Source organism: Phytopseudomonas seleniipraecipitans, from assembly GCF_900102335.1.
Classification (GTDB): Bacteria; Pseudomonadota; Gammaproteobacteria; order Pseudomonadales; family Pseudomonadaceae; genus Aquipseudomonas; species Aquipseudomonas seleniipraecipitans.
This window is the reverse complement of sequence record NZ_FNBM01000002.1, coordinates 1-57671: the sequence shown is the minus strand read 5'-3', so window position 1 is coordinate 57671 and position 57671 is coordinate 1. Positions and strand designations below refer to the sequence as shown.

General features: G+C 60.2%; 50 protein-coding genes, 1 tRNA gene and 1 riboswitch (1 of these 52 running past the window's edge). Of the genes, 26 read left to right on the top strand and 25 right to left on the bottom strand.

The annotated features are described in order from the left end of the window. The 12 genes from hscA to der form a co-directional block, all read left to right on the top strand. On the top strand, positions 1-207 hold the 3' portion of the coding sequence (gene hscA, locus BLS60_RS05020) for a Fe-S protein assembly chaperone HscA (protein ID WP_092365472.1). It extends 1659 nt beyond the left edge of the window; the window shows 207 of its 1866 coding nt (coding positions 1660-1866); the start codon falls outside the window, past its left edge; it ends in the stop codon at positions 205-207. A 3-nt stretch (positions 208-210) separates the two neighbouring features. After that, positions 211-552 (top strand): ISC system 2Fe-2S type ferredoxin, encoded by a 342-nt coding sequence (gene fdx, locus BLS60_RS05015; RefSeq protein WP_092365469.1) that lies wholly within the window; start codon positions 211-213, stop codon positions 550-552. A gap of 14 nt (positions 553-566) precedes the next feature. Further along, positions 567-767, top strand: a complete 201-nt coding sequence (gene iscX, locus BLS60_RS05010; protein ID WP_070883319.1) for a Fe-S cluster assembly protein IscX — start codon at positions 567-569, stop codon at positions 765-767. Positions 768-906: 139 nt separating this feature from the next. Then, the gene (gene ndk / locus BLS60_RS05005) at positions 907-1338 is read left to right on the top strand and encodes a nucleoside-diphosphate kinase (protein WP_042555298.1); all 432 of its coding nucleotides are present in this window, start codon (positions 907-909) and stop codon (positions 1336-1338) included. A 24-nt stretch (positions 1339-1362) separates the two neighbouring features. Beyond that, positions 1363-2511 (top strand): dual-specificity RNA methyltransferase RlmN, encoded by a 1149-nt coding sequence (gene rlmN / locus BLS60_RS05000; protein WP_092365466.1) that lies wholly within the window; start codon positions 1363-1365, stop codon positions 2509-2511. A 10-nt stretch (positions 2512-2521) separates the two neighbouring features. Continuing rightward, positions 2522-3286, top strand: a complete 765-nt coding sequence (pilW, locus tag BLS60_RS04995) for a type IV pilus biogenesis/stability protein PilW (protein ID WP_092365463.1) — start codon at positions 2522-2524, stop codon at positions 3284-3286. Next, positions 3283-4299 (top strand): RodZ domain-containing protein, encoded by a 1017-nt coding sequence (locus tag BLS60_RS04990; RefSeq protein WP_070883316.1) that lies wholly within the window; start codon positions 3283-3285, stop codon positions 4297-4299. The genes pilW and BLS60_RS04990 overlap by 4 nt, the downstream gene beginning before the upstream one ends. Position 4300: 1 nt before the next feature. Continuing rightward, positions 4301-5413, top strand: coding sequence for a flavodoxin-dependent (E)-4-hydroxy-3-methylbut-2-enyl-diphosphate synthase (gene ispG / locus BLS60_RS04985; RefSeq protein WP_092365460.1), 1113 nt, complete (start codon positions 4301-4303; stop codon positions 5411-5413). Positions 5414-5433: 20 nt separating this feature from the next. Continuing rightward, positions 5434-6723, top strand: coding sequence for a histidine--tRNA ligase (gene hisS / locus BLS60_RS04980; RefSeq protein ID WP_070883314.1), 1290 nt, complete (start codon positions 5434-5436; stop codon positions 6721-6723). A gap of 34 nt (positions 6724-6757) precedes the next feature. Then, positions 6758-7396 (top strand): tetratricopeptide repeat protein, encoded by a 639-nt coding sequence (locus BLS60_RS04975; protein ID WP_070883353.1) that lies wholly within the window; start codon positions 6758-6760, stop codon positions 7394-7396. Next, a complete protein-coding gene (gene bamB / locus BLS60_RS04970) occupies positions 7389-8540 on the top strand; it encodes an outer membrane protein assembly factor BamB (protein ID WP_070883313.1) in 1152 nt (383 codons plus the stop codon). The genes BLS60_RS04975 and bamB overlap by 8 nt, the downstream gene beginning before the upstream one ends. Positions 8541-8655: 115 nt before the next feature. Further along, complete coding sequence (gene der / locus BLS60_RS04965) at positions 8656-10128, top strand: ribosome biogenesis GTPase Der (RefSeq protein WP_070883312.1); 1473 nt, start codon at positions 8656-8658, stop codon at positions 10126-10128. Between the two features lie 116 nt (positions 10129-10244). Here the strand turns inward: der and BLS60_RS04960 are convergent, their stop codons facing one another. Then, positions 10245-12497, bottom strand: coding sequence for a TonB-dependent siderophore receptor (locus BLS60_RS04960; protein WP_420848434.1), 2253 nt, complete (start codon positions 12495-12497; stop codon positions 10245-10247). 192 nt (positions 12498-12689) lie between these two features. Between BLS60_RS04960 and BLS60_RS04955 the strand changes: the two genes are divergently transcribed. The 4 genes from BLS60_RS04955 to BLS60_RS04940 all read left to right on the top strand — a co-directional run bounded on the left by BLS60_RS04955 (position 12690) and on the right by BLS60_RS04940 (position 17974). Beyond that, a complete protein-coding gene (locus BLS60_RS04955) occupies positions 12690-13463 on the top strand; it encodes a response regulator (RefSeq protein ID WP_092365457.1) in 774 nt (257 codons plus the stop codon). Position 13464: 1 nt separating this feature from the next. Beyond that, the gene (locus BLS60_RS04950) at positions 13465-14850 is read left to right on the top strand and encodes an ATP-binding protein (RefSeq protein ID WP_244153363.1); all 1386 of its coding nucleotides are present in this window, start codon (positions 13465-13467) and stop codon (positions 14848-14850) included. Between the two features lie 102 nt (positions 14851-14952). Further along, positions 14953-15630, top strand: coding sequence for a type 1 glutamine amidotransferase domain-containing protein (locus BLS60_RS04945; protein ID WP_092365454.1), 678 nt, complete (start codon positions 14953-14955; stop codon positions 15628-15630). A 229-nt stretch (positions 15631-15859) separates the two neighbouring features. Next, entirely contained in the window at positions 15860-17974 is a 2115-nt protein-coding gene (locus BLS60_RS04940) for a TonB-dependent siderophore receptor (protein WP_092365451.1), read from the top strand. A 12-nt stretch (positions 17975-17986) separates the two neighbouring features. Here the strand turns inward: BLS60_RS04940 and BLS60_RS04935 are convergent, their stop codons facing one another. From BLS60_RS04935 to BLS60_RS04920, 4 genes are all read right to left on the bottom strand, one after another. Next, positions 17987-18784, bottom strand: coding sequence for an ABC transporter ATP-binding protein (locus BLS60_RS04935; protein WP_092365448.1), 798 nt, complete (start codon positions 18782-18784; stop codon positions 17987-17989). Next, positions 18781-19833, bottom strand: a complete 1053-nt coding sequence (locus BLS60_RS04930) for a FecCD family ABC transporter permease (RefSeq protein WP_070883298.1) — start codon at positions 19831-19833, stop codon at positions 18781-18783. Before BLS60_RS04930 ends, BLS60_RS04935 begins: the two co-directional genes overlap by 4 nt. Positions 19834-19842: 9 nt before the next feature. Next, positions 19843-20949 carry an ABC transporter substrate-binding protein gene (locus BLS60_RS04925; protein WP_092365445.1) on the bottom strand — a complete coding sequence of 369 codons (1107 nt, stop codon included), beginning with the start codon at positions 20947-20949 and terminating at the stop codon, positions 19843-19845. 261 nt (positions 20950-21210) lie between these two features. Then, the gene (locus BLS60_RS04920; protein WP_092365441.1) at positions 21211-22068 is read right to left on the bottom strand and encodes an SDR family oxidoreductase; all 858 of its coding nucleotides are present in this window, start codon (positions 22066-22068) and stop codon (positions 21211-21213) included. A gap of 196 nt (positions 22069-22264) precedes the next feature. On the opposite strand from BLS60_RS04920, the gene BLS60_RS04915 reads away from it, so the two are divergent. After that, entirely contained in the window at positions 22265-22645 is a 381-nt protein-coding gene (locus BLS60_RS04915; RefSeq protein WP_092365438.1) for a termination factor Rho, read from the top strand. A 185-nt stretch (positions 22646-22830) separates the two neighbouring features. On the opposite strand, the gene BLS60_RS04910 is transcribed toward BLS60_RS04915, so the two are convergent. The 7 genes from BLS60_RS04910 to BLS60_RS04875 form a co-directional block, all read right to left on the bottom strand. Beyond that, positions 22831-23808 carry an SDR family oxidoreductase gene (locus BLS60_RS04910; RefSeq protein ID WP_092365435.1) on the bottom strand — a complete coding sequence of 326 codons (978 nt, stop codon included), beginning with the start codon at positions 23806-23808 and terminating at the stop codon, positions 22831-22833. A gap of 347 nt (positions 23809-24155) precedes the next feature. Continuing rightward, positions 24156-24965, bottom strand: a complete 810-nt coding sequence (locus tag BLS60_RS04905) for a hypothetical protein (protein WP_167357646.1) — start codon at positions 24963-24965, stop codon at positions 24156-24158. A 122-nt stretch (positions 24966-25087) separates the two neighbouring features. Continuing rightward, positions 25088-25792: a hypothetical protein gene (locus BLS60_RS04900; RefSeq protein ID WP_092365428.1), complete on the bottom strand. Its 705-nt coding sequence runs from the start codon at positions 25790-25792 to the stop codon at positions 25088-25090. A 66-nt stretch (positions 25793-25858) separates the two neighbouring features. Beyond that, positions 25859-26647, bottom strand: a complete 789-nt coding sequence (locus tag BLS60_RS04895) for a hypothetical protein (RefSeq protein WP_092365425.1) — start codon at positions 26645-26647, stop codon at positions 25859-25861. 554 nt (positions 26648-27201) lie between these two features. Continuing rightward, positions 27202-27618: a hypothetical protein gene (locus BLS60_RS04885; protein ID WP_092365422.1), complete on the bottom strand. Its 417-nt coding sequence runs from the start codon at positions 27616-27618 to the stop codon at positions 27202-27204. Next, positions 27609-28493 (bottom strand): ParA family protein, encoded by an 885-nt coding sequence (locus BLS60_RS04880; protein ID WP_092365419.1) that lies wholly within the window; start codon positions 28491-28493, stop codon positions 27609-27611. The genes BLS60_RS04885 and BLS60_RS04880 overlap by 10 nt, the downstream gene beginning before the upstream one ends. Before the next feature lie 97 nt (positions 28494-28590). Next, positions 28591-28842 (bottom strand): hypothetical protein, encoded by a 252-nt coding sequence (locus BLS60_RS04875; protein WP_092365416.1) that lies wholly within the window; start codon positions 28840-28842, stop codon positions 28591-28593. A gap of 174 nt (positions 28843-29016) precedes the next feature. Between BLS60_RS04875 and BLS60_RS04870 the strand changes: the two genes are divergently transcribed. From BLS60_RS04870 to BLS60_RS04840, 6 genes are all read left to right on the top strand, one after another. Beyond that, positions 29017-29184 carry a DNA-binding protein gene (locus BLS60_RS04870; protein WP_174214577.1) on the top strand — a complete coding sequence of 56 codons (168 nt, stop codon included), beginning with the start codon at positions 29017-29019 and terminating at the stop codon, positions 29182-29184. Continuing rightward, positions 29181-29396: a hypothetical protein gene (locus BLS60_RS04865; RefSeq protein WP_092365410.1), complete on the top strand. Its 216-nt coding sequence runs from the start codon at positions 29181-29183 to the stop codon at positions 29394-29396. Before BLS60_RS04870 ends, BLS60_RS04865 begins: the two co-directional genes overlap by 4 nt. Then, positions 29389-29775 carry a hypothetical protein gene (locus BLS60_RS04860; RefSeq protein ID WP_092365407.1) on the top strand — a complete coding sequence of 129 codons (387 nt, stop codon included), beginning with the start codon at positions 29389-29391 and terminating at the stop codon, positions 29773-29775. Before BLS60_RS04865 ends, BLS60_RS04860 begins: the two co-directional genes overlap by 8 nt. Positions 29776-30307: 532 nt before the next feature. After that, positions 30308-31588, top strand: coding sequence for a hypothetical protein (locus BLS60_RS04850; protein ID WP_092365404.1), 1281 nt, complete (start codon positions 30308-30310; stop codon positions 31586-31588). Then, a complete protein-coding gene (locus BLS60_RS04845; protein WP_208597283.1) occupies positions 31588-32580 on the top strand; it encodes a phage integrase in 993 nt (330 codons plus the stop codon). Before BLS60_RS04850 ends, BLS60_RS04845 begins: the two co-directional genes overlap by 1 nt. Before the next feature lie 26 nt (positions 32581-32606). Next, positions 32607-33128 (top strand): hypothetical protein, encoded by a 522-nt coding sequence (locus BLS60_RS04840; RefSeq protein ID WP_092365398.1) that lies wholly within the window; start codon positions 32607-32609, stop codon positions 33126-33128. A 51-nt stretch (positions 33129-33179) separates the two neighbouring features. On the opposite strand, the gene BLS60_RS04835 is transcribed toward BLS60_RS04840, so the two are convergent. The 11 genes from BLS60_RS04835 to BLS60_RS04785 form a co-directional block, all read right to left on the bottom strand. After that, positions 33180-33253, bottom strand: a tRNA-Gly gene (locus BLS60_RS04835). A gap of 98 nt (positions 33254-33351) precedes the next feature. Further along, positions 33352-34233 carry an alpha/beta fold hydrolase gene (locus BLS60_RS04830; RefSeq protein ID WP_092366506.1) on the bottom strand — a complete coding sequence of 294 codons (882 nt, stop codon included), beginning with the start codon at positions 34231-34233 and terminating at the stop codon, positions 33352-33354. A gap of 184 nt (positions 34234-34417) precedes the next feature. After that, positions 34418-35110, bottom strand: coding sequence for a pseudouridine synthase (locus BLS60_RS04825; RefSeq protein ID WP_092365395.1), 693 nt, complete (start codon positions 35108-35110; stop codon positions 34418-34420). Positions 35111-35117: 7 nt separating this feature from the next. Beyond that, the gene (locus tag BLS60_RS04820; RefSeq protein WP_092365392.1) at positions 35118-35315 is read right to left on the bottom strand and encodes a cysteine-rich CWC family protein; all 198 of its coding nucleotides are present in this window, start codon (positions 35313-35315) and stop codon (positions 35118-35120) included. After that, complete coding sequence (locus BLS60_RS04815; protein ID WP_092365389.1) at positions 35312-36787, bottom strand: sensor domain-containing diguanylate cyclase; 1476 nt, start codon at positions 36785-36787, stop codon at positions 35312-35314. The genes BLS60_RS04820 and BLS60_RS04815 overlap by 4 nt, the downstream gene beginning before the upstream one ends. A gap of 124 nt (positions 36788-36911) precedes the next feature. After that, positions 36912-40532: an urea carboxylase gene (gene uca, locus BLS60_RS04810; RefSeq protein WP_092365386.1), complete on the bottom strand. Its 3621-nt coding sequence runs from the start codon at positions 40530-40532 to the stop codon at positions 36912-36914. Between the two features lie 223 nt (positions 40533-40755). Beyond that, the gene (locus BLS60_RS04805; RefSeq protein ID WP_092365383.1) at positions 40756-41391 is read right to left on the bottom strand and encodes an urea amidolyase associated protein UAAP2; all 636 of its coding nucleotides are present in this window, start codon (positions 41389-41391) and stop codon (positions 40756-40758) included. Between the two features lie 10 nt (positions 41392-41401). Beyond that, a complete protein-coding gene (locus BLS60_RS04800; protein WP_092365380.1) occupies positions 41402-42130 on the bottom strand; it encodes an urea amidolyase associated protein UAAP1 in 729 nt (242 codons plus the stop codon). Positions 42131-42141: 11 nt separating this feature from the next. After that, positions 42142-42939 (bottom strand): ABC transporter ATP-binding protein, encoded by a 798-nt coding sequence (locus BLS60_RS04795; RefSeq protein WP_092365376.1) that lies wholly within the window; start codon positions 42937-42939, stop codon positions 42142-42144. Next, positions 42936-43751 carry an ABC transporter permease gene (locus BLS60_RS04790; RefSeq protein WP_092365373.1) on the bottom strand — a complete coding sequence of 272 codons (816 nt, stop codon included), beginning with the start codon at positions 43749-43751 and terminating at the stop codon, positions 42936-42938. The genes BLS60_RS04795 and BLS60_RS04790 overlap by 4 nt, the downstream gene beginning before the upstream one ends. Before the next feature lie 92 nt (positions 43752-43843). Further along, complete coding sequence (locus BLS60_RS04785; protein ID WP_070883280.1) at positions 43844-44911, bottom strand: putative urea ABC transporter substrate-binding protein; 1068 nt, start codon at positions 44909-44911, stop codon at positions 43844-43846. 64 nt (positions 44912-44975) lie between these two features. Then, positions 44976-45078, bottom strand: a riboswitch (guanidine-I (ykkC/yxkD leader). Between the two features lie 334 nt (positions 45079-45412). On the opposite strand from BLS60_RS04785, the gene BLS60_RS04775 reads away from it, so the two are divergent. The 3 genes from BLS60_RS04775 to lapD all read left to right on the top strand — a co-directional run bounded on the left by BLS60_RS04775 (position 45413) and on the right by lapD (position 48776). Continuing rightward, positions 45413-45862 carry a hypothetical protein gene (locus BLS60_RS04775; protein WP_092365366.1) on the top strand — a complete coding sequence of 150 codons (450 nt, stop codon included), beginning with the start codon at positions 45413-45415 and terminating at the stop codon, positions 45860-45862. 302 nt (positions 45863-46164) lie between these two features. Beyond that, a complete protein-coding gene (lapG, locus tag BLS60_RS04770; RefSeq protein WP_070883350.1) occupies positions 46165-46824 on the top strand; it encodes a cysteine protease LapG in 660 nt (219 codons plus the stop codon). A gap of 20 nt (positions 46825-46844) precedes the next feature. Continuing rightward, complete coding sequence (lapD, locus tag BLS60_RS04765) at positions 46845-48776, top strand: cyclic di-GMP receptor LapD (RefSeq protein WP_092365363.1); 1932 nt, start codon at positions 46845-46847, stop codon at positions 48774-48776. Here lapD and BLS60_RS04760 read toward each other — a convergent pair whose 3' ends face one another. Both BLS60_RS04760 and BLS60_RS21725 read right to left on the bottom strand, forming a co-directional pair. Next, on the bottom strand, positions 48777-49115 hold the full coding sequence (locus tag BLS60_RS04760; protein ID WP_070883277.1) for a tryptophan synthase subunit beta: 339 nt from the start codon (positions 49113-49115) through the stop codon (positions 48777-48779). A 72-nt stretch (positions 49116-49187) separates the two neighbouring features. Next, on the bottom strand, positions 49188-57662 hold the full coding sequence (locus tag BLS60_RS21725) for a beta strand repeat-containing protein (protein WP_208597282.1): 8475 nt from the start codon (positions 57660-57662) through the stop codon (positions 49188-49190). Between the last annotated feature and the right edge of the window lie 9 nt (positions 57663-57671).

The window sequence follows — 57671 nt, the reverse complement described above, 5'->3', positions numbered from 1 at the left end:
GAACGCCTGCTGGACGCCGAAGAGCGCATGGTGATCGACCTGCAGATGCAGGAACTCCGTGATTTGTTGACTGGCACCGATGGCGTGGCCATCGAGCAGCAGACCAAGCGTCTGTCGCAGGTGACCGATGCTTTTGCAGCCCGCCGCATGGACTCGACGGTGAAAGCCGCGTTGGCCGGGCGCAACCTGAATGAGATCGAGGAATAACTGATGCCTCAGGTAACTTTTCTGCCCCACGAGAAATTCTGCCCGGAAGGGCTGGTGGTGGAGGCTCAGGCTGGTACTTCAATACTGGAGCTGGCCCATGAACACCATATCGAGATGGAAAGCGCCTGTGGCGGCGTGTGTGCCTGCACCACCTGCCATTGCATCGTGCGCCAGGGATTCGATTCCTTGAACGAGGCCGACGAACTCGAAGAAGATTACCTCGACAAGGCCTGGGGTCTCGAAGCGCAGTCGCGGTTGGCCTGCCAGGCCATCGTTGGTGATGAAGACATCACCGTCGAGATTCCCAAGTATTCGCTCAACCACGCCGCCGAAGCGCCGCACTGATCAGGAAGCCCAGCATGAGCCTGAAATGGGTTGATGTTCTCGAAATCGCCATCCAGCTCGCGGACAGCAAGCCGGATACCGATCCTCGTTACGTGAATTTCGTCCAGCTGCATCGCTGGGTGGTCGAGCTGCCGGAGTTTTCCGACGATCCGCAGCGCGGCGGCGAAAAGGTGCTGGAAGCCATTCAGGCTGCCTGGATCGAAGAAGCGCAATGATCTGTCTGGGCGGCTACTGCCGGCCCGGGCGTGCGAAGTGGAGCTGCAACAGCGGCTCCGCTCTTATGCATTTGACTGGAACCCGCGTATAATTCGCGGGTTTAATTTTTGGCTTTAATCACCGTTTCTGGAGTTTCACATGGCTGTTCAACGTACGTTCTCCATCATCAAACCTGATGCCGTCGCTAAAAACGTCATCGGCGAGATCACCACTCGTTTCGAGAAAGCCGGCCTGCGCATCGTTGCCTCCAAGCAGCTGCAACTGTCCGAACGCGAAGCTGCCGGCTTCTACGCTGAGCACAGCGAGCGCGGCTTCTTCAAGGACCTGGTTGCATTCATGACGTCCGGTCCGGTTATCGTTCAGGTACTGGAAGGCGAAAACGCCATCGCCAAGAACCGTGAGCTGATGGGCGCTACCAACCCGAAAGAAGCTGCTGCCGGCACCATCCGTGCTGACTTCGCCGTTTCCATCGACGAGAACGCCGTACACGGTTCCGATTCCGAAGCTTCCGCTGCTCGCGAAATCGCTTACTTCTTCTCCGCTACTGAGGTAAACGCCCGCATTCGCTAAGGCGAAGCGTGCGAAGGTGACGTCATGACCGACACGAACGGCAAAATCAACCTGCTGGGCCTGACCCAGCCGGAAATGGAGCAATTCTTCGACAGCCTCGGAGAGAAGCGCTTTCGTGCCGGTCAGGTCATGAAGTGGATTCACCACTTTGGCGTCGATGATTTCGCCGCCATGACCAACGTCGGCAAGGCCTTGCGCGAGAAGCTCGAGGCCGCTGCCTATATTCGCGGGCCCGAAGTGGTCAGCGAAGACATTTCCACCGATGGCACGCGCAAGTGGGTAGTGCGTGTGGCGTCGGGCAGCTGCGTGGAAACCGTGTACATCCCCCAAGGTGGGCGTGGCACCCTGTGCGTTTCCTCGCAAGCCGGCTGTGCCCTGGACTGCAGCTTCTGCTCCACGGGCAAGCAAGGTTTCAACAGCGACCTTACCGCGGCCGAGATCATTGGCCAGGTGTGGATCGCCTGCAAATCGTTCGGCAGTGTGCCAGCGAAGATCGACCGCGCCGTCACCAATGTGGTGATGATGGGCATGGGCGAGCCGCTGCTGAACTTCGACAACGTCGTCGCCGCCATGAAGATCATGATGGACGACCTCGGCTACGGCATCTCCAAGCGTAAGGTGACGCTGTCCACCTCCGGCGTGGTGCCGATGATCGACAAACTTGGCGAAGTGATCGACGTGTCCCTGGCGCTATCGCTGCACGCGCCGAACGACGAGCTGCGCAGCCAATTGGTGCCGATCAACAAGAAGTACCCGCTGGAGATGCTGCTGGCCGCCTGCAAGCGTTACATTTCCGGCCTTGGCGAGAAGCGTGTGCTGACGATCGAGTACACCCTGCTCAAGGATGTGAACGATAAGCTCGAGCACGCTGAGCAGATGGTCGCCCTGTTGGCGGACATTCCCTGCAAGATCAACCTGATTCCGTTCAACCCGTTCCCGCATTCTGGGTACGAGCGGCCAAGCAACAATGCCATTCGCCGTTTTCAGGAGCTGTTGCAAAAAGCCGGACATAACGTCACGGTGCGCACCACCCGTGGTGAAGATATCGACGCGGCGTGCGGGCAGTTGGTTGGCCAGGTCATGGACCGTACCCGCCGCAGCGAACGTTATATCGCCGTGCGCCAACTGAGCGCTGACGCGGATGCTCCGCGCCCTGCCGCCAGTCGTACCTGAGAGGATCTCCATGACCGTGCTGCGTTCCCTGTTGTTTCTGCTGAGTGCAAGCCTGCTTACCGCGTGCGTTTCTACCGGTGACGTCGACCCGATGAAAACGTCCGAAGGCCGCAAGAAGGCTTACGACTCGTTCGTCCAGCTCGGCATTGGCTATTTGCAGCAGGGTGAAACCGGGCCGGCCAAGGTGCCTCTCAAGAACGCCTTGAACATCGACTCGTCCGCGCCTGATGCGCATGCTGTGCTGGCGCTGGTGTTCCAGCGCGAGATGGAGCCGAAGCTGGCCGACGAGCATTTCCGCAAGTCGCTGTCGAGCAATCCTAAAGATGCTCGCCTGCTGAACAATTACGCGGGTTTTCTCTACGAGCAGAAACGCTACAAAGAAGCGATGGAGCGCTATAGCCTCGCTGCCGAGGACAGCCTCTATCCTGAACGTGCGCGGGTTTTCGAGAACCTTGGCATGACAGCCATGGCGCTCAAGCAGCGTGACGAGGCCAAAGCCTATTTCGAGCGTTCGCTGCGCCTCAACAGCCGCCAGCCGCGTGCGCTGCTGGAAATGGCCAATCTTTCCTACGAAGACAAGCAATACGTGCCGGCGCGTGGCTATTACGAAGGCTACAGCGCCATTGCCGAGCAGAACGCCCGTAGCCTGTTGCTGGGTGCGCGTCTGGCGGCGATCTTCGACGATCGTAACCGCGCCGCCAGCCTTGGCCTGCAGTTGAAACGTCTTTATCCCGGTACGCCGGAATATCAGCAATTTCTGTCGGAGCAAAGATGAAAGCCGCCCAACCTGAAGTTGCAGCAGCTCATCGCGTCAATCCTGGTGAGGCGCTGCGTGCTGCGCGCGAAAACAGAGGCTGGTCCGTCGCGGAAGTCGCGACTCAGCTCAATCTCACGCCAATCCGTCTGGCTCAGCTTGAGGCCGGCGAGTTCGATAAGCTGCCGGGCAACACCTTCGCGCGTGGTTACATCCGCGCCTACGCGAAGCTGCTGGGCCTGGAGCAGGCGCCTCTGGTAGCCGATTTCGATCAGTTCACCGGCAGCAATGCCACCGGCAGCAGTGTGCATGCCCTGGGGCGTATCGAAGAGCCTACGCGTTACTCGCAAAGCATTCTTCGCCTGGTCAGCTTCCTGCTTCTGCTCGGTGTGGGCGGTGCGTGTTTCTACTGGTGGCAGGATCAAGGCTGGCAGCTCGATGGCTTGAAGAATGTCGGGCTGGGCCACGTCGAGGTCGAAGGCGCCGATGGCAGCACGCAGATTCACCCGCTCGACGAGCCGGAAGATCAGGCCGTTGCCGCTGCCCAGAGCCAGGGCACCGAGCTGCCGTTGCCGGGCATTGCTCCTGAGCAAACCGGTGATGCACCGTCTTCGACCCCTGAAAGCACTGCCAGTGAGCTGCTGGAACTTAATCCTCCTGCGCAGACGACCCCTGGCGAGTCAGCCCAGGCTCCGACCGAGCAAGATGCGCCCGCCGCGTCGCCTGCACCTGCGGTTGAAGCGCCTGCGCCGGCCGCAGCTGCCGAACCGCAAGCGCCGGCCGCTGCTGGCGAAGGTCTGGTAAATTTGAAGTTCACCGCTGACTGCTGGGTTCAGGTGACGGATGCCAATGGCAAGGTCATCGCCAGCGGGCTGAAACGCTCCGGCGACAGCCTCGATGCGCGCGGCAAAGCGCCGCTGGAGCTGCGTTTGGGCTTTGCTCGTGGCGCTCAGGTGACCTACAACGGCGCTGTCGTCGATGTGGCACCGCACATTTCCGGTGAGACCGCACGCTTGAAGTTGGGTGGACAGTAATATGCACGGTGAATCGCCAATCAAACGTCGTCTGTCGCGCAAGATCTGGGTAGGTTCGGTGCCGGTAGGGGGCGACGCGCCCATTGCCGTGCAAAGCATGACCAACACCGATACCAACGATGTTGCCGCCACTGTCGAGCAGATTCGTCGTCTCGAAGCGGCCGGTGCCGACATCGTGCGCGTGTCCGTACCGGACATGGATGCGGCAGAAGCCTTCGGGCGCATCAAGCAACAGGTCAACTTGCCGCTGGTGGCGGATATTCACTTCGACTACCAGATCGCCCTGCGTGTGGCCGAGCTGGGTGTCGATTGCCTGCGTATCAACCCCGGCAATATCGGCCGCGAAGACCGCGTCAAGGCGGTGGTCGAGGCGGCGCGCGACAAGGGCATCCCGATCCGTATCGGCGTCAATGCCGGTTCGCTGGAAAAGGACCTGCAGAAGAAATATGGCGAGCCGACCCCGGAAGCACTGGTCGAGTCGGCGCTGCGTCACGTGGAGCACCTCGACCGCCTGAACTTCCCTGACTTCAAGGTCAGCGTGAAGGCCTCCGACGTGTTCATGGCCGTTGAAGCCTATCGCCTGCTGGCCAAACAGATCGAACAGCCGCTGCACCTCGGTATCACCGAAGCTGGTGGCCTGCGTTCCGGTACCGTGAAGTCCTCGGTTGGCCTGGGCATGTTGCTCGCCGACGGCATCGGCGACACCATCCGCATTTCGCTGGCAGCTGATCCGGTTGAAGAGATCAAGGTCGGCTTCGATATCCTCAAGTCGCTGCGTCTGCGCTCGCGGGGTATCAACTTCATCGCCTGCCCGAGCTGCTCGCGGCAGAATTTCGATGTAGTGAAGACCATGAACGAGCTGGAAACTCGCGTCGAGGACCTACTGGTGCCGCTGGATGTTGCGGTCATCGGCTGCGTCGTCAACGGCCCCGGCGAAGCCAAGGAGGCGCACATCGGCCTCACCGGCGGCAGCCCGAACAACCTGGTCTACATCGATGGCAAACCTGTCTCGAAGCTGACCAACACCAACCTGGTCGATGAGCTGGAAAGGCTGATTCGTGCCAGGGCGGCCGAGAAGGTCGCAGCCGACGCGGCAGTGATCGTGCGCGGCTGAGCCGTGCCTAAGGAAAACAAGTGAGCAAGTCCCTGCAAGCCATTCGTGGCATGAACGATATTCTGCCGCAGCAGACCCCGGCCTGGCGTTACCTGGAAACTACCCTGGCAACGCTGCTCGACAGCTACGGCTATCAGGAAATGCGTCTGCCGATTCTGGAGTTCACCGAACTGTTCGCCCGTGGCATTGGCGAGGGCACCGACGTAGTCGACAAGGAGATGTACACCTTTCTCGACCGTAATAACGAGTCGCTGACTCTGCGCCCGGAAGGCACTGCCGGCTGCGTGCGCGCCGTGCTCGAGCACGGCATGACTGGCGGCGGTCAGGTGCAGAAGCTGTGGTACGCGGGCCCCATGTTCCGCTACGAGAAGCCGCAGAAAGGTCGTTATCGGCAGTTCCACCAGATCGGCGTTGAAGTCTTCAACCTGCCTGGGCCGGACATCGATGCCGAGCTGATCACGCTGACCTGGCGCCTGTGGAAGCAACTGGGCCTGAGCGATGCAGTCACCCTGCAACTCAACAGCCTGGGCTCCAGCGAAGCCCGTGCGGTGTATCGCGATGCGCTGGTGGCCTATCTGCAAGAGCGTTTCGACCAGCTCGACGAAGACAGCCAACGCCGCCTGACCACCAACCCGCTGCGCATCCTCGACAGCAAGGTGGCCACCACTCAGGCGTTGCTCGCTGATGCGCCGACTCTGCATGACTACCTGGATGAAGAATCCCGCGTGCATTTCGAGGGCCTCAAGGCGCGTCTCGATGCGGTCGGCATCGCCTACGAAATCAATCCCAAGCTGGTGCGGGGCCTGGATTACTACGGCCGCACGGTGTTCGAGTGGGTTACCGACAAGCTCGGCTCGCAAGGCACGGTATGCGCTGGCGGCCGTTACGATGGCCTGATCACCCAGTTCGGCGGCAAGCCGACACCGGGGGTCGGTTTCGCCATGGGTGTCGAGCGCCTGGTGCTGCTGTTGGAAACCCTGCAGCGCGTGCCGGCTGAATTGAACCGCCCGGCACATGCCTTTATCTGCGCCTTTGGTGAGGCTGCCGAGCTGGCAGCGCTGGCCCTGGCGGAGAATCTGCGTACCGAGTTGCCGGGGCTACGCCTGCTGGTTAACGCCGGCAGCGGCAGTTTCAAGAGTCAGTTCAAGAAGGCCGACAAGAGCGGCGCCACCTATGCATTGATTCTGGGTGAGGACGAACTGGCTGCTCGCGTGGTAGGTTGCAAACCTTTGCGCGATGACAGCGAACAACAGAGCATTGCCTGGTCGGATCTTGCCGGCCACTTGGCATCCTGCACCCAGCAGGCTTGAGCGATTTAGCGATTAAAGGAGTATTGGGGTGGCGTTGAGTAGCGATGATGATGAACTGGCCGGCCTGAAAGACTGGTGGCAGCGCAACGGCAAGCCGTTGCTGGCCGGTGGCGCCCTGGCGCTGATCGCAGTGTTTGGCTGGCAGGCCTGGCAGAACCACCAGAGCAACCAGGCTCAAGGTGCTTCGCTGATCTACCAGCAACTGCTGGAATCCGCCATGACGCCAAGCGGCGAGCCTGATGCTGCGAAAGTGGCCGCACTGGCAGGTCAGCTGAAAAGTGACTTCGGTGGCACGCAATACGCTCAATACGGCAGCCTGTTCGTGGCCAAGGTCGCGGTCGAGGCTGGCAAGCTGGATGATGCTGCGGCTGAGCTGCGCAGTGTAGTCGACAAGCCTGCCAACGAGACCCTTGGCGAGCTCGCGCGTCAGCGTCTGGCTCGCGTGCTGGCCGCCCAGGACAAAGCCGACGACGCGCTGAAACTGCTCGATGGCGACGCCGACCAGGCTTATCTGGCCAGCCGCGAAGAACTCAAGGGCGACCTGCTGGTGAAGCTCGGTCGTACCGACGATGCCCACGCCGCTTATGTGAAAGCCAAGGGTGCATTGTCTGAAGAGGCTGCCGTGGGTGGTCTGCAGATGAAGATCGACGACCTGGCCAAAGGGGATGCATGACGTGATGCGTTGGAAGAATGCCGCACTGCTGGCCCTGGCCGTTCTGGTCGTCGGTTGCAGCAGCAACAGCAAGAAAGAACTGCCGCCTGCCGAACTGCCTGACTTCAAGGAAGAGGTGAAGCTGCAGAAAGAGTGGAGCCGCTCGATCGGTAACGGTCAGGGCGACATCTACAACATGCTCGAGCCCGTGGTCGATGGCGAGCAGATCTTCGCCGCTGACGTCGAAGGCCTGATCATGTCGATGGAGCGCACCACCGGCAAGGTCACCTGGAAAAAGGAACTGGACGTACCGGTTTCCGGCGCCGTAGCCGCTTCCTATGGCATGGTCGTGGTCGGCACCTTGAAGGGTGAAGTGATCGCTCTCGATTCATCCACTGGCGAAGAGAAATGGCGCGCCAAGGTGCCGAGCGAAGTGCTTTCCGCCCCGGCCATCAGCAGCGACACCGTGCTGGTGCAAACCCAGGACGACACGCTGGTTGCGCTGGACGCCTACAGCGGCCAGCAGCGTTGGATCTTTGAAAACACCCCGGCGGTACTGACCCTGCGCGGCACTGGCAGCCCGGTACTGACCAATCAGCTGGCCATCGCCGGCCTGTCCAGCGGCAAGGTCATCGCGCTGGACGCCCAGCGTGGCATTCCGGTGTGGGAACAGCGTGTTGCCATTCCGCAAGGCCGTTCCGAGCTGGACCGTATCGTCGACATCGACGGCGGCCTGCTGCTTTCCGGTGGTCAGCTGTATGTGGTTACTTATCAGGGTCGCGTCGCCTCTCTCGATCTGGAGAGCGGCCGGGTGCTCTGGCAGCGCGAAGCGTCCAGCTCCATGGGCGTGGCGCAAGGTTTCGGTAACGTCTACGTGACCCTGGCCAGCGGCACCGTGGAAAGCATCGATGAGCGCTCGGCTTCGGCCTTGTGGACCAACGATGCCTTGGCGCGTCGGCAGCTGTCGGCACCTGAGGTGTTCTCCAGCTACGTCGCATTTGGCGATTTCGAGGGCTACCTGCACCTTGTCAGCCAGGTCGATGGCCGCTTCGTCGGTCGTACCCGTATCGACAGCGACGGCCTGCGTGTCCGCCCGTTGGTCGTCGGCGACTGGCTGTACGCCTTCGGCAACGGCGGCAAACTGGTGGCACTGACCATCAAGTAAGCCCCGTTCTGCTCGCTTGGTGATGCCGGGCGAGCAGGGCAGATAGCGCAAGATTTGTGGCCGCTGCCTGTGCAGCGGCTTTTGTATTTTCTGAAATAACGAAGTGGAGAGCCGAATGGTTCCCGTAATTGCCCTGGTGGGCCGGCCGAACGTCGGTAAATCCACCCTGTTCAACCGCCTGACCCGCACCCGCGACGCGATCGTCGGGGACCTTTCGGGTCTGACCCGCGACCGCCAGTACGGCGAGGCCAAATGGCAGGGGCGCACCTATATCGTGATCGACACCGGCGGTATTTCCGGTGACGAGGAAGGCATCGACGCGAAGATGGCCGAGCAGTCTCTGCAGGCTATCGAAGAAGCCGATGCCGTGCTGTTCCTGGTCGACGCCCGTGCCGGGCTGTCTGCCTCCGACCAGATGATTGGCGAGCACCTGCGCAAGCGCAACAAGCGCAGCTTTCTGGTGGTCAACAAGGTCGATAACCTCGACCCGGATCTGGCTCGCGCCGAATTCGCACCCCTGGGCATGGGCGAAGCCCTGGCCATTGCCGGTGCTCATGGCCGCGGCATTACCCAGATGCTCGAAGCTGCCATCGGCAGTTTCCCCAAGGATGCCGGCGAGCCGGTCGAAGGCGAAGAGGCCGAGGTGGTCGCCGAGGGCGAGGAACCCAAGCGCATTCCCGGGCCGAGCGAGAAGGACGGCATCAAGCTGGCCATCATCGGTCGCCCCAACGTCGGCAAGTCGACCTTGGTCAACCGCATGCTCGGTGAAGACCGGGTCATCGTCTATGACCAGGCCGGCACCACCCGCGACAGCATCTACATCCCGTTCGAGCGTGATGACGAGAAGTACACCCTGATCGACACCGCTGGCGTCCGTCGTCGCGGCAAGATCTTCGAGGCGGTGGAAAAGTTCTCGGTGGTAAAAACCCTGCAGGCGATTCAGGATTCCAACGTCGTGGTGTTCGTCATGGACGCCCGCGAAGGTGTGGTCGACCACGACCTCAACCTGCTCGGCTTCGTGCTGGAAAGTGGCCGTGCACTGGTCATCGCCCTGAACAAGTGGGATGGCATGGAGCCCAGCGAACGCGACTATGTGAAGACCGAGCTGCAACGCCGGTTGTTCTTTGTCGACTTCGCTGACATCCACTTCATCTCGGCGCTGCACGGCACCGGTGTCGGTCACCTGTACAAGTCGGTGCAGGCGTCGTTCCAGTCCGCGATTACCCGTTGGCCGACCAACCGCCTGACGCAGATCCTCGAAGACGCCGTGCGTGAGCACGCGCCGCCGATGGTCAACAATCGCCGCATCAAGCTGCGTTATGCCCACCTGGGTGGTGCCAACCCGCCGTTGATCGTGATTCACGGTAACCAGGTCGATGCGGTGCCCAAGTCGTATATCCGCTATCTGGAAAATACCTACCGACGCGTTCTCAAATTGGTCGGCACGCCGATCCGCATCGAGTTCAAAGGCGGCGAAAACCCGTATGAAGGTAACAAGAACACCCTCACCGACCGCCAGGTGAACAAGAAGCGTCGCTTGATGAGCCACCACAAGAAGGCTGACAAGAAGCGCAAAGACAAGCGCTGATCGACAGGGCAGGCGGGCCGCGACCCGCTTCAGCCCGGCATCGCGTTTTTACCGGCTGTAAAGAAAAGGGGTAGCTACTGCTGTAGCTACCCCTTTTTCATTTCCTGCGCTGGTGGTCAGAACTGCGTACGCAGGGTCACCGACATGCTGCGTGGGTCGCCGTAGATAGCGCCGGCGTAAAAGCCGTAACGGGTGTAGTAGGTCTTGTCGAACAGGTTAGTGACGTTCAGCGAGACGTCGGTGTCATCGTTGATATCGTACTTGGCCATGGCGTTCCAGATCGCGTAGCCGGACCAGTTGACGTCGGTCGAGCCGTTGCTCACCCGGGCGGTTGGCGCGCCGGCTGGGCTGGACAACGCACGGATGTTGCTTTGAGCGCTGACGCCCGTGCCGAGGGTCACGCGCTCGAGCGGACCGTGCAGGCGATAGGTGGTGGAAGCCTTGAACAGGTGCGAGGGATCGCTGCGGCCATCGCTGTCCAGGCGACGGAAGTGCAGGTAGGTGTAGCCACCGTAGATATTCCAGTTCTCGGTGAGCGCGCCAGCAAGCTCGATATCGATTCCGTCGGTTTCCGTGCCGCTGCCAGCGATATAGGCCTGGGCACCGGTTGGCGTCAGGTTGTCCCCATCGGTGACCGCCTTGTTGTCCTGCTTGGTGCGAAAGTAGGCGGCAGAGGCGTTCAGGCGGCCGTCGAACCACTCGCCCTTGATGCCGCTTTCGTAGCTCTGGCCGACGATGGGCTCGACCCGGTTGCCGCTTGAGGTCTCCGAAGCCTGCGGCGTGAACACATCGGTGTAGCTGGCATACACCGAGTAGGTATCGTTGAGGTCATAGATGGCGCCCACGTAAGGCGTCACCACACCTGATTCGGTTTGGCTGGTGCGCGCGCCGGCGGCGCTCACGTTGCGGGTGTGGTAATCACTGGTGCGCACCCCGAGGATGATCGACAGCGGCTCCGTGATGCTCAGGCGAGTGGCGGCGTACAAGCCCTGCTGGCGAGTGACCATCTTGCCGTGGCGCCCGGTTTTCGCTGCGTCGATATAGAAGTCGTCATTGACGCCATTGTGCCAGTTGTCGATCACCGGGCCGGCCGTTGGGCCGTTTGCCTGGGCGCGCAGTTGGCAGCCGGTACCCAGGCTCTTCTCGCCCGCGTTGCTGAACAAAGTGCAGGTGTATTGCGGGCTCCAGCTGACGGTGCGGCTGTCGTTGTAGCCGAACATCGCCTGGTGGGTGCGGCCGAACAGCTGGAACGGGCCGCTCAGGTCGACCTGCCCGGACTGCTGCGTGGTGTCATTGCTGCTGTAAAAGGAGTTGAGGATGGCGCCGCTGCCATCCTGGTTCCAGTAGCCGCCATAGCGGCCGCCACCGCTGGCGTTGACCTTGGCCAGGGCGCGGTTGCCTTCGCTCTCGGTTTTGCTCTGGGCGAGTTTGAAGTCCAGCGCCCAGTCGTTATCGAAACGGTGGGCAAGGGAGCCGAAGGTGGTGTGGGTTTCATAATCCGAAAAGCTCCAGCTCGGCACCACGTTAGTACTGCGCGAGAGATGGGTCTTGCTGCCATCGGCGTACCAGATTGGCACGTTGGCGCCCCAGCCGCTGCCCACGTACTTGGCGTATTCGTACTGGTAGCCGGCACCCAGGGTGGTGCTGTCGGTCAGGTCGAATTCGACATTGGCCAGCGCCGCGCGGGCACGATCCGACTGATTGTCACGGAAGGAATTGGCTTCCTGCTGGGTGACCACGAAACGCGAGCGTAGGCGGCCATCTTCGGAAAGTGGCAGGTTCAAATCCGCGCCCAGGCGGGTTTTGTCCCAGCTGCCGTAAGTCAGGTAGGCGCTGCCACCGAAGTCGCGGCCAGGGCGCTTGCGGATCAGGTTGACGGTGGCCGATGGGTCGCCCGTGCCGCCGAGCAGGCCATTGGCGCCGCGAACGATGTCGATGCGCTCGTACATGTCCATGTTCATGGCGTTGCCGCTGCCACTGAAACCGCTTTCGCCGACGGTTTGCAGGCCATCCACTTTCCAGTTGCTGATGGTGTAGCCGCGGGCGCGGAATTCAGTACGGCCGCCAAGCTCGTATTTCGCGGCGCTGACGCCGGGAGTAGTCTCGAGCGCCTGCTCGATGTTGGTGATGCCGCGATCTTCCATCTGCTGGCTGGTGATGGTGGTGACGCTCTGCGGGGTTTGCCGCGGCGTCAGCGTCAGGCCTGTGGAGCTGGCGCTGCCACGCACGGTATAGCCGAGCTGTTGGGTGGCATCGTCGGGATTGATCGCACTGTCTTCGATGCTGATGGCGCCAATTTCCAAGGCGCCGCGCTGCGCTTCTGGCGCGGCGTATCCCGGTACGGCGAGTAACGCTGCGCTAAAACCCATAGCGGCGGTAAGCAGCGTCTGGCGGGAGGGGAAGCATGGCAAGGCGCGGGCGGCGGATGAGGGGCGATTAGGCGTAATGGTTGTCATGATGGTCCGTATCGGGTTGGCATAAATTCTCATATGCATGAGATTCTTGTTACTATTCTAAGTACCGCGCAGGCAGCGCAATTTCTCGGTTTGTATGGGCGTGTAATGGAACGTAACGAGGGCCAGGCGAGGCCGTGCAGCGCGCCGGCAGGGATAGACACCTTGCTGGTCGTGGACGATGACGACGAAATACGCGAGCTGCTCTGCGAGTACCTGAGCGAGTCTGGCTATCGCGTGCTGGCGGCGGCCAGCGGCGGGGAGATGTGGCAGCAGCTCGACGAACAGCCGGTGCACTTGCTGATTCTCGATCTGATGCTGCCCGGTGAAGATGGCCTCAGCCTGTGCCGTCAGGTGCAAGCATTGAATGGCCCCGGGGTGATCATGCTGTCGGCGAAAGGCACGGCCCTGGACCGTATCGTCGGCCTGGAAGTCGGCGCCGACGACTACCTCAGCAAACCCTTCGAACCTCGCGAATTGCTGGCACGCGTCAAGGCGGTGCTGCGCCGTGCCGGCGCTACGCGCGCCCGTAAACAAACCGAGGTCATCAACGAGAGCACCGCGCCGACCTGCTTTGCCAGTTACCGACTCGACCACGCCAAACGCATGCTCATTCAGCCGAACGGCAACGCGCTGCTATTGCCGCGTTCCGACTACCGCGTGCTGGCCGAACTGCTGACTGCGCAGAACCGGGTGCTCAGCCGTGACCACCTGACCCGTTGTGCCTTTGCCCGCGCGCACATGCCCGACGACCGTTCGGTGGACATGTGCATCAGCCGTCTGCGCCAGCACCTCAAGCAGGGCGGCGAGCGGCTGCAGATTCTCACCATCCGCAATGAAGGCTATTTGTTCAGCGTCGCTGCTAACCACGCGGCGCTTTGACATGCATGCGCTACCCGGCGTGGCCCGGTTGAAACGCCTGTGGCCACAGACCTTGTTCGCTCAGTTGCTGTTGATCATGGTGTGTGGCGTGCTGGCCATTCAGTTACTGTCGAGCAGCATCTGGTTCGAGGTGCGCTTCGCCCAGGTGCTGGAGGCGCCGGCACGCCTGGCCGCCAGCCGCACTGCAGGGTTGATCGAGCGGGGCTGCGAGGCTGCCGCAGCGTTACCCGCGCCGGCCGGCTATGAAGTGCGCTGCGTAACCGGCGAGCCCGTCGCCGAGGTCGGCGACAAGCGCGGACGCCGGCGTATCGAGTTGCTGTTGAACCAGGCACTGGCCTACGAGCTAGGCCGCGAGCCCGTGATCAAGCTGCTGGAGGCGCGGCTGACTGATGATCAGGGCAGGCCGCTGGTGTGGCGCAGCCTGTTCGGCCTCGATACCGCACGGGCGCATATTCGTTTCGCCGTGCCGCAGGCTGACGGTCGCTGGCTGGAAGTCGACGGTCATGAGCAACAAGGCTGGAGTGGCGAGTCGGCCTGGGCGCTGATCGCCGACTATGTGCTGCGCGTGTATGTGCTGCGTATTCTTGCCGTGCTGGGCATCTGCTGGCTGGCGGTGCGTTTGTGCTTGCGCCCGTTGCAGCGCCTCAGCGAGGCGGCGCGTGGTCTGGGTAACGACCTGGAGCAAGCGCCGCTGCCGCTGAGCGGGCCGCTGGAGGTACGCGAGGCGGCCCACACCTTCAATGTCATGCAGCAGCGCTTGATCGCCATGATGCGCGAGCAGGCGCATTTCATCGCTGCCGTCTCTCACGACCTGCGTACACCGTTGACACGCATGCGGCTGCGCATCGAGCGCCTCGATGATGCCGTTCAGCGCGAGCGGCTGATCGACAACATCGCGCAGATGAACGCGATGATCGCCCAGGTTCTCGATTTCCAGCATGCCGCCGAGCCCGGCATGGCCGAACCTGTGGATATCCGGCGCCTGCTTGCACGCCTGTGCGGCGAGCTGGCGACGGCACACGAGCCGCTGCCCATCACCGGCAGTGCTTCGTTGATTCGCGGCAACCCGGTGCTGCTGGAACGCTGCCTGCAAAACCTGCTGGAAAACGCCCTGCGTTACGCCTGCTACGTGTCGGTAAGGCTGAGCGAAGTTGATGAGGGCGTGAGCATCGTTATCGAGGACCGCGGTCCGGGTATCGATCAGGCCTTGTTGGCCAGCATCACCGACCCTTTCGTACGCGGCGACGCATCACGCAACCAGCGTTCAGGCGGTTACGGGTTGGGGCTGAGTATCGCCAAGCGCATCGTCAGTGGTCACGGTGGTGAGCTGGTTCTTGGCAATCGCCAGGGCGGTGGCCTGACGGTTACGGTATGCCTGCCAAAGTAGGCGGCAGAGGCCCGCTCGATCCGTCGATGTGAAAAGCTTCGGGCACTCCACAGCTTTTCAGGCCACTAAGCATAACCCTACCGCCACAAGCAGGAATTCGCGATGAAAGTACTGATGGTTCTGACCTCCCACGACCAACTCGGCGACACGGGTGCCAAAACCGGTTTCTGGCTCGAAGAATTCGTGGCGCCTTATTACGTCTTCAAAGACGCCGGCGCTGAGATCGTCCTGGCCTCGCCGGCTGGTGGCCAGCCGCCGCTGGACCCGAAGAGCGACCAGCCGGACGCGCAGACCGAACTGACTCATCGCTTCAAGGCTGACCCTCAGGCCCAGCAACACCTGGCCAGCACGGTGAAGCTGGAAACCGTCAACCAGCAAGACTTCGATACCGTGTTCTACCCGGGTGGCCACGGCCCGCTGTGGGACCTGGCCGAGTCCAAGCATTCCATCAGCTTGATCGAAGCCTTCGAGCGCGCCGGCAAGCCGATCGGTTTCGTTTGCCACGCGCCTGGTGCGCTGCGTCACGTCAAGGCGGCTGACGGCTCGCCGTTGATCAAAGGGCGCCGCGTGACCGGCTTCAGCAACAGCGAAGAAGCTGGTGTGCAACTGACCGACGTGGTGCCGTTCCTGATCGAGGATGAGTTCCAGAAGCTCGGCGCGCACTACGAAAAGGGTGCGGACTGGGCGTCGTTCGTGATCACCGATGGCAAGCTGGTCACCGGCCAGAATCCTGCCAGTTCCGAAGAAGCCGCCAAGGCATTGCTTGAACAACTCAAGTAATCACGGCCAATGAGTCATCCATCGTCGCTGCTGGCCGGCTGATTCAGCGCCAGGCTCCAGGTTGAAAGGCCTGGCGCTGTTCAGCTACCGCGAGAGCACGGGGTCAATCAGGCGATTGGCCCCGTGCTTTTTTTATGGACGTATTTCGGCAATGAGCCTTCTTAATGCAATTGTGAGTCAGTTGCATCTGGCATAGAATCGCGACCTTCAAAATCTAGGTCGCCATGTCATGCGTTGGAATCGGGTTTCAATCTGTCTGTTGTCGCTGTGCTCTGCCTCCATCCATGCCGAAACGTTGGCTATTCCTGCCGATGCAGCGCTCGAGTTGCCGGAGTCGGTGGTAACCGGCACAAGCGAGAGTGCCACGGGCCCTGTGCTTGGTTATGGCGCCACGCGTTCGGCCAGTGCTACGCGCACCGATACCGCCTTGCACGAGACGCCGCAGTCGGTGAGCGTGGTGTCCCGTGATGTGATCGAAGACATCTCCGCGACTCGCTTGCAGCAGGCGCTGGATCAGGCGGGCGGCGTAGGCCGTGCCAACAACTTTGGCGGCCAGGGCCTGACCACCTTCACAGTGCGTGGCTTTACCACCGGCGAGTTCTATCGCAACGGCTTCCCGATCAATCGCGGTTATCCCAACTCGCCGGATGCCAACACCCTGGAGCGAGTCGAAGTGCTGCGTGGCCCAGCCGCGACGCTCTATGGTCGCGGTGATCCTGGTGGCACCTTCAACGTCATCACCAAGCAGCCATTGGCCGAACAACGTACGACGGTTGGCAGCCAGTTCACCGATCAGGGTTTGCGCCGTGGCACGCTGGACACCAGCGGCCCGCTCGACGAGGAAGGCCGCCTAGCCTATCGCCTGAATGTCATGGCCGAAGGCGGTGACAGTTTTCGTGATGACGTGGAAAGCGAGCGCTATGGCATCGCGCCGGTGCTGAGCTGGCAGGTGACGGACGACACGCGCATCGTGCTGGAGGGTGATTTCATGCGTAACAATCACCCGCTGGATCGTGGCTTGACCCACTACCCGACCCAACGCGGCCAGCCCAGCCATTCGACCTATTACTGGGAGAAGGGCACTGACAACAAGCTGCACAACGATAACGCCATGGTGCAGCTGCGCTTCGAGCATCAGCTCAATGATGACTGGGCGTTGAGTGGCGGCTATCAGTACCTCGACGGCTCCCTCAAGGGCAATGCGGTGGAAGCCAATGGCGTGGCGGCCGATGGAGTGACCCTCAATCGCAACTTCAACTACCGCAAGCTGGAATGGACTGACCATGACGTGCAATTGCACCTCACCGGGCACTTCCAGACCTTCGGCCTGGGCCACACGCTGATTACCGGCGTGGAGTACGAGAATTACGATTACCAGTCGATCATCAATCGTTCGACCGCAGCGTACCCGATCAATATTTTTGATCCGGTCCTTGGTCAGCCGCGGCCCGCGCTGGGCAATATCACCACGCATGATCGCGAGAAACTGAAAACCTGGGCCGCCTTCGTGCAGGACCAGGTCGCCCTCACCGAGCGCCTGAAAGTGCTTGGCGGGGTGCGCCTCGAACGCTTCGAGCATGACTACGACGATCTGCGCCCGGTCAATGCTGACTGGAACAAGGCCGACAACGCGGTGACCCCACGCGTCGGCGTGATTTATGACCTCACCGACAGAGTGGCCGTGTACGCCAACGCGTCCAAATCCTTCAAGCCCAACTCCGGCGCGTCGCGTCTGGGCGGCGGTTTCGAGCCGGAGGAGGGCAAAGCCTACGAGCTGGGCGTGAAGTGGGAAGCATTGGATGGTGCGCTTAACATCGATACCGCGGTATTCCATGTCACCAAGGAAAACGTGCAGACAGTCGACCCGGTTGACTCTGCTTACCGCATCGCCGCTGGCGAAGTACGCAGCCGCGGTTTCGAAGTCAACGTGGCAGGTGACTTGACGCCCGAGTGGCGGGTGATCGGTGGCTATGCCTACACCGACTCCGAGGTCACGCGCGACAACTCGCTGCCGCGTGGCACCCGCCAGGCGAACATCCCGCGCAACAGCTTCAACCTGCTGAGCGTTTACGAGTTCCGCGATGGAGCGCTGCGTGGCTTGGGCCTGGGTGCCAACTTCAAGTACGTGGATGATCGTGCCGGCCAGACGGCTGCGCAGACCTACACCATGGAGCGTTACGCGGTTACCGACCTGCTCAGCTTCTATCAGGTCAACGAGCACCTGCGCCTGAACCTGGACGTGCGCAACGTCTTCAACAAGGGCTACGAAGAGGGCGCCTTCAACTTCTACGCCTACCCGGGCGAGCCGCGAACCGTGCAGACCGGATTCGCGTACACCTTCTGACCCGGCGACCGGTCAGGCGTGTTCCAGCGCCTGGCCGGAGAGCGGCTGCACCACGGGGCGGTCGTGACGATCACGCAGAATGTCCACCGCCACGCCGTAGGTAGTTTGCAGAAGCTCGGCCGTCACGATATCGCGTGGGTGGCCGCTGGCGGCCAGCGTGCCGTCGACCAGCACCAGCAGGTTGTCGGCGTATTGGCAGGCCAGGTTGAGGTCATGCAGCACCACCACAGTCACCAGATTGCGGCTGCGCGTCTCGTTCCGTACACGGTCGAGCAGGGCGACCTGATGGCGCAGGTCCAGCGCGCTCACGGGCTCGTCGAGCAGCATGACCTTGGGTTCGCGCATCAGCACCTGAGCGAAGAACACCATCTGCCGTTGCCCGCCGCTGAGTGAGCCAATACCGCGCCCCGCCAGGTGACCGATGCCGACCTGCGAGAGCTTGCTCATCGCGCGCTCCAGAAGCTCATCGTCCAGACGCAGGCCAAGCTGACCGAGATTGCCCAGCACCACGACTTCAAGCACGGACAGCGACACTTCAGTGCTGCAGTCCTGCGGCATGTAGGCAAAATCCTTGCGCCAGCTGTCGAGCACACGACGCGAGTGGGTGCCCGCCGTAAGGCTGCTCTGTCGGTGCGTGATGCTGCCGCCTGCCAGCGGTAGATCACCCATCAACGCGCGCAACAGGGTGGTTTTACCGGTCCCGTTGGGGCCGAGCACGACATGGATGGCGCCCGCTTCAAGGCACGTATTCAGCCCGCTGATGATGGGCCGCCCGGAGCGGCTGATGGCGAGGTCGTTGAGCTGGATCATGGTCTGCCTCTTTGCGGCGCGAAAATCAGCCAGAGCAGGAACGGCACGCCGACGATGGCCGTCACGATGCCGATGGGAAACAGTGCGCCGGGCAGGATCGACTTGGACAGCACCGACGCCGCCGACAGCATGAAGGCGCCGCAAATGGCCGAGAGCGGCAGCAGGAATCGCTGATCTTCACCTACCAGCATCCTGGCGATATGCGGCGATACCAGCCCGATAAAGCCAATCACCCCGACAAAGCTGGTCGCCGTCGCGGTCATGATCGCCACCAGAATCAGAATCTTCAGCCGCAGCCAGCGGATATTCACACCCAGGCTCACCGCCCGTGCTTCACCGAGGCTCAAGGCGGACAGCTTCCAGGCATCGCCCATCAGAATCGCGCAGCACACCAGCGTCACTGCTGCGGTGATCGACAGCGTGAGCCAGGTGGCTTTACCGAGGTTGCCGAACAGCCAGAAGAGGATCTGCTGCGACAGTTCCGGTGAAGACAAAAACTGCACCAGCGAGAGCAGCGACTGAAAGAGGAACAGCATGGCGATGCCGCCAAGGATGATCGTGTGGCTGCCGGCCTGGCGCAGGGTGGCCAGCGCGAACAGGAACACCACCGCCAGCATCGAGAACGCGAACGCACCCAGCGGCACGCCAATCAGCGGGCCGAGTCCGAAGCTGCCGAAGGCCAGGCTCAGCGCCGCGCCAAACCCGGCAGCGGCGGCCATGCCCAGGGTGTAGGGGCTGGCCATCGGGTTGTTCAGCAAGGTCTGCATTTGCGCGCCACCGGCGCCCAGCGCTGCGCCGACCGCCAGGGCCATGAGCGCCACCGGCAGGCGCAGGTCACGCACGATGGTATCGGTCATCGGCTGGCGATCGCCCACATTCAGCAGCGAACTGAGTACATCCCACGGCGAGAGCAGTGAAGGCCCCGTGGCGATATCCAGTACCAGGCAGGCGGCGCACAGCAGCAGGAATGCCAGGCAGTTGCGCCAGCGTTTGCGCTCGCGCAAGCGGTGCTGGGCGATGGCGTCTGTTTCGAGGTTGGAAAGCGTCATGAACAGGGCTTACTCATCGGCGCTGATGGCAAAGGTGCCCTCAGCCGCTACGGGCAGATATTTGCGGTGGTAGTTCAGGTAATTGGCCAGCGGATCAAGGTCGGCGAACAGGTCCGGATACAACTGTTTGGCGATGAACTGCAGCATGGCGAAGTCACCCAGGCTACGCGAGGCGCCCTGATAAACACCGTAGAGCCTGCCGTCACGAATGGCAGGCAACGCAGCCCAGCCGGGGCGCGAGGCGAATGCCTGCAGTTGCTTGCGCGCCGTGGCCGGGTCCACGCCGGGGCCCATGGAAAGCGCGGTAGGGTTGGTGTTGTCTTCACGCCCGGAAATGACGATCACCTCAGGCCGAGCGACCAACACCTGCTCGGGGTTGATAGGCCCCCACCATTCCACATACGGCGCGGCAATGTTGTCGCCGCCCGCAGCCGTGGCCAGCGCGCCCCACATGTTCTTGCCATAGGTGAATGAGTATTCGGCCGGACCCTTGTTGCCGAACTCCAGATAGATGCGTGGCTTGGGCTTGTGCGCCGCGGCAATGCGCTGATGCACGTCGTTGACCGCCGCGCTGTACAGGTCGGCCAGCTCGTGGGCTCTGTCCTGCTGGCCGGTCACTTCACCGAGCAGCAAGGTCGACGCCACGTGGCGCTCCAGCGTCTGGGCGTTGTAATCGATCACCACGACAGGTACGCCCGCTTTCTCCAGGCGGGCGACTTCGTCGGGCAGCGCCTGAAATTGCCAGTCCGTCAGCACGATCAGGTCAGGGTTAAGGCTGAGCACTTTCTCCACCGAGAAGCTCTGCGTTTCCACCTCGCCGACATCCGGCAGCTGCTCGAGCGCCGGCCGATGGGCGACGTGCAGTTGCCAGTTCATCGGCACCTTCTTTTCCCAGGCACCACGGGAAATACCCACGACCGAATCGAAAGCCGTTTCGCCGCCTACCGCCATGTAATCCTCGAAGTTGAACCCAAGGACAACTCGCTTGGCGGGGAGAGAGGCGGTAACGCTACGCCCCAGCACATCGGTCACCTGCTTCGGTGCTGCGTACGAAAGGCTAGATAAAAGAAAAGCAATAAGCATTACCACTGGCGCGCGAAACGAGGGGCTGGTCATGGTGCGGGGCGTTCCTGTAATCGATTGGCGCATTCTACTCTGATCGCAGCCGGCAGCGCTTTGTGCCGTGCTGCATTGCGAGTGGCAACGCTCAGGCGCAGGGCCGCGGAGATGCACCCGTGCTACCAGCATCATCGAGCATGAAAAAGCCCTGCCGGAGCAGGGCTTGGGGATGGGCGAACTGGGGTGGGCCTTTAATGCTCACCTGAGTTCAGCAGGATTGTGTCGAGTGGCCTGTTCGCGTTTGGCTTTCTCGAGTATTCAGAGAATGGGCTTGCCGCCAGTTACCGCATACCGCGAGCCGGATATGTAGCTGCCTTCGTCGGAGGCCAGCAGCACATAGATCGGCGCCACCTCGATTGGCTGACCCGGCCGGCCCAACGGCGTTTGCTCGCCGAACGAGGTCACCGCTTCCTGCGGCATCGTCGAGACGATCAGCGGCGTCCAGATCGGGCCGGGCGCGACGCTGTTGACGCGGATGCCCTTCGGCCCCAGCAACTGCGCGAGGCCGGCGCTGAAGTTGGCGATTGCGCCCTTGCTGGTTGCGTAGGCGAGCAGCATGGGCGTCGGGTCATCGGAGTTCACCGAGGTGGTGTTGATGATCGAGCCGCCCTTCGGCATCGAAGGCACCGCTGCCTTGCACAGGCGGAACATGGCGGTGATGTTCACATCGAAGGTCCGCAGCCATTCTTCGTCGGGGATGTCTTCGAGCGATTGGCGAGTCATCTGGAAGGCCGCGTTGTTGACCAGCACATCGATACGCCCGAAGCGCTCAACGGTTTTCGCCACGGTGTCCTGGCACACCGCCTTGTTGGCCAGGTCACCCGGCAGCAGCAGGCACTGCCGTCCGGCCTGCTCGACCCAGCTGGCGGTTTCTTTGGCGTCTTCGTGTTCTTCCCAGTAGGCCAGCGCTATATCCGCGCCTTCGCGGGCAAAGGCGATGGCCACCGCGCGGCCAATGCCGCTGTCGCCGCCGGTAATCAGCGCGACCTTGTCTTTGAGCCGGCCGCTGCCGGTATAGCTCTGCTCGCCGCAGTCCGGCTGAGGCTGCATCTTGCGCTGCGAGCCCGGCACGGGCTGAGGCTGAGCGGGGAAGGGCGGAGTCGGGTAGGTACGCATTACTGTCTCTCCTGTGCAAAAGGAAATTGCTGTCGTGGTTCTTTTCGGAGAACTGCACCTGCGTGGAAGTTGAATGAAATCGCCTGCTGTATCGACGAAAGGTTGGTGCCGCTGCTGCCATTCGTCCAGCCAGCGGCACTCGGGCACCGGGGCCAGTTTCAACATGCGTACCAAGGCCTGCTGAGGAGTGATCGCCATGCCACGCGGAAGTAAAGACAAATACACCGACAAGCAAAAACGCAAAGCCGAGCACATCGAGGAGAGCTACGAGAACAAGGGTGTGCCCAGTGATAAGGCCGAAGCGCGGGCCTGGGCAACCGTCAACAAACAGTCCGGCGGTGGCGAGAAATCCGGCGGCTCCGGCAAGAAGACCGACTCAGGCGAGAAGAAGACCGCACGCTCTGACTCGGCCAAACGCGCTGCCAAAACCCGTGAAGGCAAACCACGCGCTTCTACCGACTCGCTGGAGACGCAAACCAAGGAAAGCCTGCTGAAAGAAGCGCGCAGCAAGGACATCAGCGGCCGCTCGACGATGAGTAAAGCGCAGCTGATCGAGGCGCTACGTAAACACCAGTGACGGTGCAGTCCCGTCCGCCGTGTGCATTGCCGCAATGAATAACGCGTTCTGACGGGACGGCCTGGCGGACTATCACCGCTTGTCCGCGCTCACTGGCCCTCCTCAGTGGTGGTGGCGTTGTCGATAAGTGCAAACATTCGGCTTGTCGATCAGCGCCACCGCTGGTTAAGGCGTAGCTATACACCTCAAAACAACAGCAAGGCCACCAGCAACGCGGTGATCACCACGATTGCGCTCACTCGGCTTGCACTCAGCGCCCATGCGCGCTGGCGCGAATTACGAGCGAAGCGGCCACGCACCTCATGCACGCCATTCACCGGTTCGAACAGGTTGCCCGCTTGAAACGTCTGCTCGGCATCGCCGGTCATCTGCCCCGGCCACGCATTACGCGCCATCAGCCTGTCGAGTAGGCCGGGAAACAACAGCGTGCCCATGATCGCTTTCACGGTGGTTATGCCAAGCCACAGCTCCCGCGGCGGCGCGTTGACGACACTGAGAATGGCGCGCGCAGCCACCTGCGGATCATGGATCGGCGGAACCGGCTGCACCTGCTTGCTCAGCTTGTTGCGCGCCCAATCGAATTGCGGCGTATTGATGGCCGGAAGCTGCACCATGCACAGCTTGATGCCGCTGCCTTGATGAATCAGCTCGCAGCGCAGCGAGTCGGTAAAACCGCGCACCGCAAACTTCGCTCCGCAGTAGGCGGCTTGCAGCGGAATGGCGCGATAGGCCAGCGCTGAACCCACTTGAATAATCACGCCACGGTTGCGTGGCCGCATCAACGAAAGCGCCGCCATGGTGCCATGCACAGTGCCCAGGTAAGTGACCTCGGTGACCCGCTTGATTTCATCCGGCAGCAGCTGCTCGACGGGCGAAAATACCGTCACCATCGCCGAGTTGACCCACACCGCAACCGCGCCCAACTCCGCTTCGAATCGCTGCGCTGCCTGGGCGAGCGCTTCCGCATCCGCCACGTCCACACTAATGGCCAGCGTCTTCACGTTGTAAGACTGCAACTCCTCAACCGTTTGCGCTAAACCTTCTTCGCTGCGCGCCACCAGGCCAACCGCATACCCAGCAGCAGCGAACGCATGCGCGCTCGCACGCCCCACCCCTGCACTGGCACCACAAATCACCACTACCGGACGATCAACGTCATTCATATTCAAGTCTCGTAGGTTCTTGAGAAGTAGAGGCTTAGAGAGGCGTGGGGGTTCCAGTGGACGGATCGGGGGGCAGACAGCGTATCTGCTAGTGATATCGAAGAGTGAGTCACGTGGGGCAGTGCTTGGGCTAGAGTATGATTAAGAATTTCAGGCGGAATAGCCCTGTAAGGTCAGGGCTCTCTTGGTGGGAAGTTTGTTGTGGCCTGAGGGAATCGAACTCTTTTTTAGGCGGTTTCGTTACGTCACAGTGCGTGCCAGTGTGTGATTCTTCGGGCTCTAAGGGTGTCGATTCGTGGCTATGGGGCATAATGTTTTCGACACTTTATCTCGGCAGGCAGCATGCTTTACTGTCTATTTTTTTCAGCAATCATTATGCGCACATCATCCCAGTCCAAAAAAATCTGCGTGAACTCTTTCTCTCGCTCTCCCACATATACACATGCAGCAATTCCTGTTTTTGCGTCAAGTGTAGACGCAGCTTCCTCTATAGCTTTTTCAAAAAGGGCTCTTGCTTTCAATACATAGCTGGATATTTCACTGGTCACATAAGAGTGCAACTCTCTATAAATGATCATTGCGCTCTTCATATATTCAAACAAATCAAACGTTTCGGGAAGCTCGGCAAAAACCTTTGGCTTTATTCTGTCTGACCGCTCGGAAATACGCGATTTCGAAGCGTAAAAAACAGTCGGATTTATATCATCATTCTTTGATGCTAAAAATGAACCGTTTATCCCATGCACGACTGTGCCAGCATGCAGGGCATAGTTCCTAAGCTGATCTAATACTCTATATTCTATACTTGCATCGTAAAGCGCCGATTGCTTCTTCTTAATGCGAAGGTATAGTCCCGCCCTGTCGATCTCGTTTGAATTAGACTCAAGGTTATCTATATAAAACCTTGCAATTGATATGAAGTTTATAAGCTTGATATTAACAATTCGCATCAACTCATAGAACGCATAATAAGTAAACTCTTCAAGCTCCAAATAGGACTCGGAGGCTTTTTTGATGGTCACCTCTGCATCAGAGTAATTTTCCGAAAGAATATCAAATAGCTCCTCTATAGCTAACGCAGCGCTAAGTATATCTCTGCTTCTTTTAAATGCATCATACTCATCCTTAGTTATTTCTCTTTCACGAACAGCACTCAAATACCTGTTCCTGATAACATATCGAACGGTTGGATCTTTCGCTTCGCCCATAACTGGCACCCTGCGCGTCAGCGCCGCTTGCAAACATTCTTATATGGCAAATCGCAGTTTTCCGCAGAAACTTATGGCATCATATTATTCGAAGGATTACAGGCTGGCTGATAGCTGCCGCACATGCTCTTAAACTTTGCCTTTGCCCCCTTCCGGCAATCCCTGTAAATCAGTGAGCCTTTTTGATAGTTCTGGCAAACGCTGGAATGATCGATAACCCCATTTCGCTCTATCCAATCAAACTCCCCGAAAACTCTTTTCTTCTGATGGCCGCTTTCCCAAGACCAAGTGCCTGATCTGGTTACTTCACGCACCTCTTTTCGTAGCGGCTTTTGGGGTTGGCTTACGGCTTCTGCTTGGTAGATAGATGCGGCGAATGTGTTAGCTATAGGCTTCGGCTTGTAGTTGCTGTCATTAAATGAAGTCTGCCGCTCTTGGGTTTCCTGTGCGCGTTGGCGTGACCATTCTTCAAGCTCGCGGTTGGCTTGGATGGTCTGTTGGGCTTCGTTGGATCTGATCCAGTCTTGATCGTTGCCTTGTAGCGCTTCGCTAGGTGGTTGCTTAGGCTGTGTAGGATGCTGACTGAATACGGGTTCACCGCCGAAGCGGATAGCCTGTTTAAGCTGCGCCACGTCGATCACGATGGGTTTTGCAAATACTGTGACTAAGCCCCAAAAGATTGCAGATCCAACACCCAGGATTGCCAGCGCGCGCCATGGGCCTTGTTTCTTGCGTGGCCTTATATAATCAGGAACATCGTCCTTGTCAGCTCTCATCACTACTCCTTGTGCTCATAAATAATTCTTTCCCCTTTTGCTTTTCTTTATGCCTGCATTTAATTATTAATTCAAAACCTGCCAAAGCTTTATATATTTTTCCTCTCCACTCTCTTTCATGGCAGTTATCGTTGGGCCTATATAATCATCAAACCCAGGTTTTCCATTGAAACTAACCCCCTCATTTACATTCGTAACCTCAATAACTCCCTTATCATCCAGCATTGCACTCATAGCGACCATCAAGCCGCTTAAAAACTCTTGATGAACGTCTAACTCACGCGCCAATACATCACCAAGCTCAATTTCAAAATCATATGCAGTTTTATTATTAACAACGGCCCACCAAACAATAGCGCACCCTATATTTAGCCAAGTATAACCGCTACTGAAATGGCCATCAGAGCGATCGCCCGCCCCCATCACCTCACCGACCTGATATACGTCCTTTATATTTTGCGCAACCACTAGCGAGGCTTTGGTATTCTCATCAATGCTCGCAATATAGTTATCGGTAAGTCTTTCAATTTTAACAGCGGAAGAGTCTAACCGCTTTTCCAGCTTAACAATTCTATCTCCGGCGCTTACCAAGTGCTTTACTTGTGATTTTATTTCAGCTACAGAGTTCGCATGGGATATTGACTGAACAAATGAGTAAATGATGGCAATCAAACCCAGGAGAATTGATACTATCGTGCCGGCAAATGATACGTACCCTAAAGCGGTTGAACTACTGCCGTAGTATAGAGAGACCTGATGTAGAATCAGTTGCACAAGTACAACAATCAACAATAAAAAAAGCCACTCCCTTCTTTTAAATTTGATGCCTTTATTTTTCTCAACTGACTTAGCCATTCACTCTGCCCTTTTTAAAGCCGAATAATTAAAAATCCGTTTTTCTAGCATACCAACGCTTAGATACTTCCGTTGTAATCGCTATCCCGCGTTTTGATTGGGCAAGTTTCGGTTGGCCTCTTCATATTCGGGGCTGACTTGTCCTTTGTCCGGCATGACCTCCCCAGTCATGAGCCACCAGCGGTATTGTGGATAAGAGAAAAGGGGACAGATTTATTTAATTCCATTACGAGCGCTGTCTCCGGCTTTTCAACTACAAGCCTCAGCGAATCTAGCGCAGGCGAATCCCAAACGCCAGATACAAAAAAGCCCTGCAGGAGCAGGGCTTTGGTGTGTGCAATCTGGAGCGGGCTAAGGGAATCGAACCCTTTTCCAGCTCCCGCAATACTCCGCAAAGCCCCTGCATTGCTGGCGTGGACGCGGATGTTACACGCTTTATTCTGCTTTGCACCGCAGTGCATTCGACACTTTTTCGACGCCTTCACCATTCGCTGATCAATTATAGGGTAGCTGTGATTGGCCCATATCAAGAAGACAATAAGAGCCTACAGTGACTACCTGTTTTTATCTGAGTGCGATCCTTTCGCGACACGGTTATACATCCCTATGTCACTTATTTCTCTGGCAGCAAAATCGAGTATGTTCTTTTTGGCAACACTGCCTGGGCGTATGTCTAGGGATACAAGTAACTCTAATATCTCTTTGTTCGAACACTTGATAGATACAAAGTAATTCTTTAGTTCTTCTGCATTCATCTGCATCAGTTCATCTGCAGACCTTGTTAGGTCAGAGCGTTTTCTATCTACAATCCATTCAATCACCTCCCCTCGCTTCATCTTAGAAGCATTGGATGGCTTTCTATTGCTAAGCTCGAAAATCTCGGAAATTGTAAGATCACTACCTAGCAACCCAGCTTTAGCTCCATCTGCGCCTAGCCAACTTATAAGTATCTCAAGATCTATCATTTGCATACCCGCAGAAATTCTTTAGTTAGACTTCTGAACTGATCAGCCTGCTTCACGGCATTATTGCTTGTCACGTCATAGACAGGCTGACGATTTGCTGCTGCCACTCTTAAACCATCTCCCTCAGTAATGTAATTCTTGAACATATTTCCTGCTCTCTGGAGGCGATTATACTCCAGTTGCTCACTCTGCTTAAGGTCTTCAGCATACTCTCTAGCCATCATGCCAATGGCACCTGAAAAAATCGTATTTGTGTAACCGTCCTCAATTTTCAGAGAGTCCCTGATCATCTCAATGTCATTATTAACGTTCTGAACCTCACCAATAATAGTCGCCACGCCGATTGAAGACTGGCGATCTAGCTTGACTGGAGAGACACAATAATCAGACGCATAAATAATCGAGCGAAGAATGTCTGAAACTTCAGGGTGCGAATCAATTAGTACATAGTCATAAGAGTCATGAAGTGGTGTTAGAACATTGCTGATAGTCTTCATATGAGCAAGCAGTGCAATGTTGTTTGATCGAATATTATTTGTGCTCGGTAATTTATCCGTCGAAACTGTCGATAGTCTCGGGTCGGCCTGAATTAAATCTACGCCTTCCACATGATTAAGAATATCTACGTTGGGTGTCTGATCAGCAGCGCTATATAGTTGTTGAAACTTATTAAAAAGCGTCATCCCATGTGGGTTGTGTACGCCGAATCCTTCAATAAGTTCGGGGAATAGTCTTCCCGATATTCCCCCGCGTTGGTAGTCAGCATCAATCACAAGCACTCGCTTACTGTGATACCGAGCTAACCCCACTGCGATATGATAGCAAGCGGTGGTTTTCCCTACGCCACCTTTTTCGCTTACAAAGCCGACAACCCTAGCCATTATAAATCCTTATATAAATCGGAGATTTTATGCATCTTTTTAGGTTAAAAACTAAGTCTCGCTACATCCTTTGAGCAATAATAAATCACGTCACTTTTTACGAATCTTTGTTGGCATCATCATATTCTGGACTGATCTGTCCTGACTCCGGTGTGATTTGTCCACTAGCAAGCCACAGTGCGTATTGAGGATAGATTCTCACCAGAACCTCAATCTCCTCGGTGCTCATCCGTATGTCTTTAAAGCGCACGCTATGCCAGCGATTCAGCGGAATGTCACTGTTCTTGATCAGGGTGTCGAAACCGGCTTTAGCAATTAAAGCTCTAGCTCGCTGCTGAATTGATTCCATAAAGTTCTAAGTGATTCCAGTGAAATAGTTTCACTACGGGTATCGTTTTGCTATTGTTTGTTCACTGAAATAGTTTCACTGAACAATGCTGATTAAAGCTGACTATAGCGGAGCTAGCCGATGCTACCACCAGAAGGGATCGACTCACAAAAGCTACATGGCGCCCCGCCTTTGATGCCGTGGCCTCGCTTTGCCGAATGGATCGGCATGGGTGACGAGCCCATCGTGGTACGCACTTGGCTCGAACGCGGCTACCTGCCTTCGCAGAAGGTCGGCAAACGCACCATGGTCAACGTGGCCCTGCTGCATCAGCAGCTTCTTGAACAGGAATGGACGCTATGAAGAAGAAAGACGACAGCCTCGACCTCTGCAGCATCAAGACCTTCGCTGAAATGAGTGGTGTGTCTGTTGAGGAAGCCTGCGAGTGGGTCAACAACGGCACCGTACCCAGCATGCGACTGGCCGACTTCCGCATGGTCAACCTTGCCCGCCTGCGTGCGGATCTGCTCAAGGGCAAGACGGCGTTCAACGAAGGGGACTACAGCCATGCCTAAGCAATCGCTGGCCCTGGATACCGCCGCCGCTCTGGCCTTTCTCGGCAATACCGTATTGGTCGAACTCGCCTGGGACGATGAACCCGGCACCTACTGGCACTGCTTGCACGTTATCGGTGTGGTGTTGCCCGTCGAAGGCATCTGCGACCAAGGCTATTTCATCACCGTGCCGCTAAGCGGCATGCAGCACACCCTGGAGATCTACTTTCAGGATGTACTCACCATTCGGGCGATACGGCACCGCGACCGGCAGAGTTCCGGCAACGTACTGGGCCGTATGACCCGACCTATTCAAGAGGGGTCAAGGGCCGCGCTCCCGGCTCGTCGGAACAGCTCCACCGTTCCGTCGAACGGAAGCACGGGCGCAGCGCACCCTTGAGGCCCCACAACCATGACCAGCCTATCAGCGGGAGTGTGGGGTAGCTTCACCACCCCATGCTCCCGAGCCCTCGGCGGCAAGAGCGGGATGACGAGGGCAGCGCCCTTGGTGTCAATCATCCCTCCGGCCCGCACCAGCACCCACGCCTTGTTCATTCTCGAAGGCCCGTTCGCGCTCCTGCTCCCGGCGATCCTGCTGATCATGTGGGTCGCCAACCTGCCGCCCGATTGGCGTTTTCAACCCTCGCTGTATACCCAGGAGCAACCCTGCCAGGAACGGAGAGGGAATCCCTTCATAGACCCAACAAGCCAGATTGAGAGAGAGGTGTGCGAAACCGCTGGCGATGCCTTGCGTGCGACGGCACGGCGCGCGCGAGGGAGCGCTAGCGGTGAGGCGCGCATGAGCGAGCGCTGGAGTGGTTCAGTTCAGAACGGAGGCGCGAGCGAGGCACGCGCCTCCGCGCTGACGTCCCTGTAACACGTCAGATAAACACAGTGAACATTCCGCATTAATCAGCATTAGGTAAATAGAAATGGCAAAGGCAAAAGACTTCATGCGTCTGGACATGCTCGCTCGCGAGGATGCCAGTGGGCGTCTGTTCATCGACCCGGGCACGACTGCCATGGTCGACCTGTCCCGCGTTCGTTTATTGCGTTGCGGGGTGGACACGGTTCGCCAGCTCTATCGGGGCACGATCCGCCCTGAAATCATGGCGCTGTTCGAGAAGCCGGGCACCATGGTGCAGTTTGCTGGCAGCACCTGGCACTCTGGCCGCGTCAGCAAGGACTCCGGTTACCAGTACAAGCTGCAGAACGCTGACCTGGGCATCATCCTTTTGGTGAAGAACTTCAACGCGAAGATCGACAGCCTCGGCCCACACCTGAAAATCGAAGTGTCGCCCCATGCCATCGACGCCCTGTCACCTGAACGCCTGCAGCAGCGCATGGATCTGTACGCCGCCGAAGTGCTGAGCCATCTGGAAATCAACCAGTGCGCCGTCCACCTTGCGCTAGACCTGCAGGGCTGGAAACCGCCTGTTGATCTGGTCGCCCGCATGCACTGCCGGGCCCGCAACCAGCGCGATATCTCGGGCATCAACGAGATCAACTGGACGACCAAATCCAGCACCTATGGCCGCGGCGAAACCTTCATGTTCGGCTCTGCCAGTGGCGTACAGCTGGCGATCTACAACAAGACCGAACAGGCCCGCGCTACCGACAAACTCGACTACTGGGAAAGCGTCTGGAAGCGCCGCGACAGCTTCGACGCCAACGACCCGGACAACTACGACCCTAAGGCGGACGTGTGGCGCGTAGAGCTGCGCTATCACCATTCGATCATCCAGCAATTCGCCAGCGGCTCGGTGGATCTGAAAACCAATGCGGTGATTGATACCAGCTCGTTTGCGGCCTTTGCAGGGCATCTGGACGGCCTGTGGCGCTATGGCTTGAGGCAATTCAAGCTGCTGGCCCGCCCTGGGTATTTTGAGCCGATCTGGACGCTGATCCGTGATGATATCCGCGTGGATCTGCCGGTGGATTCGCTGCTCGATGACACTGAATACAAGCGCTACTACAAGACATCAAACGGCTTCTCCGGCAAGAACGTGGAGCTGTTCCTGGGAAACTTCATAAGCCTACTTGCAAGGGAGCAGGTGGGCGCAAAAAAGGCGTTTAAGACCCTCCAGCAATGGGACTGCTGGCCGGTCATCCGCGATCACTACGCAGCCAAGGACATGACCCAGGACGATCTCTACCGCCATATCCGGGATCTGCTCACAGAGCGGCATGTGCGGTGGGGCAGGGCCGTCTGATGGCCATATTCCAATTGCCGGATGGCCGTTGGAAGGTCGACGTTGAACCCATCAAGGGCAAGCGCTTCCGCAAGACCTTCAAGACCAAGGGCGAAGCACAGCGTTTCGAAGCCACGTGCCGAACCAAGGTCGTCGATAACCGCGACTGGTCGCCCAAGCCCAAGGATAAACGCCGCCTCTCGGAGCTGGTGCAGCTTTGGTATGAGCTGCATGGTGTGGCCCTGTCGGATGGCCTGCGCCGCTTCACCATTCTCAAGGCTGCAGCCACGTTCATGGGTGACCCTGTGGCCCATAAGGTCGATGGTTCAGTGATTGCCTCAGCTCGCGCTCGCTGGATCGCCAAGGGCGTTACCGGCAAGACGGCCAACAATCGCCTGGGCTACCTCAAATCCGTTTACAACGAGCTGCACAAGCTCGACGTGATCGACTACCCGTGCCCGTTCACCCGTATCAAGCCGATCCGCCTGCAGGAACGCCCGCTGGCCTACCTGACCAAGCCGCAGATAACCGAACTGCTCAACGCTCTGCGCGATCGGACGACCGGGCCGCATACCTACATGGTGGCGCTGATCTGTCTATCGACCGGGTGCCGGTGGGGTGAGGCTCAGGCTTTAACCCCTGCAAGGATCGGCGGCGGGGTTATAACCTTCGCCAATACCAAGTCCAAGCGTGTCAGGGCTGTGCCGGTGTCACCGTCCCTGGTGCAATCCATCCAGGAACATTGGGCGGAGCATGGGCCTTTCACCAACTGCATGGGCGTGTTCCGCAAGGTGCTGCACCTGACCACCATCAACCCGCCGAAAGGGCAGGCAAGCCACATACTGCGGCACACCTTCGCAGCTCATTTCATCATGGGCGGTGGGCATATCGTCACGTTGAAAGAGATCCTGGGCCATGCGTCGTTGGCCATGACCATGCGCTACTCGCACTTGGCGCCCGAGCATCTGCATGATGCAATCCGGCTAGGGCCTATGCAGGGTCTGACAGTTTGAAGCCGTATAGGCAAAAGGGAGTTTTGATGGCTAGAGAAACCAGACTTATCGACCCGCTTTCAGAGGTCACTCGAAAAGAGCGGAAGGTTCTTCTTGGGTTAAGCGTTTTAAGTATTTTCATCGTTGGTACTGACGCTGTTCCCACCAAAATTAGCGCGTTAGGGATCGAGTTTGGCGCCATGGATCAGCAGGTATTCGTGTGGCTATTAGCTGCTGTGATTGCCTATTTCACCATCACTTTTATTGTTTACGCCTCATCTGACTATGTGGCTTGGAAGAAGGAGATGCTGGATGAGTATCTCGAGGGCCTCAAAGAGTATTGGTCAGATGTTTATGAGGCCCCTACCTCTGGCAATCCGTACCTAGACGCGATCGAACACGATCGCCAGATAGCCTTTCGCAAACACCGCTTGATCTATCGAATGACTAACCCGATCTCAGTAGTCCGCGCGTTTTTTGAGTTTCTACTTCCTGTTCTAGTGGGAGGCGCGACCTTTTACATAGTTGCACTTCAATGTGAGCTTTCGACACTTCTTCGACACCTGTAATCGTCGCCCACAAAAAAGCCCTGTAAAAACAGGGCTTTAATGTTTCTGATCTGGAGCGGGCTAAGGGAATCGAACCCTCGTCATGAGCTTGGGAAGCTCAGGTAATGCCATTATACGAAGCCCGCTTTTGCGTGGGCCTTTATACCGGAAGTCGGCTGCGAAATGAAGCCCGCGGCGGTCAGAAATCTTGCTGAGCCGCTGTGCGGGGCTGCTTTCATGGCGTTTATACGGCCATGGCAGGCTGCAGGCCGTGGGCCCGGGTGTAGCGGTTACTGCCGACGCTGCTCTGCAGAAAGTCGAGCAGGGTGTTCTGGGTTTGCAGCCAGGCGCCTTTGTGTTCCACGTCGATGAAATGACCGGCGTTGCGCACGGTGGCGAACTGGCAGTTGGGCAGGTGCGGGGCGAACAGGCGGGCGTCGGCGGGTGAGGTGTATTGGTCATGTTCGCCGTTGATGAACAGCAGCGGCATGTCGATGTTGCCCAGGCAGTCCAGGCGGCAGTGGGCCTCCATGCGCAGCACCTGATGGATATGAGCGTTCATCTGCCGGTATTCGTGGGCGCTCAGGCGGCTGATGTGCTTGTGGTTGTAACGCTTGAACAGCGAAGGCAGGTATTTGCCGATGGTGTCGTTGACCAGGTGGCCAACCTGATCACAATCCTCCTCGCTCAGGCACACCAAGGCGCGGCTCAGGTAGTCGAGCATGGCCTCGTTGAGGATTGGCGAGAACGAGGCGAATACGGCCTTTTCCAGCGTTGCCGGGCGTTTGGCCAGTGCCAGCATGCTGGATATGCCGCCCCAGGAGAAGGCCATCAGGTACTGCGCCCCGTAGTACTCGATTAGCTCCAGCAGGATCGCCGCTTCGTCTTCCTTGCTGATGAGCCGGTCGTTGCGGTTGTGCGCCCTGGAGGCGCCGGCGTACGGCTGGTCGAACAGCACCACGTTGAACCGGGTGCCCAGGTATTTGACCGTTTGCGCGAAGGAGGCGGTCGTCGACAGCGAGCCGTTGACCAGAATGATGGTTTTTCTCGCCGCCGGGTTGGCGTGAAATTCCGTGTGCACCTTGTACGTCCCGTGGACCTCGACGACAGCGATTGCCGGTTTCATGCGTGCTTCCTCCTCGCGCTGGAGATAAATGCGGCTGACGGCCGGGGCCATACACCGGGCTGGTCGGAGCGATCAGCAAAGCGCCTGGAGGTGACAGGCTGATGTCATGCATGTGGAGGTTATTGTTCTGCCGCAAGATCAATGGCTTGGCGCTGGCGATACATGCATCGGCAGCCGCGCAGGGTTACACGCTGGCGATTTCTGCCTGGGTGAGGGGGCGATAAGCACCGGGCGGCAGGTCGGGGTCGAGCACGATGGCACCAAGGCTCTGGCGGTGCAGGCCGATGACCTTGTTCTGGAAGTGCCCGAACATGCGCTTGATCTGGTGATAGCGGCCTTCGTGCAGGGTTAGCTTCGCGTGGTGCGGCGCCTGGATTTCCAGCAGGGCGGGGCGGGTGGTCAGGTCTTCATAAGCGAAATACAAGCCTTGGGCGAATACCTCCACGGCCGCCGGGTCGATGACTTGCTCAGTCTCGACGCGATAGACCTTGGCGTGGCTGCCGTCCGGCGCGGTGGCGCGGCGTGACCAGAGGCCGTCGTTGGTGATCAGCAGCAGGCCGCTGGTGTTCAGGTCCAGCCGGCCGGCCAGGTGCAGTTCGTGCTTGTCGGGCTCGTTCAGCAGGTCGAGCACGGTGCGGTGGTCGGGATGGCTGGTGGCGCTGACCACGCCAACCGGTTTGTGCAGCATGAAGTAGCGCGCCGGTTTGCCTGCCTGCACCAGCTCGTCATCAACCTCCACACGATGGAAGGCGCGCACCTCGAAGCGGCTGTCGCGGCACGCCTGGCCGTCGACCCGCACGCGGCCTGCGGCCAGTAGCAGGCGCACGTGCTGGCGATTGAAGCGCGGCAGGTTGCTGAGCAGGCGGTCGATGCGCATGGGCCGCTCAGTCGTCCTGCGCGGGCAGCGCCTGTGCGCAGCGTGGGCACAGGCAGGCGCGATCCAGCGCTTCGGGCGGCAGGTCTTGCAACGCCTGCGGCTTTACGTCTACCTCGAAGCACCAGCAGTGGGTGACCGGGCTGTCGCTGGCGGCCTGGGTGCAGCGGTTTGGCTGGCCGCAGGCGGGGCACAGGTGGGTATTCATTGCGTCTCTTCGCACAGGCGGTTGCGCCCGGCCTGCTTGGCCCGGTACAGGGCGCGGTCGGCGCGGGCGATCAGTGCCTGCAGGTCATCGTCGTCATGCAGTGCGGCGAGGCCGATGCTGGTCGAGGTGTGCAGCGTCTGGCCGGCGAATTCGAAGGCGCTGCTCTCGGTTTGCTGGCGGATCTTCTCGCCGAGCTGGCGGGCGGATTCGAGCGGCGTGTCCTTGAGCAGCAGGATGAACTCCTCGCCGCCCCAGCGGCAGACGATGTCCGACTGGCGCAGGTTCTGCTGCAGGTGTTGGGCGAAGCCGCGTAACACCGCGTCACCGGCCAGGTGGCCGTGGTTGTCGTTGAGCTGCTTGAAGTCATCGAGGTCGAAGAGCAGGGCGCATAAGGTGCTTTGGCTACGCCGCGCTTCCTGAATGGCCTGGTTGGCGAGCATCTCGAAGCCCCGGCGATTGGGCAACTCGGTCAGCGAGTCGGTGGTTGCCAGGGCGTTAATGCGCGCCTGGTAGCGGCGCAGCACCAGGCTCACCAGCAGCAGCACTACCAGCGTGACCACGGCCCAGATGGCCAGGTTGAGATACAGCGACTGGCGAATGCTGGCCAGTGCGCCATGCTCGTGCGTCTCGACGAACAGGTACCAGTCCAGCTCGGGAATGAAGCGCACGTTGAGGTAATGGCCGTGGCCATGGTCCTGATAGGAGAAGTCGCCGCTTTGCGGGTGTGACAGTTTGCTGTTCAGGCCTTCGAGGCCGTGCACCTCGCTCAACTGGTCACCGATACGCGCCCCCAGCGGCCCGCCGTTGGCGCCTGTGAGCACAATGCGGCCATTGGCATCGACGAAGTAAACGCGGCGGTTATAGCGCTGTTGGTACTCGTCGATCAGTTGCACCACGGCATCGACGGTGAGGCCGACGCCGGTGGCGCCGATGAAGCGCTGCTGATAGTCGAAGACCTTGTAGTTGATGAAGACCGTCATGCGGTCGCCGTTGGCCATGTCGATATCGACGTTGATCTCGTAAGGCTCCTGCCTGTCGCGCAGTCGGTAGTACCAGGCGTCACGATCGGCCTGCTGGTCGATCTTCTTCAGCACGCCTTTGGCCTGGTAGTAGGTCTTGCTCTGTTCGGAGACGAAAAAACTGGTAACGGCGCCGTAGTGGCTCTGCACTTCCTGCAGGTAGCGGGTCATGGGCTCGGCAGTCTGTTCGCCGCCGAGCACCCAGTCGCGCACGAAGGTATCGCGGGACATCATCGAGGAGATGAGGATGGGCCGTACCAGGTCCTTCTGGATTTCCGAGTAGACGTTGTCCGAGGTCAGCGGCAGCTCGTTGTTGACGATGCCGTCGCGGATCGAGTCCAGGGCCGCGTAGTAGCTGGCCAGCGAAGTGGCGATAAAACCGCAGCCGAGCAGCACGAGCAGAAGAAACACCAGCGAGCGAGGGCTGGCGGTTTTGGGCGAAGGTGAGGGCATCGTGCTGGCTGCTTTTAGGAATCCCGCCATGCTAGGGGGCGTACGGTCGAGGTGCAAGCAGGGCCGTGTGGGCAGGTGGAAATGCCCGCTTGTGGGGCGGCCAGCCGCCGCCCCACGGTTCGCTTCAGGCCTGCTCGATAACCACCACGCGCTGGCCTGCACGCACCGCAGCGCCCGGTTGCACGAGCACCTCGCGGACGATGCCGGACAGCGGCGCGGTGAGCGGGATTTCCATCTTCATCGATTCGAGAATCACCAGCACGTCGCCAGCGGCCACGGTTGCGCCTTCCTCGACCTGAACCTGCCAGAGGTTGCCGGCGATATGGCTGTCGACACTGTGTTGGCCGTCGCCCAGTGGCGCGTTTTCGGTGGGCTCGGCCACGCCTTCGTCGCTTTCGAAGTGCGCCTGGCCGGAGTCGATCCAGCGCTGGCGCTCGGCCACGAAGGCGCCGCGTTGTTGGTCACGGAAGGCGGCAATGCCATCGGCTTCGTCGTTGAGAAACCCTTGGTAGTCAGCCAGCGCCAGTTCGCTGTCTTCGATGTGCAGTTCGAAGCGGCCCAGGGGGAAGTCGCGGCGAATGCGCAGCAGCTCGTCGGGGCTGACCGGGTAGAAGCGGATCTGGTCGAAAAAGCGCAGCAGCCACGGCTTGCCGTCGAAGGCAGCGACTTCCCGGTAGCGGTTCCACATCTGCAGCGTACGGCCGACGAATTGGTAGCCGCCGGGGCCTTCCATGCCGTAGACGCACATATACGCGCCGCCGATGCCCACCGAGTTCTCTGCCGTCCAGGTGCGGGCCGGGTTGTACTTGGTGGTGACCAGGCGGTGGCGCGGGTCGAGCGGCGTGGCCACCGGCGCGCCGAGGTAAACATCGCCCAGGCCCATCACTAAGTAGCTGGCGTCGAATACCGTGCGGTACACCTCGTCGAGGTTGGCCAGGTCGTTGATGCGGCGGATGAACTCTAGGTTGCTCGGGCACCAGGGTGCGTCCTTGCGCACGGTGGTCATGTACTTGTCGATGGCCAGCTGGCAGGCCGGGTCATCCCAGGACAGCGGCAGGTGGACGATCCGCGACGGCACCTTGAGGTCGCCGGTGGCGCATACGGCGTCCCACTCGCCAGCGACGATGGCGAGCAGGCGCTGCAGCGGCAGGGTTTCCGGTTGGTAATGCACCTGCAGCGAACGAATGCCGGGCGTGAGGTCGACCACGCCATTCAGCTGTTTGGCCTCCAGCGCCTGCATCAGCGCGTGGCCGCGAAAGCGCAGCACCAGATCGAGCTCGGGCTGGCCGATCTCCAGCAGCAGGTGGGTATCGCCGGAGAGCCGCGCGACCAGGCGTTTATCCTCGTCGCCAATGTCCAGCACCACAGGCGACACCAGTTCGCTAGCGCAGGGCGTTGCAATGCTCGGCTCGTTGGCCAGCGGCTGCGCGAGCAGGTCTGTGCACGCGCGGTTGGTCGCTTTCGCCAGCTGGCGCGCGGTGGCGATATCCACCGGCACGAAGCGCACCTTGTCGCCGGCCTTGAGTTGGCCAAGCTGCCAGAGATCGGCTTCGATGATCGTCACCGGGCAGACGAAGCCGCCGAGGCTGGGGCCGTCCGGGCCGAGGATCACGGGCATGTCGCCAGTGAAGTCCACCGCACCGATGGCGTAGGGGTTGTCATGGATGTTGGACGGGTGCAGGCCCGCTTCACCGCCACTCTCGCGTACCCACTCCGGCTTGGGGCCGATCAGCCGCACGCCGGTGCGGCTGGAGTTGAAGTGCACTTCCCAGTCAGTGCGCAGGAAGGTGTCGATATAGGCCGGGGTGAAATACTCCGGGGCTCCATGCGGGCCGTAGATCACACGGATAGTGCGCAATGCAGGCAAGGCCGAGCAGAGTTCGATGGGTAGTTGCGCACCGGCTTGCCGGGAGTCGAGCGCCAGCAGGTGCAGCACGTCGCCGGCACGCAGGGCGCGGCCGGCGTGGCCACCGAACTGGCCGAGGGTGAAGGTGCTCTTGCTGCCCAGGTAGTCCGGTACCTGAATGCCGCCACGTACGCTCAAGTAGCTGCGCGCGCCGGCACCGCCGATGGTGCCGAGGGCGAGGGTGCTGCCAGCGCGGATCAGCAGCGTGGTGTTCAGCGGCTGCGACGCGCCATCGAGGGTGACGGGAATCTCGGCGCCAGTGACGGCCACCAGGGCGTCGGTGTTGAAGCGCAGCAGCGGGCCGGTCATGGTGATTTCCAGCGCGGCAGCGCCTTCGGCATTACCGAGCAGCCGATTGCCCAGGCGCAGGGCGCGGCTGTCCATCGGCCCGGACGGCGGCACGCCGACGGCCCAGTAGCCGAGCCGACCGGGGAAGTCCTGCACGGTGGTCTGGGTGCCGGCGCTCAGCACCTCGAAGGTGGTGGCCCGGTAAACCAACTGCTCCAGGCAGCGCGTCCACGGCGAGCCGCTGGCGAACGGGGCATCGGCGAGGATCTGACGCAGGTAGTCGCGGTTCGACTCGACGCCATACAGCACCGACTCGGCCAGAGCGATATCCAGCGCGGCGCTGGCCTCGTCACGGGTGGGCGCCCAGGCGATCAGCTTGGCGATCATCGGGTCGAAGTACGGCGGAATCTCGCAGCCGGCTTCCACCCAGGTGTCGATGCGCAGCGCTTTGCCGTCAGCCGGCGGAAACTGCACGGCAGTGAGCAGGCCGGGGCTGGGCTGGAAGTCGCGGCCCGGATCTTCGGCATACAGCCGCGCCTGGATGGCGTGGCCGCTGGGCGCCAGGCCTTGGGCCAGTTCGCTCAACGGCGCCAGGTCGCCGGCTGCCAGTTCGATCATCCAGCGCACCAGGTCGATGCCCCACACCTGTTCGGTAACCCCGTGCTCGACCTGCAGGCGGGTGTTCACTTCGAGGAAGTAAAAGCGCTCGGCCTCACTGTCGTAGACGAACTCGACGGTGCCGGCGCTGCGGTAGCTGACCGCCTTGGCCAGTTTGATCGCCGCCGCGCACAGCTCGTCGGCCATGCCGGCTGGCAAGTTCGGTGCCGGGGTTTCTTCCAGCACTTTCTGGTTGCGCCGCTGCACCGAGCAGTCGCGCACGCCGAGGGCGATAACCTCACCCTGGCCGTCGCCAAAGACTTGCACTTCCAGATGGCGGGCACGCTGGATGTATTTCTCGATGAACACGCCACTGTCGCTGAAGTTGTTCTGCCCGAGGCGCTTGACCGCTTCAAAGGCCTCGCTGAGCTCCTCGGCCGAGCGGCACACACGCATGCCGATGCCGCCACCGCCGGCGGTGCTTTTGAGCATCACCGGGTAACCAACCTGCTCGCCGGCGACCAGCGCGGCATTGAGGTTTGCCAGCAGCTCGGTGCCTTCGAGCATCGGCACGCCATGGCGTTGGGCCAGGGCGCGGGCGGTATGCTTGAGGCCGAATACGCGCAACTGCTCGGGCGTGGGGCCAACGAAAGCGATGCCAGCTGTTTCGCAGGCTTCAGCGAAGGCGGCGTTTTCAGAGAGAAAACCGTAGCCCGGGTGGATGGCCTTGGCGCCGCTGGCCTTGGCGGCTGCGAGGATCTTGTCGACCACCAGATAGGTGTTCGCAGCGGGACCCTCGCCGAGGGAAAAGGCTTCGGCGGCCTGCTGGATATGCAGGCTGGCTACGTCCGCTTCGGAGTAGACGGCGACACCTTTGACATCGAGCTCGCGCAGGGTGCGCAGGATACGGCAGGCGATGGCGCCGCGGTTGGCGATCAGAAGTTTTTCGAACATTCGAGGAGCCCTCGAAGGAGGCGGGCCGTCCCGCCGGTAATGGGTCTGCGCCACGGTCGTCCGTGGTCGGAATCAGGTCGTTCGTTGGCTGTTTACGCAGGCCGATCTGTAGCGCGGTCGTGGTGGACGTTAAGAGCGACGTCCACCCTACGGTTCTGCGCTGCCAGGCACTGCCCCGAGCGGCTCTGGCAGATCATTAGGAGGAAGCGACGCAGGCGTTGACTCAGTTCCATACCAGCACCTCGGCAGGCGTCGGGTTCCAGCCGTTGCAGGGATTGTTGAGCTGCGGGCAGTTGGAGATCAGCACGATCACGTCGGTCTCGGCGCGCAGCTCGACGTACTTGCCGGGCGCTGAGATGCCGTCTTCGAAGGTCAGGCCGCCGTCCGGGGTGACCGGCACGTTCATGAAGAAGTTGATGTTGGCGCCGATGTCGCGCTTCTCCAGGCGACCGTCGTGCAGACTGGCGCGCAGAAAGTTGTCGCGGCAGCTGTGCATGAAGCGCTTGTCGAGCGCGTAGCGCACCGTGTTGCTTTCCTGGGCGCAGGCGCCGCCGAGGGTGTCGTGGCGGCCGCAGGTGTCGGCGACGATGGTCAGCAGCGGCTTGCCGAGGTTGGAGTAGAGCACCGTGCCAGTGGTCAGGTAGACGTTGTTCTGCTTGCGCAGGGTGCGCTGCGGGTCGAAGCGCTCGCGCGGGTTGTTGGCGGCGAAGAACAGGGTGTCGATTGCCTGGTTGCCCTCCAGGTCGTGCAGGCGCAGGGTTTGCCCGGCCTTGACCTCGAACAGGTAGGGCTCACCCGCCGCGATGGTGTGGCGGAACGCGGCGGTCTCGGGCTGCAGGTTGCTTTCGATCAGGCTCATGTCGGCACCCTCAGAGGTAGTTGCGTTCGGTGTTGTGAAAGGCGCGGCCGTTTTCCGGGCGCGAGGTACGACAGAGCACGCTGATGCCGTCACTCTTGACCTTGCTCCAGGCAAGCTGCACCGGCTTGGGCGCGTACTGCGGGTTGGGGTCCATCGGGTGTTGCAGGGCGGTGAGCACCACCAGGGTGTCCATCGGTGCGTAAAGCTCGACGTAGTCACCGGCCTTGCTGTTGTCGCCGTGAAAGCGGAAGGCGCCGTCGGCATCGACGTCCACGCGGCTGAACAGGTTGAGGTTCATCAGCAGGTCCTGCAGGTTCAGGTTCCACTTGCCCATTTCCACCAGCAGATTGTCGGTGCCGTTGCGGAAGAAGCCGTTGCGCAGTTCCTGGTAGCGACCCTGGCCGTATTTCTCGGTAACTTCATCGGCCGAGAGCACGCCACCGAAGCTGTCGTGCCAGCCGCAGGTGTCGGCGGTAATCGCTGCCAGCACGCGACCCATGTCCGAGTACAGACAGTGGCCCGCGGTGAGCTTGGCGGTGTGCTGGCCCTTGAGGGTGTCCGGCAGGTTGAGGCGCTCGCTTTTCTCGGCAGCGTTGAACAACAGCAGGCTGACGTTGGCGCCGCCTTCGAGGTCGGTAAGGCGCAGCAGTTGACCGCGCTTGAGGACGAACGAGGTGTGGCCGCCGCCGGGAACGGTTTCCTCATAAAGGGTCGGGCGCAGGGTGAGGGCAGTTGTCATGTATCAGTCTCCTACAGGGCCGAAGCAAGGTGCGCCGGCAATGCCGCGATGGCGCTTCGGCGATCACTATTCAGGGGGATGTCGTAGGTGATGCGCGCACCGAAGGCGTTCGGTGCGTGAGGGTCGATACGGGTTTTGTCGAACACCATCAGGCGGGTGCCGAGGGTGAAGCCTTCGCTGAGGTCATGGGTGACCATGAACACCGTCAGCCCGGTTTCGCGCCACAGCTCGAGCAGCAGGGCGTGCATGTCTTTGCGGATGCCGGGGTCGAGGGCGCCGAACGGTTCGTCGAGCAGCAGCACGCGAGGTTTCATGATCAGCGCCTGGGCGATGGCCAGGCGCTGCTGCATGCCGCCGGAGAGCTGGCTGGGGTATTTGTCCAGGGCATGGCCAAGGCCGACCTTGCCGAGAATCGCCGCCGCCTGCTCGCGGGCGTTGCGCTTGGCTGCGCCGAACAGGCGACCCAGCAATGGCGCACGGGGCAGTTCCAGGCCGATGGCGACGTTGTCCAGCACGCTCAGGTGCGGGAACACCGAATAGCGCTGGAACACCACACCACGGCTGGCATCCGGCTCGCCCACCAGAGGCTGGCCGCCGAGCAGGATCTCGCCCTTGCTGGGCCGCTCCTGGCCCAGCAGCAAGCGCAGGAAGGTCGACTTGCCACAGCCGGAGGCACCAACCAGGGTGCAGAACTCGCCCTCGGCGATGGACAGGTTCAGGCGTTCCAGAACGGTCTGGTCGCCGTACTGTTGCCAGACGTTCTTCACCTCGATGAACGCGTCTGTGGCGTTGCTTTTTTTATAGCTCATGCCTTGGCCCCCTCGTACCAGGGGAAGCACAGCCGCGTCAGCTGACGCAGGCCGAGATCCATTAGCCAGGCGAGCAGGGTGATCCACACCACGTAGGGCAGGATCACGTCCATCGCCATGTAGCGGCGCACGAGGAAGATGCGGTAGCCCAGGCCATCGGTGCTGGCGATGGCTTCGGCAGCGATCAGGAACAGCCAGGCGGAGCCCAGCACCAGGCGCAGGGCGATCAGCAGGCGCGGCAGCAGCTGTGGCAGCACGACCCGCAGGATCAGCGTCCAGGTGCTGGCGCCGAGGGTCTGCGCCTTGATCAGCAGCTCCTGGGGAATCTCCCGAGCGCGCTGCTCCAAGTCGCGAGCGAGAATCGGCGTGATGCCGATGACGATCAGCATCACCTTGGACAGCTCGCCCAGGCCGAAGACGATGAACAGGATCGGCAGTATCGCCAGCGGAGGCACCATCGACAGCACGGTGAGCAGCGGTGACAGCGGCGCCCTCAGCAGCGGCAGAATGCCGGCGGCGATGCCCAGGCACAGCCCGACCACAGCGGCGATACCGATGCCCATGCCGAGGCGCGTCAGGCTCGAGGCGGTGTCCTGCCAGAAGGCGTAACCACCGGTGCGCTTGTCTTCGGTGAAGGCCAGGCGGTCGACGGCAGCGATCATCTGGCTGGCGCTGGGCAGCAGCTTGTCGTTGGGGTTGTCCGCCAGGCGCTGCGCCGAGCCCATGAAGTAGGCGAACAGCAGCAGCGCGAAGGGCAGCAATACCAGCAGCATTCGGCCGGCCCGGTCGGGATGTCGGTTGATCAGGCGCATGGGCATCTCGTTATGCGGTATGTGGAGCACAGCACGGGGTGACGCGAGAGTGGATGCGCGAAGCCGGCACCCACCTCGGCGGCCTCACGTTTCTAGAGCTGGCCGTCGGCGGCCATCTGCATGTAGGTCGGGTCGAAGCGCAGCTTGAGGTTGCCCTGATCGCCGGTGGTCACGTCATTGGCGAACGCCATGCCGACGGCGTCCGCGCTCTGTGCGCCTTCGCCGAGCAGGCCGTGGTCGAACGAGAAGGCGGCGACCTTGCTCATGGTTTCCGGCAGGCGCGGGCTCTTGGTGAACGCCACGGCTTCCTTGGCGCTGTAGAACATCTTGGTCGTGGCGAGCTGCGCTTCGTAGCCTTTCAAGTCGGTGCCGGACGCCTTGGCCATGTGTTCGCGAGCAGCCTTGCCGGCAGCACCGCTGTCGCCCATGGTCGCCATGATTTCGTACCAGGCACCGGTCAATGCCTTACCGAGCGCGGGGTTGTCCTTGAGGGTGTCGCTGTTGATCACCATCAGGTCGATGATTTCGCCGGGAATCTGGCTGGAGTCGAATACCTTGGTCACGCCGGGTGTTGCTTCGATTTCGGCGAGCAGCGGGTTCCAGGTGGTCACGGCGGTGACGTCCGCGGTGGTGAAGGCGGCGACCATGTCGGCGTCCGAGGTGTTGACCACTTTCAGGTCGCGCTCGCTGAGGCCGACCTTTTCCAGGCCGCGTGCGAGCAGGTAGTGCGAAACCGAGAGCTCGACCAGGTTGACGTCCTGGCCCTTGAGGTCAGCGAGGGTTTTCTTCTCGCCCTTGAGTACGACACCGTCGTTGCCGTTGGAGAAGTCGCCGACGATCAGCGCGGTGCTGTCGACGCCGCCGGCTGCGGGAATGGTCAGGGCGTCCATATTGGTCATGGTGCAGCCGTCGAACTGACCGGCGCTGTACTGGTTGATCGATTCGACGTAATCGTTGATCTGCACGACATCAATGCTGATGCCGTACTTCTTCGCCCACTTGTCGACGATGCCTTGGGTATCGCCATATTCCCATGGCATCCAGCCGGCGTAGATGGTCCAGCACACGCTGAAGCTGTCCTTCTGTGCCGCCTGGCTGTTGAAGGTAAGGGCTGCCGCGAGACCTGCGGCGAGAACGGAGAAGAGACGGGGCTTGCGCATGGAGACCTCCAGTTCGAGAAAGGGCGGGCAGGAGTGCGCGGCATCTCCCATCGCTGGGGGCGCGTTCTCCCGGGCTTTTGTCCCGCCGTGTAACCCCTCGAGGAGGTCGCCAACTCTCGGACCAGTCATTCGCCTGGTGGCGAACCGGAACCCTAGTCAGCTATTGCGAATTGTGATGCCGCTGTCCCGGCTACTGCCGGGGGGCTTTCCTGCACACAAGGGTGTAAGCGAGGATCGTGCCAGGCCGGGGTAAAGCGTCTGGCGCGCTGCTTCCTGCTTGTGCATGACACTGTGCTGCGCTTTTGTGGTGCGCCAGGTTGGTGGGCTGCGCGGTTTCGGCGCAGCGCGGTGCGGCGCGCGCGTACGTTGGCTGAAATCATTTGTATCGACTCTGCGACGAGTGGAATGCATTCGCTCAGCAGTGGAGTGTCTGATGGTTTGGGAGCATTCCCGGCATCGGCAGCCGCCGATGTGCGTTTCGCGGTCGAAGGAGGCCGCCTCATGATCCGTAAATCCATATCCATGCTCGTCGCGTTGTTGGGTTTTTCGCTAACCGGATGCGCCGTCTACGGTGACAGCGGCTACAGCGGTGGTTATCGAGATTATGATCGCCAGTACTATCCCGGTGCCTACGAGCAGCGCTCGCAGGTGTATGGCGCCCCGCGGGTGTATGTCTACGAGGACCGCCGTTACGACCGTCGCTATGCACCGCCGCGGCATTACGCGCCGCCTCCGCCTCCGCGCTATTACAACCAGGCCGGCGGTTACGACTCGCGCTACCACGAGCGTCATGACCGCAACCGCCGTGACTACCGCCCAGCGCCGCGCCCTGGCTGGGAAGGGCAGCGCCATCACTATCAGCAGCAACAACGTCAGCGTACCGCGCCGCTGCAGTGGCAGCAGCGTGAGGCGCCCCAGCGTCTGCAGCGCGGCTGGACTCGCGAGCGCTGATCGCCCGCTTCGCACCTGATGCGCTCGCAAGCGCATCAGGTGGTTCGTCGGCCAGGGGCATTTCCAAACGCAACCGCGCAGCGTCATCCCACGTTGATCACAGGCTGAAAGCCCTCAGCTGCGGCCCCTGGCTTTATGCATTTGCCTGTTCTTCGCTGCGCTCGGGTGCTCCCGACAACTCATTTATCGGTGTGCTGTAGTGGCAATCTGGCAATTGTTTTTTAAGCGGTTGCGCCGCACCATGGCGCAGTGGCTTATCTGGAAGCATTGTCGTGCCCATCGGCGGTTCTGGCGTTCTCTCAATCCGTTACCGCTGGCCTGCGCTGGTGGCCTGCCTGCTCGCCTTGTCGCTGGCCGCTGGCGGGTTGCATGCGCAGTGGGATTTCCAGCGTATCGCCGCCCGCGCCGAGCAACTCTATGGCCCTCTGGGTGCCGGTAAACCCCGAATCGATGCCTGGCAGCGGTTGCTCGACGAGCAACGCAACGCTGGCGAGGCCGATAAGCTCAAGGCCGTTAACCGGTTTTTCAATTTGCAACTGCGCTTTCGTGATGACCAGGAGATCTGGGGTGTCGCCGATTACTGGGCAACCCCGGTCGAGGCATTGCTGCGCGGCGCCGGCGATTGCGAAGATTACGCCATCGCCAAGTATTTCAGCCTGCGTGAACTGGGTGTGCCGAGCGAGAAGCTGCGCATTACCTACGTCAAGGCGGTGCGCCTCAATCAGGCGCACATGGTTCTAACCTATTACCCCACTCCTACCTCCGTGCCACTGGTGCTGGATAACCTGATCGATGCCATTGAGCCGGCCACCGAACGCCGTGATCTGGTGCCCGTGTACGCCTTCAACGCCGAAGGGCTTTGGGTGCCAGGGCCAGCCGGCGGTAAGCAGGTAGGGGACAGCAAGCGCCTTTCGCGCTGGCAGGATTTGTTGAAGAAGATGCGTGCCGAAGGGTTTCCCTGAGGCGTAGCGAGGAGTCGTTCATGTCACTGTTCAAGCAGCTGTGTGTCGCTATCTGCGTGCTGATGCTGGTGAGTTTCGCCGGCAGCGTGGTGGTCAACGTGGAAAGCTCACGCGAGCAGCAGGTCAACCAGTTGCGTGCCCACGCCCAAGACGCCGCGACGGCACTGGGCTTGTCGCTCGGCTCGCACCTGGACGACCCGGCCATGATGGAACTCATGGTCAGCTCGATCTTCGACAGCGGCTATTTCGAGAGCATTCGGGTGATCGGCGCGGACGAAAAAGCGCTGGTCGAGCGGTCCGGCGCGAACCTGGGCGAGGGCGCACCGCAGTGGTTCGTGAACCTGGTGGACCTGGCTCCGGCCCAGGGCGATGCCATCGTCAGTGACGGCTGGAATCAGGCCGCGCGGGTGGAAGTGATCAGTCATCCTTACTTCGCCATCGCCAAGCTGTGGCAGAACGCCTATGCGACCTTCCTGTGGCTGGCGCTGATCAGCCTGGTCTGCATCGTTCTGGGCGTGCTGCTGCTCAAGCGGCAGTTGCGCCCGTTGGAATACATGGTCGAGCAGTCCAATGCGATTGCCCGTCGTGAGTTCCTTAGTGCACCCAACCTGCCGCGTACGCCGGAGTTTCGCCGCGTCGTCAATGCCATGAACCAGATGGTCGAGAAGCTCAAGGCATTGTTCGACGAAGAAGCGTCGCGCAGCGAGAAGCTGCACGCCGAGGCCTATCAGGACAGCCTGACCGGGCTGGCCAACCGACGCTACTTCGACCTCGATCTGCAGGCCCGCCTGACGGGTGAGGAACGGGCCAGCAGCGGCGTGCTGTTCCTGCTGCGAGTCAACGACCTGATCGGCCTCAACCAGCGTATCGGCGGGCAGCGCACGGATCAGCTACTCAAAGCAGTAGCCGAGCAGCTGCAGCATGTCAGCCAGGGGCGTTATCTGCTGGCGCGTAATCGCGGCGGCGAGTTCGCCCTGCTGGCCGCTGGTATCGATCGCCAGGAAGCCGAACAGTTGGCCGAGAAACTGGGCACTGGCCTGCTTTCGTTGCAGCAGACCGGTGCCAGTGATTGCCACCCGGTGGCGCATATCGGTATCACCACCTTCGCGGCTGGCGCCACCAGCAACGAGCTTTATAGCGCGCTCGACGCAGCACTCGCCGAGGCGACCAGCCAGACTCGTACGCACTGGGCCTTTGTCGAGCATCGCCAGAAGGCGGCCGTCAGTGACGAACACAACGATTGGCACCGCCTGCTGGACAGCGCTCTCGAGCAGGGTCGCTTTCTGCAGTACGTGCAGCCTGTAGTCAGCGCCGCTGACCCAACCCAGGTGCTGCATAACAAGGTGCTGGCCCGTTTGCTGGACGAGCAGGGCGAGACCATCGCCGCGGGCCGCTTCCTGCCCTGGCTGGAGCGTTTCGGTTGGACTGCGCGCCTGGATCTGGTGATGCTCGACGCCCTGCTGGCGCAACTGCCTGACCATGAAGGCAAGCTGGCGCTCAGCCTGTCCGGCATTACCGTGCGTGACCCGCAGGCATTGCAGCAGATTTACGAGCGCTTGCGACTGAATCCGGACGTGAGCGGCCGGCTGATTCTGGAACTGGACGAGGGTCAGTTGCCGGGCGCGATCGAGCTGGAGGCAATGACTCGCAAGCTGCGCAGCTTGGGCGTTGAGCTGGGCTTGCAGCATTTCGGCGGCCGCTTCAGCATGATCGGTAACCTCGCGAAGCTGGGTTTGGCCTATCTCAAGGTGGACGGCAGCTTCATCCGTGGTATCGATCAGGAAGGCGACAAACGCCTGTTTATCGAAGCCATGCAGCGCGCGGCCAACAGCATCGATCTACCATTGATTGCAGAACGTGTGGAAACCCGCGGGGAGTGGGAAGTGTTGCAGGCGATGGGGGTAAGCGGTGTGCAAGGCCGTCTGTTCAGTGAACCGGCGGCTTGGGCCTGATCAGATCAGGCCACGCTCTTCTTCGTTGATCAGGCGGTTCGCGCCGCCTAATGCATCACGTGCGCGGCTACGGCCCATCAGCTTGCTTTGGGCCGCTTCCGGCAGGTCGGTAATGCGCACCACGCCTTTCTTGATCAGCAGATCGATCAAATCCTCGAGCACGCGGATCATGTCCAGGTCGCTCTGCTTGAGCTGCAGCAGGCTGCTTTCCACGTTCTGGTTGGAAAACCAGGCGCGCGCTTCCTCGCTGTCGGCAGGCAATTCGCCGTTCATCCCTTCGAAAGGCTCGGGCTGCACACGCAGCAATTCGCCTTCGGCATTACGTTTTATATAAAACAAGCGCCTTCTCCGATACAGCTGATGCGTACAGCTTAGCGCCCCGCCACGAAAGTGTGGCGGGGCTTAGGCCTATCATGGGTCGACTTTGATCGTGTGGTTGGCGATCAGTGTATTGATGTCGTAGCTCGCCAGACTGGCATGACCCAGATCGATCTGTACATCGGCCTTGGCGGCAACCTGTTGCGTGGTGATGTCGCCATTGTTGAACTCACCTTTGGTACTGATCAACAAGGTAGAGCTGCCGTTGTCCGTCACCAGTTTCAGGTAACCGTCCAGATTGTTGCTGTGATCCTGAAGCAGTGAGCTCAAGTCGAGGGTATCGCCTTCGGCTACGCTGAAGTCCTTGATCACATCCTTGCCGAAGTCACCTTTCTGCCAGACGAAGGTATCGGCGCCCGCGCCGCCGAACAGGATGTCGTCACCCGCGCCGCCGATCAGGAAGTCATTGCCGCCCTGACCATAGAGGATGTCGTTACCGGCCCCGCCGTACAGGTGATCAGAGCCACCGCGCGTGTCACCCGCGACGTTGAAGGTCTCGTGGTTGGCGCGGATGTAGTCGTACATGTCGGCATTACTCGGTGCGATGCCGTTCTTCAGCTCCAGGAAGGTTTCCAGGGCGTGCGTACCGGCACCGTTTGGCAGGTCGACTGGTTTGGTCGGGTTACCGTTGACTCCCCATGGAAGCGCATCAGTGTTGATCACGTCGCCGAAGATGATGTCGTCGCCATCGCCTCCGTAGAGGGTGTCATTACCGACTTTTACCGGCACGTTAGCGTTCGAGCCACCGTGCAGGACGGCCGAGAGTTCATCGGCCGAATTGACGATTTCGACCTTGCCGACCGGCACATGGGTGTAATCAACCCGGGTGATGTTGTCGATCCACATGGTGGCATTGGCCAAGTTCGCCGACTTGTCATCGACGCTGAATGCCAGCCGGTAAGTCCCTGCGCCGACGACCGAGGTTTCTGCGGTAGTCCAGTAGTCGCCAGTGGTTCCACCGCCGGTCTGTATGTCGGTCCAGACGCCCTGCACCAGCTGCTGCAGTTTCCAGCTTAGCGAGTCACCGTTGCCGGCATCCAAGGTGCCGTAGGCGAACCGCAGGCTGCTGAACGCTCCGTCGGCGATGGTCAGCGACGGCGTTGTGGCGGTGACGGGAGAGCCACCCACCGTATCGCGAATCATCAGGGCGTCGCCGCTACGGCCGACCGAACCACTGGAGAAGCCAGTGCCGGATGTGTGCCAATTGGCAAGGTTGTTCCAGCCCGTGGTGGTGTTGTCGAAGTTGGCTAGCGTGGCTCCCGAGCCGTTGGCTAGGTAGCTGAACGCGGGCGCGTCCGTGGTGTTGTCGAAGAAGCTGAGATTCTTCTGGCTGACACCCGAACCGATACCGATGGTCTGCACGGCACTCTTGCCGGCGAGCACGTTGAAGGTATCGAGCGAGCCCAGCAGTACCTGATCGTTGGTGGTCGATCCATTGCCACTGACCGTGGTGGTGTTGCCGTTGTAGTAGAAGGTCGGATCACCGTCGGACAGGAAGAACGTGAGGTTTTCGTAACCCGCAGCCTTGGTACTGCCGGCAGCGCTCTGCACATCGAACCAGGCACTCGCTTCCTTGAAAGCGGCTTCATAGTTGGTGCCGCCATTGGCAGTCAGGCGCTGGATATCGGCCAACAAGCTGTCGAGCTTGGTGCCATTTTGCAGGTCGCCCACCTTGGCGCTCAGCGTAACGTCGCCGGCAAAGCCCACCAGGGTGAGGTTGACGACCCCATCATGGCCCGCCAGGGTTTTCGCGAAGTTCGACAGCGCGTTCTTGGTCAGGCTCATGCGATCACCCTGCATGCTGCCGGAGGTGTCGACCAACAAGGCGATGTTGTAGTTGGTTGCTGGCTGAAGGGTGGTCAACGTACCGCCGGTGTCGCCCAGCAGCACGTCATTGCCATTGCCGCCGCGAACGGTGTTGTCGCCATTGTCGTTGGCGCCGTCGCCAGCCAGGTGGATCACGTCAGCCGGTTTGGTCACCTTCAAGGTGGCTGTCGCGGTGTCCGAGCCGCCCTTGCCGTCGCTAATGGTGTACTGGAAGCTGGCGTCGCCGTAGAAGCCTTCCTTCGGCATGAAGATGACGCTGCCGTTGTTCAGGCTGACGGTGCCGTTGGTGGCGTTTTGCACACTGATAATGGAAAGCGCATCGCCATCCGGATCTTTGTCGTTGCTCAGCAGGGTGCTGCCAGCGATCGTCAGGCTGTCGCCGGACTCGACCACCAAGCTTGAAGTTGCTGGCACGTGATAGAGCATGTCCGAGTCGACGACCTTGTAGGTGCCGCCCTGGCCAAGTTCGACCTTGAGACGTGCGTCGCCGCCCTGATCCCAGTAGATGATCTCGATTTGCTGGGCGCCGGCCTGAGCCGCGCTGATGGTGAACGACTTGCCGGTGGCGGTGGAGGTCGACTGGATATTGTTGAACTCGGCGACCACCTGCCCGTTTATGCGGATGCTGTAACCATCGTCCGCCGTTACCTTGAAGTCATAGGTGCCGGCCGCAAGGTTGACGTAGCCGCTCATCTTGATGATGGCGTCAGAGGTGTTGCCTGGATCGGTCGACAGCGAGTTGGCCTTGGTGCCATTGCCCGTGGTGGTGTTCACACCCAGGAAATTCTGCAGGTTGGTGCCATTGCCCAGGCCGGACGCATTGCTGAGGTTGCCGTAGTCCAGCTTGGTGGCGTTGAAGGTCGCCGAAGGGTTGTGGCTGTCGATGAACTGGCGAACCTGGCTCAGGTTGGTCAGGTTGGCGCCGTTGTTGCCGGCACCGGTGCTTGAGTCGTTATAGCCGTAGTACTCGGCCTTAAGGCCGGCGGTAAAGGAGTAGGAATCGTCCGCGGCATCGGGAGCGCCACCGATGACCACAGGTGTGCCCGTTCCGTTGAATTGCAGGCTGCTGGAGGCAGTGTCACCGTCGTTGTCCACCAGAGTAAAGCCCACGTTAGTGTTCTCGCCGGCCACCAATGGACGGCTAGCGCTGTAGTGGTAGCCACCGGTCTCCATGTTGACGACGATGGCTTCGCCTTTGGTTGTAGTCACCGTCAGCTGCTTGCTGGTTGCATCGAAGCTGTAGCCAGTTACCGAGGCTGACGTACCGTTGACGCTTATACTTTTTGCAGTGGCGTTGTAGGTGTATGTCACCCCACCTACGGCGATGCTTTGTACATGACCTCCATCACCACCAAACTGACCCAGGTTGCCGGTCGTGGTGAAGTAGGCCGCGGTGTCAATCGCCAGATTACCGCTGTTAACCAGCTTGGTGACGATCTGCATGCTGTCGTTCGTGCCGTAGGCCGTTTGCAGATTCACACCTTGCAAGACGATGGTTTGGTCTTCCAGCGCCGCGTTATAACCATTGCCGAAGGCGCCGGTGCTGCTGATATGCAGCACGGTGTTCCCGCTGCCGTCTACGGTCACGCGGATGTAATTGGACAGATTGCCCAGGCTCTCACCTTGCAGGAAAGCGCGCAGATCCAGAACATCCGTGCCCAGGGTGAAGTCCGTGACGGTGTCTACCGCAGGTTTTCCTGCTGTACCGGCATCACCTTTTTCCCAGCGGAATATGTCCTTGCCGGCTCCGCCAGTGAGCATGTTGTTGCCGGTGCCGCCGATCAGGATGTCATTGCCGGCGCCACCATTGAGGGTGTCGTTGCCGGCGCCGCCGCGCAGGATGTCATTGCCATCGCCGCCGTTGAGGGTGTCGTTTCCGCCATAGCCATACAGCTGGTCATCACCAGAGGTGCCGGTCAGCGTGTTGCCGTTGTTGTCGCCCTCTTTCAGGTTCGGATTCGCTGTGGTGCTGCTCAGTACGCTGGCGTCCGCCAGAGCGCCGATTGACGTCGAAGAGCTGGCACCGTAGGTGTCGGTCACGGTGATGCTGGTGGCATTCAGCACCTGCGCATTGATCACGCCGCCCTCCAGACGCACCGTCGCCAGCAGCTCATTCACCGCCAGGTTATCGATCGGGCCGCCATCCTTTGACGTGATGGTCAGACCTGAAGATGTATTAATCAGACCCAGGGCGCCCGAGTTTTTCACGGGCACCACACTGAGGCCCAATTCGTTCGCCAACGCCGCAGAATAGGTGAAGCCGCGGGCCCCCAGTGAAAGCAGCGCCTTGTAGCTGAGCTCAACCTTGCTGATGTTGTTATTGGCGTCAGTTGCACCAAAGGCCGAGCGTGTGCTCAAGTCGATGAGATTCAGGGCGGACAAGCCCACCAGACCGAGCAGGTTACCGTCGCTGGAGACGCCGGCTACAGGCGCTACATTGCCAGTGACGCCGATGGTTTTAAGGTCGACCGCCAGGTTTCCGCTATTCACTAGGTTGGTGACAATCTTCGCGCTGTCGGTAGTGCCATAGGCTGATTGCAGGTTCACGCCCCGCAACACGATGGTCTGGTCTTCCAGCGCCGCGCTATAACCGTTGCTGAAGCCGCCGGTGCTGCTGATGTGCAGCACGGTGTTGCCGCTGCCATCGACAGTCACGCGAACGTAATTGGACAGGTTGCCCTGGTTCTCGCCTTGCAGGACGGAGCGCAGATCCAGAACGTCCGTGCCCAGAGTGAAGTCCGTGACAGTGTCTACTGCAGGGTTGCCGGCTGTGCCTGCATCACCTTTTTCCCAGCGGAAAATGTCCTTGCCGGCTCCGCCAGTGAGCATGTCGTTGCCGGTGCCACCGATCAGGATGTCATTGCCGGCGCCACCATTGAGGGTGTCGTTGCCGGCGCCGCCGCGCAGGATGTCATTGCCATCGCCGCCATTGAGGGTGTCGTTTCCGCCATGGCCATAAAGCTGGTCATCACCAGAGGTGCCGGTCAGCGTGTTGCTGGTATCGTCACCTTCCTTGAGGTAAGGATTCGCGGCGGTACCGCTCAGTACGCTGGCATCCGCCAGCGCGCCTATGGAAGCGGTGGAGCTGGCACCGTAGGTGTCGGTCACGGTGATGCTGGTGGCATTCAGCACTTCCGCAGTGATCGCACCGCCGCCCAGGCGGGCTGTTGCCAGCAGTTCATTCACTGCCAGGTTATCGATCGGGCCGCCATCCTGCGAGGTGATGACCACGTGTGAAGACGGACCGACAAGACCGAGGATGCCCGAGTTATTGGTGATCTCCACGTTGAGGCCCAATTCCGCTGCCAGTGCTTTGGAGATGCTGAACTCGCGAGCACCCAGCAGCCCACCCAGCGATACCAGCGCGCTGTAATTGAGCTCCACTTTGCTGATGTTGTTATTGACGTCGGTTGCGCCAAACGCCGAGCGGGTGCTCAGGTCGATCAAATTCAGAGCGGATAGACCGACTATCCCCAGCAAGTTACCACCGGCGGCCGCGCTGGCCACAGGGGCTACGTTCGCCGCATCTGGAGATGTCACAGTAATCGAACCGCCATGGGCGACCGGCGCATCATCCTCGATGCTGATTGGCAGCTTGGCAGATTGGGTTACCCCATTGACGTCGGCTTGCACGCCAACGTTGACCTGCAGAGCGTCTTCGGCAGTGGTATCCGGGTGGTCGACTTTGCCGCTCAGCACGATCTTGTAAGCACCGCTGTCGTCGATGGTGACGGTCAGTACCTTCGCGCTCCCGGCAGAGCCAGTCAGCGTTTTACCGTCGGCAGATAGGCTCCAGGTGACTGGAACACCGCCGGACGTCAGCGACTCTGGTGGCGCGGTCAGGGTCCAGACCGCACCGACGCCGCTGCCGTTCAGGCTGAACGCACCGCTGGATTCCACCGCATTGGTGGTATCGCTGCTGCCGGTGCTATCAGGTACGCCGCCAGCCAAGCCTTCTTCCGATACGGCAAACTGACTGCCGCCGACGATGTTGATGCCTCTGTCGTTATCGTAGATCGTGGCTTGTGCCGACTGACCGCCAATAGTCAGGCTGAAGGTCTCATTCGGTTCGATCTGCAGGTCATCAATGGTCGGTACGCCAACGGTGAACTCGGTGACGCCGGCGGGCACAGTGATCTTGCCGGTGACGCTGTTGTAGATAACGCCATTGCTGAATTGCAGATCCGCGCTGCCGGTTTTGAAGTCGCTGCCCGCCGTCGCCGTACCGCTTTTAAGTGCGAAGTCGAACGTAGTGCTGGTGCTACTGGAATTGGTGAGTTTGACAGTGAAAACAGCAAGGTCACCTTCATCCACCTGCTGACCTTGAGTATCAGTGGCTGCACTGACACTGGCGATGCTCGGAACAACTTCAGTACCAACGATGGTAATGGTCGCTTTCGCTGTGGCGGTGCCGCCATAACCGTCGCTTATGGTGTACTCGAAGGTCTGAGTCTTGAGCTCCCCTGACTTCAGGTTGTTATCGTTGGCGGCAAAACTGAAGCTGCCGTCGGCATTGATGGTGAGCATGCCTGTGGCGAGCGCGACCTTGCCGTTGGCGGGCACGTTCTGGCCGTTGATTTGAACAACCTGCAGCGTTTGCCCGGCGTCGCTATCCGAGTCGTTGCTGAGCAGTCCTTTGGTCTGATTGATATTCAGCGTTTGGCTTTCATTGATGACATAAGTGCCGTTCGCTGCCGCCGGGCCCGTGCCAGAAAAGCCTGTGAGGAAGTAGTCCGAGCTATCCCCGGGGGTATTGCTGTTATTGACCGTCGGAATGGCTTCGAAGCGAATGCTGTCGAATACCTGGTTGCCGGTGTCGATTGAAAACTTGCCGGTGCCGTTACCGCTATTTTTGAAGGTGCCGCTGCCAACTTCTACACCCTGATAAAGAGCTACCCAGCGCCCTTGCTCGCCACCGTCTTCGCCGGGAATGAGTCGGCTGACTGTGAAATCGGCGTGATTCAGATTGCCGCTGAAATTCAGCGTAATCGATTCGCTCTTGCCGGTCAGGCTGTCATATTCGATTTGATCGGGTGTCGGTGAACCCGACGCCCGTGGAGTGCCGCCTACGCCAAGCGCATTTTGGTTACGGTCCACCGTCAGTTGCAGCAAGTCAGCACTTTCACCGTTGCCGTTTTGGGCCACGATGCTCGTCTTCTGACTGTTGCTGTCTGTCGCTGTCCAGTTGTTGATTTGAGACCCCGCATCATTCAGGTCTCCGATTTTGACGGTATAGATTTTGCCAACCGGATCATCGTTGGCGACGGGGTTGCTGTTCACCAGCGCCTGGTCGCTGCCTTTGCCAGACGTGTTGCCGAACTGATCCTGAAGCGTCGCCTCGACAGTGACGGTCTTGCCCTCACCAGGATTGGCGAAGGTAGTGTCGACGTGCCCGGCCGTGATGTCGTTTTCAGTCAACTTGATGTTCTGCGTGGTCGCGCCATCAGTGACATTGATGGTATCGCCCGCCACAGATCCGGTCGGCAACCCGACCCGTACATCGATTGCACCGCTGAGCTCGTTCTGACCGATAACCCCATCGTTATTGATGTCTTCACGGATTTCCACGGTGGGAGCCGCACCCGTGGCACCGGCCAGGGTGTCAACCGTGGCGCTATCGGTGCCTTTGTTGGAGGTGTTGCCGAACTGATCTTTAAGCACGGCATCGACCGTGATGGTCTGACCTTCGCCCGGGCTTGGGAAAGTCGTGCCGACCTGTCCTGCAGTGATTTGCTCCGCGGTCAGGATGATGTCTTTGGTGACATTGCCCGAGGTGATGCTGATGGTGTCTCCAGCAACTGCACCGGCTGGCAGCTTGATGCTGACGTCGATGTCGCCGTTGAGCTCAGCTTTGCTGATGACGCCGTCGTTGTTGGCGTCTTCGGTAATGGTGACGATTGGTGCAGCACCGGTAGCACCGGCCAGGGTGTCGACCGTGGCGCTGTCGGTGCCTTTGTTGGAGGTGTTGCCGAACTGATCTTGAAGCGTCGCATCGACGGTCAGGGTCTGACCTTCGCCTGGATTGGCAAAGGTGGTGTTGACGAAGCCAGCCGCGATGTGCGCAGCAGTCAGGGTGATGGTCTGCGGCGCGGTGCCGTTGGTGATCACCAGGGTATCGCCAAGAACTGCACCGGCCGGAAGATCTACGCGTACATCGATTGGGCCGTTGAGCTCAGCCTTGCTGATCACGCCGTCGTTGTTGATGTCTTCGGTGATGGTGACGATTGGTGCAGCGCCGGTGTCGCCGGCAATGGTATCGATAACACCGCTATCAGTCGCGTTGCCCGTATTTCCGGCAGGGTCAGTAACCTGAGCGCCCACGGTATACGGACCTTCAGCCAAGGCTTGCGGCATGTCGACTGTGTAAGTGCCGCCCGCCAATACTGGCGTGCTCACGGTGATGACCGTGTTGCCCTGGGTAATCGTCAGGGTGACGGTGCTGCCCACCGGCGCATCGGTGGTGCCGGTGATGGTCGGGGTGGTGTCATTGCTGACCGCCGGAGCATCGACGGTGATGGCCGGAGCGGTGGTGTCGATAGCACCGCTATCAGTGGCCGAACCGGTGTTGCCAGCCAGGTCAGTGACTTTGGCATCAACCGAGTAAGCGCCTTCAGCCAGAGCCGCCGGTACATCTGCCGAGTAGGTACCACCCGCCACAACCGTGGCAGTTGTGGTCAGCACGGTCGTGCC

Excerpts from the sequence above, each read along its gene's own strand:
- fdx (WP_092365469.1), top strand. The coding sequence starts at position 211 with ATGCCTCAGGTAACTTTTCTGCCCCACGAGAAATTCTGCCCGGAAGGG.
- iscX (WP_070883319.1), top strand. The coding sequence starts at position 567 with ATGAGCCTGAAATGGGTTGATGTTCTCGAAATCGCCATCCAGCTCGCG.
- ndk (WP_042555298.1), top strand. The coding sequence starts at position 907 with ATGGCTGTTCAACGTACGTTCTCCATCATCAAACCTGATGCCGTCGCT.
- rlmN (WP_092365466.1), top strand. The coding sequence starts at position 1,363 with ATGACCGACACGAACGGCAAAATCAACCTGCTGGGCCTGACCCAGCCG.
- pilW (WP_092365463.1), top strand. The coding sequence starts at position 2,522 with ATGACCGTGCTGCGTTCCCTGTTGTTTCTGCTGAGTGCAAGCCTGCTT.
- BLS60_RS04990 (WP_070883316.1), top strand. The coding sequence starts at position 3,283 with ATGAAAGCCGCCCAACCTGAAGTTGCAGCAGCTCATCGCGTCAATCCT.
- ispG (WP_092365460.1), top strand. The coding sequence starts at position 4,301 with ATGCACGGTGAATCGCCAATCAAACGTCGTCTGTCGCGCAAGATCTGG.
- bamB (WP_070883313.1), top strand. The coding sequence starts at position 7,389 with ATGCATGACGTGATGCGTTGGAAGAATGCCGCACTGCTGGCCCTGGCC.
- der (WP_070883312.1), top strand. The coding sequence starts at position 8,656 with ATGGTTCCCGTAATTGCCCTGGTGGGCCGGCCGAACGTCGGTAAATCC.
- BLS60_RS04960 (WP_420848434.1), bottom strand. The coding sequence starts at position 12,497 with ATGGGTTTTAGCGCAGCGTTACTCGCCGTACCGGGATACGCCGCGCCA.
- BLS60_RS04955 (WP_092365457.1), top strand. The coding sequence starts at position 12,690 with ATGGAACGTAACGAGGGCCAGGCGAGGCCGTGCAGCGCGCCGGCAGGG.
- BLS60_RS04950 (WP_244153363.1), top strand. The coding sequence starts at position 13,465 with ATGCATGCGCTACCCGGCGTGGCCCGGTTGAAACGCCTGTGGCCACAG.
- BLS60_RS04945 (WP_092365454.1), top strand. The coding sequence starts at position 14,953 with ATGAAAGTACTGATGGTTCTGACCTCCCACGACCAACTCGGCGACACG.
- BLS60_RS04940 (WP_092365451.1), top strand. The coding sequence starts at position 15,860 with ATGCGTTGGAATCGGGTTTCAATCTGTCTGTTGTCGCTGTGCTCTGCC.
- BLS60_RS04935 (WP_092365448.1), bottom strand. The coding sequence starts at position 18,784 with ATGATCCAGCTCAACGACCTCGCCATCAGCCGCTCCGGGCGGCCCATC.
- BLS60_RS04930 (WP_070883298.1), bottom strand. The coding sequence starts at position 19,833 with ATGACGCTTTCCAACCTCGAAACAGACGCCATCGCCCAGCACCGCTTG.
- BLS60_RS04925 (WP_092365445.1), bottom strand. The coding sequence starts at position 20,949 with ATGACCAGCCCCTCGTTTCGCGCGCCAGTGGTAATGCTTATTGCTTTT.
- BLS60_RS04920 (WP_092365441.1), bottom strand. The coding sequence starts at position 22,068 with ATGCGTACCTACCCGACTCCGCCCTTCCCCGCTCAGCCTCAGCCCGTG.
- BLS60_RS04915 (WP_092365438.1), top strand. The coding sequence starts at position 22,265 with ATGCCACGCGGAAGTAAAGACAAATACACCGACAAGCAAAAACGCAAA.
- BLS60_RS04910 (WP_092365435.1), bottom strand. The coding sequence starts at position 23,808 with ATGAATGACGTTGATCGTCCGGTAGTGGTGATTTGTGGTGCCAGTGCA.
- BLS60_RS04900 (WP_092365428.1), bottom strand. The coding sequence starts at position 25,792 with ATGAGAGCTGACAAGGACGATGTTCCTGATTATATAAGGCCACGCAAG.
- BLS60_RS04895 (WP_092365425.1), bottom strand. The coding sequence starts at position 26,647 with ATGGCTAAGTCAGTTGAGAAAAATAAAGGCATCAAATTTAAAAGAAGG.
- BLS60_RS04885 (WP_092365422.1), bottom strand. The coding sequence starts at position 27,618 with ATGCAAATGATAGATCTTGAGATACTTATAAGTTGGCTAGGCGCAGAT.
- BLS60_RS04880 (WP_092365419.1), bottom strand. The coding sequence starts at position 28,493 with ATGGCTAGGGTTGTCGGCTTTGTAAGCGAAAAAGGTGGCGTAGGGAAA.
- BLS60_RS04875 (WP_092365416.1), bottom strand. The coding sequence starts at position 28,842 with ATGGAATCAATTCAGCAGCGAGCTAGAGCTTTAATTGCTAAAGCCGGT.
- BLS60_RS04870 (WP_174214577.1), top strand. The coding sequence starts at position 29,017 with ATGCCGTGGCCTCGCTTTGCCGAATGGATCGGCATGGGTGACGAGCCC.
- BLS60_RS04865 (WP_092365410.1), top strand. The coding sequence starts at position 29,181 with ATGAAGAAGAAAGACGACAGCCTCGACCTCTGCAGCATCAAGACCTTC.
- BLS60_RS04860 (WP_092365407.1), top strand. The coding sequence starts at position 29,389 with ATGCCTAAGCAATCGCTGGCCCTGGATACCGCCGCCGCTCTGGCCTTT.
- BLS60_RS04850 (WP_092365404.1), top strand. The coding sequence starts at position 30,308 with ATGGCAAAGGCAAAAGACTTCATGCGTCTGGACATGCTCGCTCGCGAG.
- BLS60_RS04845 (WP_208597283.1), top strand. The coding sequence starts at position 31,588 with ATGGCCATATTCCAATTGCCGGATGGCCGTTGGAAGGTCGACGTTGAA.
- BLS60_RS04840 (WP_092365398.1), top strand. The coding sequence starts at position 32,607 with ATGGCTAGAGAAACCAGACTTATCGACCCGCTTTCAGAGGTCACTCGA.
- BLS60_RS04830 (WP_092366506.1), bottom strand. The coding sequence starts at position 34,233 with ATGAAACCGGCAATCGCTGTCGTCGAGGTCCACGGGACGTACAAGGTG.
- BLS60_RS04825 (WP_092365395.1), bottom strand. The coding sequence starts at position 35,110 with ATGCGCATCGACCGCCTGCTCAGCAACCTGCCGCGCTTCAATCGCCAG.
- BLS60_RS04820 (WP_092365392.1), bottom strand. The coding sequence starts at position 35,315 with ATGAATACCCACCTGTGCCCCGCCTGCGGCCAGCCAAACCGCTGCACC.
- BLS60_RS04815 (WP_092365389.1), bottom strand. The coding sequence starts at position 36,787 with ATGCCCTCACCTTCGCCCAAAACCGCCAGCCCTCGCTCGCTGGTGTTT.
- uca (WP_092365386.1), bottom strand. The coding sequence starts at position 40,532 with ATGTTCGAAAAACTTCTGATCGCCAACCGCGGCGCCATCGCCTGCCGT.
- BLS60_RS04805 (WP_092365383.1), bottom strand. The coding sequence starts at position 41,391 with ATGAGCCTGATCGAAAGCAACCTGCAGCCCGAGACCGCCGCGTTCCGC.
- BLS60_RS04800 (WP_092365380.1), bottom strand. The coding sequence starts at position 42,130 with ATGACAACTGCCCTCACCCTGCGCCCGACCCTTTATGAGGAAACCGTT.
- BLS60_RS04795 (WP_092365376.1), bottom strand. The coding sequence starts at position 42,939 with ATGAGCTATAAAAAAAGCAACGCCACAGACGCGTTCATCGAGGTGAAG.
- BLS60_RS04790 (WP_092365373.1), bottom strand. The coding sequence starts at position 43,751 with ATGCGCCTGATCAACCGACATCCCGACCGGGCCGGCCGAATGCTGCTG.
- BLS60_RS04785 (WP_070883280.1), bottom strand. The coding sequence starts at position 44,911 with ATGCGCAAGCCCCGTCTCTTCTCCGTTCTCGCCGCAGGTCTCGCGGCA.
- BLS60_RS04775 (WP_092365366.1), top strand. The coding sequence starts at position 45,413 with ATGATCCGTAAATCCATATCCATGCTCGTCGCGTTGTTGGGTTTTTCG.
- lapD (WP_092365363.1), top strand. The coding sequence starts at position 46,845 with ATGTCACTGTTCAAGCAGCTGTGTGTCGCTATCTGCGTGCTGATGCTG.